Annotated in this window: 49 protein-coding genes and 1 tRNA gene; 19 read left to right on the top strand and 31 right to left on the bottom strand. The window is 70.6% G+C overall.

All coding sequences use genetic code 11. The features are described from left to right. The 8 genes from RWQ91_RS16755 to RWQ91_RS16720 form a co-directional block, all read right to left on the bottom strand. Positions 1-347: hypothetical protein (locus tag RWQ91_RS16755; RefSeq protein ID WP_314508281.1), on the bottom strand; the 347-nt coding region annotated here is incomplete at its 3' end. A gap of 159 nt (positions 348-506) precedes the next feature. Beyond that, on the bottom strand, positions 507-1,454 hold the full coding sequence (thrB, locus tag RWQ91_RS16750) for a homoserine kinase (protein WP_314508279.1): 948 nt from the start codon (positions 1,452-1,454) through the stop codon (positions 507-509). Beyond that, the gene (gene thrC / locus RWQ91_RS16745; protein ID WP_314508277.1) at positions 1,451-2,527 is read right to left on the bottom strand and encodes a threonine synthase; all 1,077 of its coding nucleotides are present in this window, start codon (positions 2,525-2,527) and stop codon (positions 1,451-1,453) included. Before thrC ends, thrB begins: the two co-directional genes overlap by 4 nt. 2 nt (positions 2,528-2,529) lie before the next feature. Next, the gene (locus RWQ91_RS16740) at positions 2,530-3,852 is read right to left on the bottom strand and encodes a homoserine dehydrogenase (protein WP_314508276.1); all 1,323 of its coding nucleotides are present in this window, start codon (positions 3,850-3,852) and stop codon (positions 2,530-2,532) included. Continuing rightward, positions 3,849-5,288, bottom strand: a complete 1,440-nt coding sequence (lysA, locus tag RWQ91_RS16735) for a diaminopimelate decarboxylase (protein WP_314508290.1) — start codon at positions 5,286-5,288, stop codon at positions 3,849-3,851. The genes RWQ91_RS16740 and lysA overlap by 4 nt, the downstream gene beginning before the upstream one ends. A 154-nt stretch (positions 5,289-5,442) precedes the next feature. Next, a complete protein-coding gene (locus RWQ91_RS16730) occupies positions 5,443-6,261 on the bottom strand; it encodes a DUF2993 domain-containing protein (protein WP_314508275.1) in 819 nt (272 codons plus the stop codon). A 6-nt stretch (positions 6,262-6,267) separates the two neighbouring features. Then, positions 6,268-7,935, bottom strand: coding sequence for an arginine--tRNA ligase (gene argS / locus RWQ91_RS16725; protein WP_314508272.1), 1,668 nt, complete (start codon positions 7,933-7,935; stop codon positions 6,268-6,270). A gap of 41 nt (positions 7,936-7,976) precedes the next feature. Further along, positions 7,977-8,858: a transglutaminase family protein gene (locus RWQ91_RS16720; protein ID WP_314508270.1), complete on the bottom strand. Its 882-nt coding sequence runs from the start codon at positions 8,856-8,858 to the stop codon at positions 7,977-7,979. 90 nt (positions 8,859-8,948) lie between these two features. On the opposite strand from RWQ91_RS16720, the gene RWQ91_RS16715 reads away from it, so the two are divergent. Together RWQ91_RS16715 and RWQ91_RS16710 are read left to right on the top strand one after the other, a co-directional pair. Further along, on the top strand, positions 8,949-9,785 hold the full coding sequence (locus RWQ91_RS16715) for an SGNH/GDSL hydrolase family protein (protein WP_314508268.1): 837 nt from the start codon (positions 8,949-8,951) through the stop codon (positions 9,783-9,785). Between the two features lie 43 nt (positions 9,786-9,828). Then, a tRNA-Arg gene (locus RWQ91_RS16710) sits at positions 9,829-9,901 on the top strand. A gap of 347 nt (positions 9,902-10,248) precedes the next feature. Here the strand turns inward: RWQ91_RS16710 and RWQ91_RS16705 are convergent. The 4 genes from RWQ91_RS16705 to RWQ91_RS16690 form a co-directional block, all read right to left on the bottom strand. After that, positions 10,249-11,160 (bottom strand): CPBP family intramembrane glutamic endopeptidase, encoded by a 912-nt coding sequence (locus tag RWQ91_RS16705; RefSeq protein ID WP_314508266.1) that lies wholly within the window; start codon positions 11,158-11,160, stop codon positions 10,249-10,251. Between the two features lie 44 nt (positions 11,161-11,204). Beyond that, the gene (locus RWQ91_RS16700) at positions 11,205-12,491 is read right to left on the bottom strand and encodes an MFS transporter (RefSeq protein ID WP_314508264.1); all 1,287 of its coding nucleotides are present in this window, start codon (positions 12,489-12,491) and stop codon (positions 11,205-11,207) included. Beyond that, positions 12,488-13,153, bottom strand: coding sequence for a tRNA (guanosine(46)-N7)-methyltransferase TrmB (gene trmB / locus RWQ91_RS16695; protein ID WP_314508289.1), 666 nt, complete (start codon positions 13,151-13,153; stop codon positions 12,488-12,490). Before trmB ends, RWQ91_RS16700 begins: the two co-directional genes overlap by 4 nt. A gap of 115 nt (positions 13,154-13,268) precedes the next feature. Next, the gene (locus RWQ91_RS16690) at positions 13,269-14,102 is read right to left on the bottom strand and encodes a DUF3097 family protein (RefSeq protein ID WP_314508262.1); all 834 of its coding nucleotides are present in this window, start codon (positions 14,100-14,102) and stop codon (positions 13,269-13,271) included. 154 nt (positions 14,103-14,256) lie between these two features. Here RWQ91_RS16690 and RWQ91_RS16685 point away from each other — a divergent pair, with 154 nt between their 5' ends. From RWQ91_RS16685 to RWQ91_RS16670, 4 genes are all read left to right on the top strand, one after another. Next, positions 14,257-16,296, top strand: coding sequence for a TPM domain-containing protein (locus RWQ91_RS16685; protein WP_314508260.1), 2,040 nt, complete (start codon positions 14,257-14,259; stop codon positions 16,294-16,296). 66 nt (positions 16,297-16,362) lie between these two features. Further along, positions 16,363-17,124 carry a PspA/IM30 family protein gene (locus RWQ91_RS16680; RefSeq protein ID WP_314508258.1) on the top strand — a complete coding sequence of 254 codons (762 nt, stop codon included), beginning with the start codon at positions 16,363-16,365 and terminating at the stop codon, positions 17,122-17,124. A 92-nt stretch (positions 17,125-17,216) separates the two neighbouring features. Next, positions 17,217-18,038 (top strand): arginase family protein, encoded by an 822-nt coding sequence (locus RWQ91_RS16675; protein ID WP_314508256.1) that lies wholly within the window; start codon positions 17,217-17,219, stop codon positions 18,036-18,038. Next, on the top strand, positions 18,035-18,493 hold the full coding sequence (locus RWQ91_RS16670; protein ID WP_314508254.1) for a Fe-S oxidoreductase: 459 nt from the start codon (positions 18,035-18,037) through the stop codon (positions 18,491-18,493). The genes RWQ91_RS16675 and RWQ91_RS16670 overlap by 4 nt, the downstream gene beginning before the upstream one ends. A 54-nt stretch (positions 18,494-18,547) precedes the next feature. Here the strand turns inward: RWQ91_RS16670 and RWQ91_RS16665 are convergent, their stop codons facing one another. The 4 genes from RWQ91_RS16665 to RWQ91_RS16650 form a co-directional block, all read right to left on the bottom strand. Continuing rightward, entirely contained in the window at positions 18,548-18,859 is a 312-nt protein-coding gene (locus RWQ91_RS16665; RefSeq protein WP_314508252.1) for a hypothetical protein, read from the bottom strand. Between the two features lie 124 nt (positions 18,860-18,983). Further along, positions 18,984-19,448: an SIP domain-containing protein gene (locus RWQ91_RS16660; RefSeq protein ID WP_314508250.1), complete on the bottom strand. Its 465-nt coding sequence runs from the start codon at positions 19,446-19,448 to the stop codon at positions 18,984-18,986. Between the two features lie 69 nt (positions 19,449-19,517). Continuing rightward, entirely contained in the window at positions 19,518-20,246 is a 729-nt protein-coding gene (locus RWQ91_RS16655; RefSeq protein ID WP_314508249.1) for a tyrosine-protein phosphatase, read from the bottom strand. After that, entirely contained in the window at positions 20,243-20,752 is a 510-nt protein-coding gene (locus tag RWQ91_RS16650) for a carboxymuconolactone decarboxylase family protein (RefSeq protein WP_314508248.1), read from the bottom strand. Before RWQ91_RS16650 ends, RWQ91_RS16655 begins: the two co-directional genes overlap by 4 nt. A 55-nt stretch (positions 20,753-20,807) precedes the next feature. Here RWQ91_RS16650 and RWQ91_RS16645 point away from each other — a divergent pair, with 55 nt between their 5' ends. From RWQ91_RS16645 to RWQ91_RS16610, 8 genes are all read left to right on the top strand, one after another. Further along, positions 20,808-21,746 (top strand): alpha/beta hydrolase, encoded by a 939-nt coding sequence (locus tag RWQ91_RS16645; RefSeq protein ID WP_314508246.1) that lies wholly within the window; start codon positions 20,808-20,810, stop codon positions 21,744-21,746. A 142-nt stretch (positions 21,747-21,888) separates the two neighbouring features. Continuing rightward, entirely contained in the window at positions 21,889-23,400 is a 1,512-nt protein-coding gene (locus RWQ91_RS16640) for an ABC transporter substrate-binding protein (RefSeq protein WP_314508244.1), read from the top strand. Continuing rightward, on the top strand, positions 23,397-24,347 hold the full coding sequence (locus RWQ91_RS16635) for an ABC transporter permease (RefSeq protein WP_314508243.1): 951 nt from the start codon (positions 23,397-23,399) through the stop codon (positions 24,345-24,347). The genes RWQ91_RS16640 and RWQ91_RS16635 overlap by 4 nt, the downstream gene beginning before the upstream one ends. Positions 24,348-24,355: 8 nt before the next feature. Then, a complete protein-coding gene (locus RWQ91_RS16630; protein WP_314508288.1) occupies positions 24,356-25,288 on the top strand; it encodes an ABC transporter permease in 933 nt (310 codons plus the stop codon). Then, positions 25,285-26,103, top strand: a complete 819-nt coding sequence (locus tag RWQ91_RS16625; protein WP_314508242.1) for an ABC transporter ATP-binding protein — start codon at positions 25,285-25,287, stop codon at positions 26,101-26,103. Before RWQ91_RS16630 ends, RWQ91_RS16625 begins: the two co-directional genes overlap by 4 nt. Beyond that, complete coding sequence (locus tag RWQ91_RS16620) at positions 26,100-26,900, top strand: ATP-binding cassette domain-containing protein (protein WP_314508240.1); 801 nt, start codon at positions 26,100-26,102, stop codon at positions 26,898-26,900. Before RWQ91_RS16625 ends, RWQ91_RS16620 begins: the two co-directional genes overlap by 4 nt. 40 nt (positions 26,901-26,940) lie before the next feature. After that, complete coding sequence (locus RWQ91_RS16615; RefSeq protein ID WP_314508287.1) at positions 26,941-28,005, top strand: M4 family metallopeptidase; 1,065 nt, start codon at positions 26,941-26,943, stop codon at positions 28,003-28,005. Next, positions 27,983-28,357 (top strand): protealysin inhibitor emfourin, encoded by a 375-nt coding sequence (locus RWQ91_RS16610; protein WP_314508239.1) that lies wholly within the window; start codon positions 27,983-27,985, stop codon positions 28,355-28,357. Before RWQ91_RS16615 ends, RWQ91_RS16610 begins: the two co-directional genes overlap by 23 nt. Here the strand turns inward: RWQ91_RS16610 and RWQ91_RS16605 are convergent, their stop codons facing one another. The 4 genes from RWQ91_RS16605 to RWQ91_RS16590 are packed head-to-tail and all read right to left on the bottom strand — an operon-like array spanning position 28,358 to position 31,038. After that, complete coding sequence (locus RWQ91_RS16605) at positions 28,358-28,972, bottom strand: GNAT family N-acetyltransferase (protein ID WP_314508237.1); 615 nt, start codon at positions 28,970-28,972, stop codon at positions 28,358-28,360. A gap of 9 nt (positions 28,973-28,981) precedes the next feature. Then, positions 28,982-29,680, bottom strand: a complete 699-nt coding sequence (locus RWQ91_RS16600) for a uracil-DNA glycosylase (protein ID WP_314508235.1) — start codon at positions 29,678-29,680, stop codon at positions 28,982-28,984. Positions 29,681-29,683: 3 nt separating this feature from the next. Further along, the gene (locus RWQ91_RS16595) at positions 29,684-30,193 is read right to left on the bottom strand and encodes a phosphoribosyltransferase (RefSeq protein ID WP_314508233.1); all 510 of its coding nucleotides are present in this window, start codon (positions 30,191-30,193) and stop codon (positions 29,684-29,686) included. A 59-nt stretch (positions 30,194-30,252) separates the two neighbouring features. Further along, positions 30,253-31,038: an SDR family oxidoreductase gene (locus RWQ91_RS16590; protein ID WP_314508231.1), complete on the bottom strand. Its 786-nt coding sequence runs from the start codon at positions 31,036-31,038 to the stop codon at positions 30,253-30,255. 202 nt (positions 31,039-31,240) lie between these two features. Between RWQ91_RS16590 and RWQ91_RS16585 the strand changes: the two genes are divergently transcribed. Next, the gene (locus tag RWQ91_RS16585) at positions 31,241-32,563 is read left to right on the top strand and encodes a bifunctional o-acetylhomoserine/o-acetylserine sulfhydrylase (protein WP_314508230.1); all 1,323 of its coding nucleotides are present in this window, start codon (positions 31,241-31,243) and stop codon (positions 32,561-32,563) included. Positions 32,564-32,649: 86 nt separating this feature from the next. Here the strand turns inward: RWQ91_RS16585 and RWQ91_RS16580 are convergent, their stop codons facing one another. Together RWQ91_RS16580 and RWQ91_RS16575 are read right to left on the bottom strand one after the other, a co-directional pair. Next, the gene (locus tag RWQ91_RS16580) at positions 32,650-33,348 is read right to left on the bottom strand and encodes an SDR family oxidoreductase (protein WP_314508228.1); all 699 of its coding nucleotides are present in this window, start codon (positions 33,346-33,348) and stop codon (positions 32,650-32,652) included. A gap of 45 nt (positions 33,349-33,393) precedes the next feature. Beyond that, positions 33,394-34,347, bottom strand: a complete 954-nt coding sequence (locus RWQ91_RS16575; protein WP_314508227.1) for a hypothetical protein — start codon at positions 34,345-34,347, stop codon at positions 33,394-33,396. Between the two features lie 75 nt (positions 34,348-34,422). Here RWQ91_RS16575 and RWQ91_RS16570 point away from each other — a divergent pair, with 75 nt between their 5' ends. After that, the gene (locus tag RWQ91_RS16570) at positions 34,423-35,634 is read left to right on the top strand and encodes a homoserine O-acetyltransferase (protein ID WP_314508225.1); all 1,212 of its coding nucleotides are present in this window, start codon (positions 34,423-34,425) and stop codon (positions 35,632-35,634) included. A gap of 5 nt (positions 35,635-35,639) precedes the next feature. Here RWQ91_RS16570 and RWQ91_RS16565 read toward each other — a convergent pair whose 3' ends face one another. The 6 genes from RWQ91_RS16565 to RWQ91_RS16540 form a co-directional block, all read right to left on the bottom strand. Further along, on the bottom strand, positions 35,640-36,395 hold the full coding sequence (locus RWQ91_RS16565; protein ID WP_314508223.1) for an NUDIX domain-containing protein: 756 nt from the start codon (positions 36,393-36,395) through the stop codon (positions 35,640-35,642). Beyond that, positions 36,388-37,794 (bottom strand): serine hydrolase, encoded by a 1,407-nt coding sequence (locus tag RWQ91_RS16560; protein ID WP_314508222.1) that lies wholly within the window; start codon positions 37,792-37,794, stop codon positions 36,388-36,390. Before RWQ91_RS16560 ends, RWQ91_RS16565 begins: the two co-directional genes overlap by 8 nt. A gap of 33 nt (positions 37,795-37,827) precedes the next feature. Continuing rightward, positions 37,828-39,012, bottom strand: coding sequence for an MFS transporter (locus RWQ91_RS16555; protein ID WP_314508285.1), 1,185 nt, complete (start codon positions 39,010-39,012; stop codon positions 37,828-37,830). Positions 39,013-39,106: 94 nt separating this feature from the next. Further along, positions 39,107-39,439: a thiamine-binding protein gene (locus RWQ91_RS16550; RefSeq protein ID WP_314508219.1), complete on the bottom strand. Its 333-nt coding sequence runs from the start codon at positions 39,437-39,439 to the stop codon at positions 39,107-39,109. Between the two features lie 13 nt (positions 39,440-39,452). After that, positions 39,453-40,694, bottom strand: a complete 1,242-nt coding sequence (locus RWQ91_RS16545; RefSeq protein WP_314508218.1) for a glycosyltransferase 87 family protein — start codon at positions 40,692-40,694, stop codon at positions 39,453-39,455. Between the two features lie 27 nt (positions 40,695-40,721). Continuing rightward, positions 40,722-41,555 (bottom strand): ADP/ATP-dependent (S)-NAD(P)H-hydrate dehydratase, encoded by an 834-nt coding sequence (locus tag RWQ91_RS16540; RefSeq protein ID WP_314508216.1) that lies wholly within the window; start codon positions 41,553-41,555, stop codon positions 40,722-40,724. A 29-nt stretch (positions 41,556-41,584) separates the two neighbouring features. On the opposite strand from RWQ91_RS16540, the gene RWQ91_RS16535 reads away from it, so the two are divergent. After that, positions 41,585-42,652 (top strand): NADH:flavin oxidoreductase/NADH oxidase, encoded by a 1,068-nt coding sequence (locus RWQ91_RS16535; RefSeq protein WP_314508214.1) that lies wholly within the window; start codon positions 41,585-41,587, stop codon positions 42,650-42,652. Positions 42,653-42,674: 22 nt separating this feature from the next. Here RWQ91_RS16535 and RWQ91_RS16530 read toward each other — a convergent pair whose 3' ends face one another. Both RWQ91_RS16530 and RWQ91_RS16525 read right to left on the bottom strand, forming a co-directional pair. Continuing rightward, entirely contained in the window at positions 42,675-43,730 is a 1,056-nt protein-coding gene (locus RWQ91_RS16530; protein ID WP_314508213.1) for a hemolysin family protein, read from the bottom strand. Then, complete coding sequence (locus tag RWQ91_RS16525) at positions 43,727-45,052, bottom strand: hemolysin family protein (RefSeq protein WP_314508283.1); 1,326 nt, start codon at positions 45,050-45,052, stop codon at positions 43,727-43,729. Before RWQ91_RS16525 ends, RWQ91_RS16530 begins: the two co-directional genes overlap by 4 nt. Positions 45,053-45,429: 377 nt before the next feature. On the opposite strand from RWQ91_RS16525, the gene RWQ91_RS16520 reads away from it, so the two are divergent. Continuing rightward, on the top strand, positions 45,430-46,380 hold the full coding sequence (locus RWQ91_RS16520; protein WP_314508211.1) for a hypothetical protein: 951 nt from the start codon (positions 45,430-45,432) through the stop codon (positions 46,378-46,380). Positions 46,381-46,538: 158 nt separating this feature from the next. Here RWQ91_RS16520 and RWQ91_RS16515 read toward each other — a convergent pair whose 3' ends face one another. Next, the gene (locus RWQ91_RS16515; protein ID WP_314508210.1) at positions 46,539-47,996 is read right to left on the bottom strand and encodes a GuaB1 family IMP dehydrogenase-related protein; all 1,458 of its coding nucleotides are present in this window, start codon (positions 47,994-47,996) and stop codon (positions 46,539-46,541) included. Positions 47,997-48,173: 177 nt separating this feature from the next. On the opposite strand from RWQ91_RS16515, the gene RWQ91_RS16510 reads away from it, so the two are divergent. After that, on the top strand, positions 48,174-48,506 hold a 333-nt coding region (locus tag RWQ91_RS16510; RefSeq protein ID WP_314508208.1), incomplete at its 3' end, for a 2-oxoglutarate dehydrogenase E1 subunit family protein.

Here is a 48,506-nt window from a genome sequence, read left to right as displayed (position 1 = left end):
GCCGTGGCCGGTGCCGGCTCGACGGGCGCCTCAGCGGCGGCCGGTGCCGCGTCGACCGGAGAGTCGGCGGGCGCCTCGGCGGCGGCCTGCGCCTGCGGAGCCTCGGCCGCGGCAGCTGCCTCGACCTCGGACGGCGCCTCAGCCTCAGCCTCAGCCTCGACCTCAGCCTGAGGCGCAGCCTCGGCCTCAGCCTGAGGCGCAGCCTCGGCCGCCGGCTCTACAGCCTCGGCCGCAGCGTTCTCCTCAGCGGAGGAGGTGTCGGTGACGCTGTTCTCCGTGGATTCCGGCGCGTCGGTGCGCTCGTCCTCGGTGGCGTCGGTGGTCTGGATCTCGGAGATGGACTCCACGAGTTCTCCCTCGTAAACGTGTGGATGATCTTGACTGCCCGAAGACGTCCGCCACAACGGCCGTCAGCCCGCGCCGCGCTTCAGCAGACGTCATGACTTGTGAAGGCGGGGGGTCGTGCAGGTGTTCGCAGAATGCGATGGGAGGCCAGATTCACGCAGCTACGTGGAACCCTCCGTTATGTCCCTCACTGTACCACCCTTGAAGTCGACGGCCAGCATCAGCGCCTCCCAGGGAGTGTCCGTCGCACGCGCCGCGAGCTCGGCAGCTTCGAGCCGCCGGCCGGGTCCGTCCGCGAGCACGAGCACACTGGGTCCGGCCCCGGAGACCACGGCCGCGAAGCGTCCGCCGCGCAGTGTCTGCACGAGCCGATCGGTCTCGGGCATCGCCTGGGCCCGGTAGCTCTGGTGCAGTTTGTCCTCGGTCGCGGCGAGCATGAGCTCGGGACTCTGGGTGAGCGCGGCGATCAGCAGCGCCGAGCGCGAGACGTTGAACACCGCGTCCTCGCGAGGCACCTGCAGCGGCTGGAGGCTGCGCGCGACGCTCGTGGACATCGTGTGCTCGGGAACGAACACGAGGGGTGAGACGCCCCGGTGAACGAGAAGCTTCTTGTGCTGCGGGCCGGATTCGTCCACCCACGCGATCGTGAGGCCGCCGAACAGCGCCGGCGCGACGTTGTCGGGGTGACCCTCGAGCTCGGTCGCGAGCCGCAGGAGCGTTTCGGGGCCGAGCTCCACGTCGCCGGCGAGCAGTCCCTTCGCCGCCAGAAGCCCCGACACGACGGCGGCCCCGGAGGATCCCAGACCACGGCCGTGCGGGATCACGTTGCGCGCTTCGAGCCGCAGGCCCGGCATCCGCCGGCCGGCCGCCTCGAACGCATAGGCGATCGCGCGCACCACGAGGTTCGACGAATCGCGCGGGACGGAATCCGCTCCTTCGCCGGTCACGAGGACCTCGACGCGGTCCTCATCCAGTGCCGTGACGACGAGTTCGTCGTACACGCTCAGCGCGAGGCCGAGCGTGTCGAAGCCCGGACCGAGGTTCGCGCTGGTCGCGGGCACCCGGACCGCGACGGCGCGAGCCCGATCGGGCCCCGCGGCTTCGATCACGTCGCGACCAGGCCGAGCACGGATGCCACATCCGAGGTCGTCGCGTCGACGACAGTGGGCTCGACCTGCGTGCCGTCCGCGTTGCGCAGCGCCCACTGCGGGTCCTTCAGGCCGTGCCCCGTCACGGTGAGCACGACGCGCACGCCGCGGGGGACGATTCCGGCCTCGACGCGGTCGAGGAGGCCGGCGACGCTGATCGCCGATGCGGGCTCGACGAAGATGCCGACCTCGCCCGCGAGGAGCTTCTGCGCCGCGAGGATGCGCTCGTCGTCGATCGCACCGAAGTACCCGTCGGTCGCGTCGCGTGCCTCGAGGGCGAGCTCCCACGAGGCCGGGTTGCCGATGCGGATGGCGCTGGCGATCGTGTCGGGGTTCCTGACGATCTCGCCGCGCACGAGCGGGGCGCTGCCCTCGGCCTGGAACCCGAACATGCGCGGGATCGTCGTGGACACGCCGGAGTCCGCCTCCTCGCGGTAGCCGCGCGTGTAGGCGGTGTAGTTGCCCGCGTTGCCGACGGGGATGAAGTGGAAGTCGGGCGCGTCGCCGAGCTGCTCGACGACCTCGTACGCCGCGGTCTTCTGGCCGTCGATGCGGTCGGGGTTGACCGAGTTGACCAGGTGGACCGGATACTGGTCGGCGAGCTCCCGCGCGATCTCGAGGCAGTCGTCGAAGTTTCCGCGGATCTGGATGAGCTGACCGTTGTGCGCGACCGCCTGGCTGAGCTTGCCCATCGCGATCTTGCCCTCGGGAACGAGGACGGCCGCGGTGATGCCGGCGTGGGCGGCGTACGCGGCAGCCGAGGCCGACGTGTTGCCCGTCGACGCGCAGATGACCGCCTTGGCCCCGTGCTCGATCGCGCGGGACACCGCGACGGTCATGCCGCGATCCTTGAAGGACCCGGTGGGGTTCATGCCCTCGAACTTGACCCACACATCGGTGCCCGTGCGGTGCGAGAGGGCGGGTGCCGGAAGAAGCGGGGTGCCGCCCTCGCCGAGGGTGACGACGGTCGATGCGTCGGTCACTCCGAGGCGATCGGCGTATTCGCGCAGGACTCCGCGCCAAACGTGTGCCATGGTCAATCTCCTTCTACGCGCAGCACCGAGACGACCCGTTCGACCACGCCGCTGGCGGCGAGTCGATCCACGGTGTCGCTGAGGTCCTGCTCACGGGCTTTGTGGGTGCCGATCACGAGGCGAGCCACCGGGACCCCGAGGGCGGGATCCTCGATCACGGTCTGCTCGACGGTCGCGATGGAGACGCGGCCGTCGCTCAGGATGCCGGCCACCGTCGCGAGCACGCCGGGCTGGTCGTCGACCTCGAGCGTGATCTGGTAGCGGGTCGTGACCCGCCCGATCGGGACGATGGGGAGGTTCGCCCGGGTGGACTCGCCGACCCCGACGCCGCCGGCGATGTGGCGGCGGGCCGCTGAGACGACATCGCCCAGCACCGCCGACGCGGTCTGCACGCCGCCGGCTCCCGCTCCGTAGAACATCAGGTTGCCGGCCGCTTCGGCCTCGACGAACACCGCGTTGTTCGCGCCGTGCACGCTCGCGAGCGGATGGTCGCGATGGATGAGCGCCGGGTACACGCGCACCGAGATGGACTCGGGGGTGTCGTCCGCTTCCGCCGCGAGCCGCTCGCACACGGCGAGGAGCTTGATGACGTAGCCGGCGTGGCGGGCGGCGTCGATCGCGGTCTTGTCGATCGAGCTGATGCCCTCGCGGTGCACCGAATCCAGGGGCACCGTCGTGTGGAACGCCAGGCTCGCGAGGATCGCGGCCTTCTGCGCGGCGTCGAAGCCCTCGACATCCGCCGTCGGGTCCGCCTCGGCGTATCCGAGGTCCTGCGCCTGGGCGAGCACGTCGCCGAACTCGGCCCCCTCGGTGTCCATGCGATCGAGGATGTAGTTCGTCGTGCCGTTGACGATGCCCATGATCCGGCGCACGCGGTCGCCGGCGAGGGAGTCGCGCAGGGGCCGGATGATGGGGATGGCGCCGGCGGCCGCCGCCTCGTAGTAGACCTGCGCTCCGACCTGGTCGGCGGCGTCGAAGATCTCAGGCCCATGGGTCGCCAGCAGCGCCTTGTTGGCGGTCACCACATCCGCCCCGGAGTTGATCGCCTGGAGGAGATACGTCTTGGCCGGCTCGATGCCGCCCATGAGCTCGATGACGATGTCCGCTCCGACGATGAGGGATTCGGCATCCGTCGTGAAGAGCTCGCGCGGCAGGTCGGCCTCCCGCGGCGCGTCGAGGTCGCGGACGGCGATCCCGACGAGCTCGAGAGCGGCCCCGGCGCGGTCGGCGAGTTCGTCCCCGTGCTTCAGCAGCAGCGCGGCGACCTGCGAGCCCACGGCTCCAGCGCCCAGCAGCGCCACTCTCAGGCGGCGGTAGTCGATCATTCGGCTCCCTCGATTGTCTGGGCAGAAGTCCTCGGCACAGCCCGACGATCGTCCAGGCCGGCATCCTGGGCCAGCAGGTCGTCGATGCCGACGCCGCGCACGATCACACGGGCCCGCCCGTCGCGCACCGCCACGACGGGCGGACGCGGCACGTAGTTGTAGGTGTTCGCGAGCGAGAAGCAGTAGGCGCCCGTCGCGGCGACAGCGAGCAGATCGCCCGGCGCGACATCTCCGGGCAGGTACTCCGCGTCGACCACGACGTCGCCCGACTCGCAGTGCTTGCCGACGACGCGGACCAGGGCCGGGGCGTCGTCGCTCGTGCGCGAGGCGATGCGGGCCGAGTAGTCGGCGCCGTACAAGGCGGGCCGGGCGTTGTCGCTCATGCCGCCGTCGACGCTCACGTACAGGCGCTGGGCTCCGCCCTCGAGCTCGACCGGCTTGGTCGTGCCCACTTCGTAGAGGGTGACACCGGCGCGGCCGACGATGGCACGGCCGGGTTCGAACGCGAGATTCGGCATCGGGATGCCGCGCGCCGCGCACTCGTCGGCGACAGCCGTGACGATGCCCGTCGCCAGTTCGTCGATCGGCGTGGGGTCATCCGCCGACGTGTAGGCGATGCCGAACCCGCCGCCCAGGTTGAGCACGGGGATCTCGCCGCCCTCGAGCAGCCCGGCGTGGAGGGCGACGGTCCGGGCGGCCGATTCGCGGAATCCGGCGGTGCCGAAGATCTGCGAGCCGATGTGGCAGTGCAGGCCGACGAAGCGCAGCCCCGCCGTCTCCCGGATGCGCGCGACCACCGCGGGAGCCTGCTCGAGCGTGAAGCCGAACTTCTGGTCCTCGTGGGCGGTGGCGAGGAAGTCATGGGTCTCGGCGTGCACCCCGCTGTTCACGCGGACCAGCACGGCCTGCGTGGCCCCGGCGCGTTCGACGATCGCCGTGAGCCGGTCCAGCTCCGCCCAGCTGTCGATCACGATCGACCCGACGCCGACGCCGACGGCGTTCTCGAGTTCGACGACGCTCTTGTTGTTGCCGTGGAAGCCGAGGCGGGCGGGGTCCGCGCCCGCAGCCAGGGCGACAGCCAGTTCGCCGCCCGTGCAGACGTCGACCGCCAGGCCCTCGGAGGTGACCCAGCGCACAACCTCGGAGCACAGGAACGCCTTGCCGGCGTAATAAACGCGCGCCTGGACGCCATGGGGTTCGACGGCCGCGCGGAAGGCCGCGAGGGCTCCGCGGGCATGGGCTCTGACCTCGTCCTCATCGATGACGTACAGCGGAGTGCCGAACTCGTGACGCAGCTGCGACGCGGACACTCCCGCGATGGACAGCACGCCGTCGTCGTCGCGATCCGCCGATGCCGGCCACACGCCTGCGGCGAGCGCGTTCGCATCGTCCGGGGGCAGGAGCCAGTCCGGGGCGAGCGAGGTGGAGGCGGACAACTCGGACCAATCGTGGAATGGGTGCTTCGACGCGACTGCTGCGGGCGTGGCCTGGGCGAAGCGCGGGTGCCGCGGCAGCGGTGCACTCACGCGCCGAGCGGTCCCCAGAAGTCTAGGGCACGGCATATGCCGTACCGCGATGCGGCGCCGGCGGTCACTCGCAGGTGCCCACTTCCTGCAGCGCCGGATCCGTGACGATCGCGGGCGAGATGTCCAGGTCGGCGACGACCTCGTCACCGGTGACCTCGATGGCGGTGAGCGTGGCCCCGGCCGGAATGTACTGGGCGATGCAGACCGTCCAGTCCCGCAGCACGGTGTCGGCCAGCCCTCCGAACCGGGTCTTCAGGTCGGCCGCCGAGATGTCGGTCCCGGCGAGCTGGACCGAGGCCGGGGTCAGCACGATGTCGCCCTCAGCCGCGCTCGGCGTGAGCGCGACGCCGACCGGAAGGGTGATGCCGAACAGGCTGAGCTCGCTCGAGAACGCGAGGTTCGGGGCCGCCAGTCCCAGGGATTCCACCGGGAAGTTCTGCACGGTCGAGAGCAGGGTGCGCAGCTGCTCCTCGTCGAGGACCACCGTCGCCGTGGCGGTTCCCCCGCCGGATTCTCCGCGGATGGCGATGTCCTGAGCGTGGACGGTGACATCGCCTGCGAACGACTGCAGCTGCACGTCGTCGGAGGCGATGGTGACATCCTGCAGCGTGCCGACGATCAGCTGCGGGAGCACGGCGCCCTTGACCACGACATCCACCTGCTGGTCGGCCGGCAGGGCGAGCTGCGTGATGACCTGTTCACGGATCGTCTTGGTCACGACATCCCGCGCGATCCACTCCCCCGCGAACCAGGCGCCGACAGCAAGGCCCGCCACGACGACGAGCGCGACGATCCACGGCCAGACGCGGCGGCGCTTCCGCGGGGAACGCGTGTCGGCAGCGGGCGGCAGCGGCTGCGTCGGCTGGGTCTCGCTCGTGGTCATCGCGTCCTACATCCGTTCGGGCGCGTCCACGCCGAGGAGGTCGAGCCCATTGCGCAGCACCTGACCGGTCGCGTCGTTGAGCCACAGGCGGGTGCGGTGCACGTCGCCGATCGGTTCGTCGCCGAGCGGGATCACCCGGCAGTTGTCGTACCAGCGGTGGTAGAGCCCGGCGAGCTCTTCGAGGTAGCGCGCCACCCGGTGCGGCTCGCGCACTTCGGCCGCGAACGCGACGATGCGGGGGAACTCCTGCAGTGCCCCCAGCAGCGCCGACTCGGTTTCATGGGCGAGCAGCTCCGGGGCGAAGGCGCTGCGATCGACGCCGGATGCCTCGGCGTTGCGCCCCACGTTGTGGGTGCGCGCGTGGGCGTACTGCACGTAGAAGACCGGATTGTCGTTCGTGCGCTTGCGCAGCAGCTCCGGGTCCAGGGTGAGCGGCGAGTCAGCGGGATAGCGCGCGAGCGAGTAGCGCAGCGCGTCCGTGCCGAGCCACTCGCGCAGGTCGTCCATCTCGATGATGTTGCCCGCACGCTTGGAAAGCCGGGCGCCGTTGATGGAGACGAGCTGCCCGATGAGCACCTCGATGTCCTTTTCCGGGTCGTCGCCCGCGGCCCCGGCGAGGGCCTTCAGCCGGTGCACGTATCCGTGGTGGTCCGCGCCCAGGAGGTAGATCTTGTGCGCGAATCCGCGGTCGCCCTTGTTGAGGTAGTAGGCGGCGTCGGCGGCGAAGTAGGTGTACTCGCCGTTCGAGCGCCGGATCACCCGGTCCTTGTCGTCGCCGAAGTCGGTGGTGCGCACCCACACGGCGCCGTCGTCGTCGAAGACGTGACCCTGCGCCCGCAGTCGGTCGACGGCCTCGTCGACCAGGCTCGGCTCACCGTCCGAACCGGCGGCGTGCAGTGTGCGCTCGGAGAACCAGACGTCGAAGTGCACATGGAACTTCGCGAGCGAGGCCTGCAGCTCTCCGAGCTGGAAGTCGTAGGCCAGATCGCGCGCGGCGATCAGCTGGGCGTCCGCATCCCGTTCGAGAAGATCGGGAGCCGCCTCCGACACGCGCCGCGCGAGGTCTTGGATGTACGAACCGGCGTAGCCGTCCTCCGGCGTCGGTTCGCCCTTGACCGCAGCCAGGACCGTGCGGCCGAACCGCTCCATCTGCGCGCCGGCGTCGTTGATGTAGAACTCGCGGGCGACGGTCGCGCCGCTTGCCGACAGCAGCCGCGCGATCGAGTCGCCCAGCGCCGCCCAGCGCGTGTGACCGATGTGCAGCGGTCCGGTCGGGTTCGCGCTGACGAACTCCACATTGATCGAGTTGCCGCGCTGCGATTCGTTCGTGCCGAAAGCCGCACCCGCCTCGACGATGGTCTTCGCCAGGGAGCCTGCGGCGGCGGCATCCAGCCTGATGTTGATGAAGCCGGGTCCGGCGACCTCCACGCTCGCGACACCCGGCGTCGCCTCGAGTCCCTTCGCGATCTCGACGGCGAGCTCGCGCGGATTCGCTCCGACGACCTTGGCGAGCTTGAGCGCGGCGTTCGAGGACCAGTCGCCGTGGTCACGGTTCCTGGGCCGCTCCACGGGCAGATCCGACACGGAGAGCTCTGCCGTCGATCCCTCGCGTCGCGCCTCGGCGAGAGGCGTCACGACGGCGAGCAGGGCGGCGGAGAGTTCTTCGGGATTCATAACCGCACCAGTCTACGTTTGCAGACCTGGCGGACCCGTTCTCAGGCCAGCTGGATCAGCGTCGTGAAGTCGTCGGCTGCGGGGTCGGATGCCGAGTCCCCCTCGTTCACGGCGCGCTCGAGCGCGTCGGGCCGGCCATCTCCCTCGAGCCCATCCTCCGAGGCGGCGTCGGGCATGACCCAGGCGTCCACGCGCATGTGCGACAGGCCGACGTGCCCGCCGTGGTAGCTGAGGAACGCGCAGTCGGCGGCGTCCCGGCCCGTGGCGATGCGCACGAGTGAGCGGCGGTTCGCCAAGCGCGTCGCGTCGATGACGTACCAGGCGCCGTCGTGGTAGGCCTCCGCGACCGCGTGGAAGTCCATCGGCTGAAGGCCGGGGGCGTAGCACGCGGCGTAGCGGGCCGGCATGTCCATCGCGCGCAGCAGCGAGATGACGACATGCGCGTAGTCGCGGCAGACGCCCTGGCCGGTCATGAGGGTCGTGACCGCGCTGTCGGTGCCCTGACTCAGGCCCGGGGTGTAGGTGGTGCTGGTCGCGACGAACTCCGACACCGCCTCGATGAGCTCGTGGCCCTGAAGACCGCGGAACTGGCGGCGCGCCTGACCGAAGACTTCGTCGGACTGGCAGTACCGGCTCGGACGCAGGTAGGTGATCGCCTCGAGGTCGCTCGTGCGGCCGCTCGTGGTCTGGCCGTCGACGGTGGCCTCGTACCGCACCTCGAGCCTGCCGGCCTCGCCGGTCAGGCGGTGCAGACGGCTTCCGGACTGGTCGACGATCTCCGTCGGGGTGTAGACGCGCTCGCCCTGGGTGAAGGTCAGTTCCTCGCTCACGATCGGCACGTGCTGGGCCGCGGCGACCTGGAAGATGAGGTCGACGGAAGACCCCAGTTCGAGGTCCAGTTCGGCGGTCACGACGCGTTGCACCGAAGTATCCTCGCACGCGCGATCGGGTGCCGATCTCCACGCCGCGGCCGCGCATTCGGTGCACGGGAAAAGTTCGCTTACCCTCGGACCGTGACCGCACCCGAGACCGCACCCCCGAGCGCGCCCGTGCGGTCGCGCCGGGGTCGCCGCTTCTGGCCTCTCGCGATCGCGGCTCTGGCGATCGCGGCGGTGTGCGCACTGGCGGCGATACGGCCGTGGGCAGTGCCCCCGGCGCCCGTCGCGGCCGTGGCGCAGGATGCCGCTCCCGCCGTGATCGCACCCACGGCGCTCGCCCTGCCGGATGCGCCGCAGGTGCTGATCTTCGGCGACTCGTGGACGTACGGGTCGGCGGCGGCCCTGCCGACCCTCGGCTATGCGTACGTGATCGGACAGCGTCTGGGGTGGCAGACCACGGTGGACGGAGTGCGGGGCAGCGGCTACCTCAAGCCGGGCCTCGACGGCGGCTCGTACGGCGACCGCATCACCGCCCTGGATCCCGCGCTGGAACCGGATCTGATCATCATCGAGGGATCCATCAACGACCGGCGGCTGCCTGCCACCGGCTATCGCGACGCCGTGACCGCCGCGTGGGACGCCCTGGCCGCGCTCTACCCGTCGGCATCCATCGTCGTGCTCGGGCCGGCGCCCCAGGTGCTGCCCGTCGAGGAGGCGACCGCGCGCATCGACGCGGACCTGTCCGCTCTGGCCGCCGCCCGCGGCTGGTGGTACATCTCCCCGATCGGCGAGGGGTGGATCACTCCGGAGAACTACGCCGGTGTCATCGACACGGCCATCGGCCGCTACCACCCCTCGACCGCCGGTCACGCGTATCTCGCGAGCCGGCTGGCGGAGGCCCTGGCTCCCCTGAGCCAGACCACGACCGTTGTCGCCGACGCCCCGCACGACGGGTCCTCGCCGCTTCCGTGATGCGCAATCGCCCGCCGGAGCGGGTGATAACCTCGATCGGTACGCCTCCGTAGCTCAGGGGATAGAGCGTTGGTTTCCGGTACCAAAGGTCGCTGGTTCGATTCCAGTCGGGGGCACTGACGCTGAGGCCGTCCCGCGAGGGGCGGCCTTCTGCGTCTCCGGCGTCGCTCCCGCAAGCGATCGCGTTCGGGGCGCCGCCCGAAAGTAAGATCGGCCCGGAGCCGAAGCCCCGGGCCGATCATTGGCGATTCTTGGTCTCTGTGTCCCGTTCCCTTGCGGGTCCGTTTCGTTTCCGTTATCGCTTCGCAGGACCAAAGATACTCATCGCCGCAGCCTCGTCAAGGGTTCCTGCGCAAGTCGCTTCACCATGTACGTGAAGGTGAAGATTCCCCGCCCTGTTCGTCCGTCACCCGTGCACGGCGCGAGGGGCGTTCCGCGTACATCGGTGACGGACGAAGAGGGGTCAGAGCAGGAACAGCCCGTCCAGCACGCCGGGGTTGTGCGCGTGCACCAGCACCAGGAACACCACGGCGTCGAAGAGCAGGTGCACCGTGACGACATAGGTCAGCGACCGGGTGCGCTTGAAGATGTACGCCTGCACGAGCGCGAAGGGGATCGTCAGCAGCGGACCCCACGCCTGGTATCCGAGCTCCCACAGGAACGAGACGAACACCGTCGCCTGGAGCAGGTTCGCCTGCCAGTCGGGGAAGTGCCGCCGCAGCAGCGTGAAGACGATGCAGATGAAGAACAGCTCGTCCCAGATGCCGACGGCGCCCACGCCGACGAACAGGCGCGCGATCAGCTCCGGCGTGTTCACGACGGGCCAGTTCATGTACACCCCGGAGGTGATGAAGTAGAACGGCAGGATCAGCCAGCCCAGTGCGAGCACGGCGAACAGCCAGGTCCACTGGAACGCGGTCCAGCGCCCGCCGCCGCGCCACGGGAAGCGGATCGCATGATCGCGGTACACGAACCGTGACACGACGTACGGAACGACCACCGCACCGCCGAGCGCGAGGGTGAAGCGCAGGAACGCCAGGTTGTCCAGTTCGGCTTTCAGGTCGATGGTGCTGACGATGAGCAGCCCGACCGTGATGAGCGAAAGATCGCGGACGAGGCTGGGGGTGCGGATCGCGACAGCGCCGGGTGCCGCGCTCACCGACGCGCGCGCCGCCTGCGCCTCGGCATCCGTGCGTCCGCGCACCATCCAGGCCACGAGCATCCCGGCCGCCAGCAGCGCCCACGCCAGCCACGGCAGCCGCAGGACGAAGAACGCAGGAGCGGCCAGGCAGACGAGCAGGGCAGGAACCAGGCCGATCGAGACCGTCGGGCGGATGCCGAGCACGACGGCGGGATGGGCGGGCACGCTCCTCATTCTGCCGCACCGCCGCGAGCGCCTCGCGGTCGATCGGGGCCGGGTCAGTCGCTCAGCGGATGGGCGATCTCGTCCTGGGGCATGCGCGCGGCGAAGATCGCGATGATGCCGAACGCGAGAGTCAGCACACCGGCTGCCGTGAAGATCACCTGCAGCGACAGCACTTCCGAGAGCGGCCCGGCGAGCGCCATCGACAGCGGCATCAGGGCGAGAGAGACGAAGAAGTCCAGGCTCGAGACGCGACCGAGCATGTGCCGCGGAACGCGCCGCTGCAGGAGCGTGCCCCAGATGACGTTCCCGTAGCTGAACCCGAATCCGATCACGAACATCGACGCCAGCAGCATCCAGTACTGGTCGGTGAACCCCACGACGATGAACGGCAGCGTGCTGAGTCCCCACACGAGGTTCATCGTCGTCAGGTAGCGCCGTGGCAGCTTGCGGGAGGACACGAAGATCGACCCGAGCACTCCCCCGGCCCCGTACACGGCCAGCAGGAACCCGAACAGTCGCGGATCATCGCCGATCCTGGCGCGGATGAGGAACGGCAGCAGCACCTCCTCCGGGCCCACCGCGACCAGCACCCAGAGGGTCGCGTACAGCAGCGTCCACAGCAGCCACGGCGTGCGCACGGTGAAAAGGACCGCCTCGCGCAGGTCGTGGAAAACCGTCCGCGTGGATGCGTCGGCATGCTCGGCACCGGCGCTCTCGGGCTCGGGTCGGAGGAACAGCAGGATCACGAATGCCGCCCCGTGCGCGATCGCGATCACGATCGCCGCGTGCGCCGGGATCAGAGCCGCCACCAGCAGCCCCGCGACGGCCGGACCGGCGGCCTGCTGAAGGCCGGGCCGGATGGCTCCCTCCAGGCCGTTCGCGGCGAGCAGCTGCTCGGGCGGCAGGATGCGCGGCAGGATCGCGCTGTAGGCGGGGAAGAAGAATCCGGCACCCGCGCCGAGCACGAAGGCGACGATGGCAAGCTGCGGGATGCCGAGGCGACCGGTCGCTCCCACCACGACGACCGACGTGATCGCGAGGAAGTCGGTGAGCGAGACCGCCCGCACGATCAGCCGACGCGACACGCGGTCGGCGACGATGCCGCCGGGGATCGCGCACAGCAGCAGTCCCGTCGCGTTCGAGGCCGCGACCAGGGAGAGCTCCAGCGGCCCCCCGCCCGCGCCGATCACGGCGTAGACCATCACGACGGCCCACATGCCGGCGGCGAAGATCGACAGGACCACGGCGCTGAACAGCGCCCGGAAGTCGCGGTGCGCGAGCGGCCGCAGCAGCCGGAGACGATCGGGATCGCCCGGCGTCGCGACCTCCGGCTCGGTCATCCTCGGTCGCGCCGCTCGTACGTCAGATCGCGGATGGCGCGGCCGGCGCGCGCGCCCTTGCGCTCGAAAGCCGTGAGCACGCGCCCCTCGAACCGCTCGGCCCACGGTCCCTGGAACGATCGCGCGAACTCGGGCGCGGCATCCAGCACCTCGCGCATCTGGCGCGCGTACTGCTCCCAATCGGTGGCCAGACGCAGCACACCCCCGTCACGCACCGCCTGTGCCGCGATCGTCGCGAACTCGGGGGTCAGCAGCCGCCGCTTGGTGTGCTTGTTCTTGTGCCACGGATCGGGGAAGAACACCCACAGCTCGTCGATGGATGCCGGAGGCAGCAGGTGCTCGAGCACCTCGGGCGCGTTCGCCTCGACGAGCCGCAGGTTCTCGAGCCCCGCACGCTCCGCACCCAGCATCGTGCGCGCGAGGCCGGCGGTGAAGACCTCGACGGCGAGGAAGTTCGTCTCCGGCCGAGCAGTGGCCGCGTGGATCATGGCGTGGCCCTGTCCGGATCCGATCTCGACGATCAGCGGGGCGTCCCGGCCCCAGACCTCGCGGAGCGTCACCGCGGCGCCCGGACGCACACTCGTGGCCGCCTCGTCACGGGGCGCTTCCAGCACATATCGGGGCGCCAGGTCGCTCCATGCGCGCTCCTGCCCGTCGGTCATCCGCCCGTTGCGGCGGACGAAGGACACGGGGCGATCGCGGAAGGCAGCGGGTTCGGACACCCCTCCAGGCTAACGAGCGGGCCCCTCACGACCGCCGCCCTCGCTGGATGCTGGCTCAGTCGGCGACGAAGTCGATGAGTTCCTCGACCCGCCCGAGGAGCGCGGGATCCAGATCCCGGTAGCTCGAGACGCGGGCCAGGATGCGCTGCCAGGCGCGGGCGAGATCCGCCGGCGTCTCGGCGGGCCAGCCGAGCGCGCGACACGTGCCGACCTTGATGTCGGTGCCGCGCGGCACGTCCGGCCACCGCGCGATACCCATCGCCTTCGGCGTGACGCACTGCCAGACGTCGACGTACGGGTGCCCCACGATGCGGATGTGCCGCCCGTGCGGACCGCGCTCGATCGCCTCGGCGATCCGGGTCTCCTTCGAGCCGGGCACCAGATGGTCCACCAGCACGCCGTAGCGCCGCTCGGCGGAAGGCGGCTCCGCATCGAGCGCAGCTGGGAGCAGATCGATGCCCTGCAGGAACTCCACGACGACGCCCTCGGCGCGCAGATCGTCCCCCCACACCTTCTCGACCAGTTCGGCGTCGTGCTTGCCCTCCACGAGGATGCGGCTGGCGCGGGCGACACGAGCGCGGGCCTCGGGCGCCGCGAACGATCCGGATGCCGTCCGCTTCGGCGCGCGGGCCGGCGCGGCCGTCGTCACGACCAGGACGACATCGGCACCGTCCACGAGGAAACCCGGCCCGAGCTGGAACAGCCGACGACGACCGACGCGGTCCTCGAGCTCGACCAGCCCCGAGGCGACACCGATCACGGCGCCGCAGTACCCGTCCGCCGCGACCTCGACCACCAGGCCGGGGACTGCCTCGATCCGCGGCACGGTCGGACGCCCCTGCGTGCGCCAGCCGCTTGCGAGCACGTCCGTGCCGTACCGATCATCCATGGCTCCTCCGAGCTCGACACGCTACCCGGCGAGGCGCCTGCGGGCGGTGCGACCCGCCCATGGGCGCGGGCCGCAAAGTCCTACCGCGGTCCCGCCCGGCCACCATAGACTCGATCTTCGGGGCCTGCACTGCGCATCCCCGAGGAGGGGAACGATGCGTGCGCGATGGGCACCGGCGCTCACCACGGCTCTGGGCGCCGTCCTCGCAACGGTGCTCGCGCTGGGCTCGGCCGGAGCCGCGTCGGCCACGACTCCGGTGACGCTCGGCTCGGGCTATGTGCTCGATGACGTCGACGCCCTCTCCACGAGCGAGGAGGCGCAGGCCCAGGCCCGCCTGGAGCAGCTGAAGGCCGACTCCGGCCTGGATCTCTGGGTCGTGTACGTCGACGAGTTCACCGACCCGTCCAGCGCCGAGGAGTGGGCGAATACGACGGCGGAGGTCAACGGGCTCGGCCCCACGCAGTACCTGCTGGCCGTCGCCGTCGGCTCACGCCAGTACTACCTGTCCGGCGATTCGGCCGGCCCGGTCACGCCCGAGCAGCTCAGCACGATCGAGCAGCAGCAGATCCAGCCGCAGCTGGCCGCCGAGGACTGGCTCGGAGCGGTGGATGCTGCCGCCGACGGTCTGCAGGAGGCCGCCGGTGCCGGCTCGGGCAGCGGCACCGGCACGGCCTCCAGCGGCGTCCCGTTCGGCCTGATCATCTTCCTGATCATCGCCGCCATCGCCGTGATCGTCGTCGTGGTGCTCGTCCGTCGCCGTCGGAAGAAGGTCGGCGGCGCTGCGCCCAGCGGTCAGCCGGTCGAGCAGATCAGTCTCGAGGAACTGGGGCACCGGGCGTCCTCCGCGCTCGTGGAGACCGACGACGCGGTGCGCACGAGCGAGCAGGAGCTCGGCTTCGCCAAGGCGCAGTTCGGGGATGCGGCGACCGTGGAGTTCGAGCAGGCCCTGCAGGCGGCCCGAGACGACCTCAACCACGCCTTCACCCTGAAGCAGCAGCTCGATGACGCCACCGCGGACACAGACGAGCAGATCCGCGCCTGGAGCACGGAGATCATCCGGCTGTGCGAGCAGGCGAACACAGGCCTCGATGAGAAGGCAGCGGCGTTCGACGAGCTGCGGCGGCTCGAGCAGAATGCACCCGAGTCGCTGGCCCGTGTGCACGACCAGCGCACTCGAGCGGCGGCATCCATCGACGAAGCCGACGCGCAGCTGGGCGCCCTCTCCGCCGCCTACGCACCCGAAGCGCTCGCGACGGTCATCGACAACGCGGAGCAGGCGCGACAGCGCATCGCCTTCGCCGACGGCCAGCTGTCCGCAGCCGAGGACGCGATCGGCGCGGGCAAGGGCGGCGAGGCCGCCGTGAGCATCAAGGCGGCGGAGGAGGCGGTCGGCCAGGCGGTGCTCCTGCAAGAGGCGATCGACAAACTGGGGCGCGACCTCGCCGAGGCGCAGAGCTCCGCGACGGACCTGATCACCGAGCTCGAAGCCGACATCGCCGCAGCATCGGCGCTGCCCGATGCGGACGGGCGCGTGGCCGCCGCGATCGCCGCCACCCGCCAGCAGGTGGACGCCGCGCGGGCGAACCTGGCAGGGGCTGCCCGCCGGCCGCTGCACACCCTGCAGGGACTCGAGGCCGCCAACGCCCAGATCGACGGCGTCGTGAGCGGCGTGCGGGATGCCGCGGCCCAGGCTCAACGCGCCCAGCAGATGATCGGTCAGCAGATCCTGCAGGCCCAGGCTCAGGTATCGGCCGCGGAGGACTACATCGTCTCTCGGCGCGGGGCGATCGGCGCCGAGGCCCGCACGCGGCTGGCCGAGGCCGGCGCGGCGCTCGTGCAGGCGCAGCAACTGCAGACGGCGAACCCGCAGCAGGCGCTGCAGTATGCGCAACGCGCCAACCAGCTCGCCGGCCAGGCCATCCAGTACGCGCAGAACGACGTGAGCGCCTTCCCCGGCCCGGGCTCGAGCGGCATGCTCGGCGGCGGCGGCAACAGCGGCGGTGGCGGGATGCTGGGCGCCGTGCTGGGCGGAATCGTGATCAACTCCCTGCTCGGAGGAGGCGGCGGAGGGGGTCTCGGCGGCTCTTCGGGCGGGTTCGGCGGAATGCTCGGCGGCGGCGGAGGAGGACGTATGAGCCCCGGCAGCTTCGGCGGCGGCGGCACGCGCGGACGCCGTGGAGGTGGCCGATTCTGATCATCACCGAGCCGCACCGTCGCACCACAACACCCGTACCCAACCACCGATAGGAAGGAAACCCGGATGGCCAAGCAATCCATCTTCGGTCGCATCTCTACCCTCTTGAAGGCGAACATCAACTCGATGCTCGACTCCGCCGAGGATCCTCAGAAGATGCTCGACCAGCTCGTCCGCGACTTCACCAACAGCATCGCGGACGCCGAGTCCGCGATCGCCGAGACGATCGGCAACTTGCGACTGCTCGAGCGCGACCACGAGGAGGACGTGCAGGAAGCGGCCGAGTGGGGCAACAAGGCCCTCGCCGCCAGCAAGAAGGCCGACCAGCTGCGATCGGCGGGAAGTACGCCGGACGCCGACAAGTTCGACAACCTCGCCAAGATCGCCCTCCAGCGCCAGATCAGCTCGGAGCGCGAGGCGAAGGCCGTCGAGCCCACCATCGAGTCGCAGACCGAGGTCGTCGCCAAGCTCAAAGACGGCCTCAACGGCATGAAGCAGAAGCTCGAGCAGCTCAAGAGCAAGCGCAGCGAACTCCTGGCGCGCTCGAAGACCGCAGAGGCGCAGAACAAGGTGCACGACGCGGTCAAGTCGATCGACGTCATGGACCCCACCAGCGAGCTCGGCCGGTTCGAGGACAAGGTGCGCCGCCAGGAGGCCCTTGCCGCGGGCAAGGAGGAACTGGCCGCGTCGAGCCTCGACGCGCAGTTCAACAGCCTCGAGGACATGGGCGAGCTGACCGAAGTCGAGGCCAGGCTCGCCGAGCTGAAGGCGGGCGGCGCCCCTGCGCAGCAGGCGATCGACGCCCCGACGGCGCCGTACACGCCGTAGCCCTCACCCCGAACGGGCGGAGACCTCGCGGTCTCCGCCCGTTTCGTGCTTCCCATGACTGCACACCACGGCCCGTGGGGCAGGATGTGGGGATGGCCCGATTCGTGATCGTCCCCCAGTGGCAGGGCTCGCCGTCCTCGCGCGCGATGCAGCTCATCGACGGAGCGCAGGCGATCGCCGGCGACCTCCCGCGGGCTTCGTGCACGACCGTGGACATCCCGCTCGAAGCCGGTGAGGAGTTGGGGACCGGCGTGCACCGCTTCAGCACGCTGCGACGCACGCGCGAGCTCGTCGACCTCGAGCTCGCGCCGATCGCCGAGCCCGTGATCCTGGTCGGCGGAGACTGCGGCGTGGCCGTCGCCGCGATCGGGCACGCCGTGCAGCGGCATCCGGATCTCGCGGTGGTCTGGCTCGACGCCCACCCGGATCTGCACACCCCCGCCTCCTCGACGTCGGGGGCCTTCAGCGGCATGGCCCTGCGCGCCGTGCTGGGCGAGGGAGCCGACGGGCTCGCCCTCGTGGCGGGCAGCGTGTCGAACGACCGAGTGGTGCTCGCCGGCGCCCGAGAGTATGAGCCGGCCGAAGAGGATGCCGCCACTGCGCTGGGGCTGACCACCGTCGAGGCCGCCCAGCTCGCCGACCCGGATGCCCTCGCGTCCGCCGTGGCGGCGACCGGAGCCTCCGCCGTCTACATCCACGTGGACCTCGATGTGCTGGATCCGGCGGCGATGAGCGGCGTGACGGCATCCGTCCCCTTCGGCGTCTCGCTGGCCGACCTGCTGGCCTCGATCTCCCGGGTGCGCGCGGCGCTGCCGCTGGTCGGTTCGAGCATCACAGGCTTCGCACCGCCGTCGCCGGCGGCCGCGGTGGACGACCTCGGGACCATCCTGCGGATCGTGGGAGCCCTGGCGTGAGCCCGATCCCGACTCCCCCCACGGGGTGGCGCGAAGCGGCCGATCGCGCGGTGGAGCGCGGGCGCCGCGCCGACCGCTTCCTGCCCTTCCTGGACTCACCGCTGAGCCGCGCCGGTTACCTCTACGGCACCGCGGTGGGCTGGCTGTGGGGGTCGATCTGGAGCACCGGACGCGTCGAGAAGCGCGAAGGACTGTGGGTTTTCCGCGGGATGCCGCGCTGGGCGTTCCGGCGCGGCGGAGTGTGCGTGGGCGGCTGCTATCTCACCGGGGACGAAATGGTCACCGATCGCGTGCTGGCCCACGAAGCGGTCCATGCCCGGCAGTGGCGGCGGTACGGGTTCCTGATGCCGGTGCTCTACCTGGCGGCCGGCCGGGACCCGCTCCGAAATCGTTTCGAGATCGAAGCGGGCCTCGAGGACGGCAACTACGTTCCGCGTGCGCGGCGCGAGCCCTGAGACGGCGCGGAAGGCCGGATGGCCCGCCGCGCCGTTTCAGGTCGACCGCTCGGCCTAATGCTTGATTCCGTAGAGGTGCGCGTTGCAGCCTTCTTCGTCAGGTCCGAAGGCGACTCTCGCCGCTCCCGTCACGCTGATCTGGTCTCGGAGCTCCTTCGGAGTGTGACCCCAGTTCTGCACCACGCCCGGTTGCACCGGCGCCTTGAAGTCGAAGTCCTCGAGCCCTGAATACACGCACAGCGAGTTCGCGTGGCTGGGGCCCTCCGTTCCCTCGCCGTTTCCCCCGCGCTCACCTGCAAAGGCCGAGCCAGCGGAACCCAGCACCAGTAGTGCACCGATGGCCGCGCCCGCGATCAATTTCTTCATAGCCACTCCAATTGCAAACGTCGGCGCGCCCCAACCCGCCCGCTGTCGGTCCCCCAGAAGTCGACTGCCGCATTTCTAGCACCGGCGCAAAGCGAGGACAAGAGACCACCCCGCGCGGGGTTGCTCAGCGCGCGGTGGAGAGCCCGAAGCGCGCGGGGGTGTGGATCGCATCAGGGGCGACTCCACTGCGAGATGTGAGGTGATCGACGATGTCGGCCGTGCCGAGGTAGCCGCCCAGCAGGTGGATGCGCGTGTGGTCGTCATCTGCGCAGAGCATCTCGTCGGCCCAGGCGGTCACCGCGCGGGCGAGGGCCTCCCCGGGCGCGCAGTCGCGCCCCGATCCGGGCGCGCCGCTGCGCGAGGCGCGGTCGAGCCAGGTGAGGACCATGCGGCCGGGCACCTGCAGGTCGCCCTGCCACCCGGCATCCGGCACCTCCACGAACACCCGCCCGGTCGAGCAGATCGGCAGCGTCGCCAGCAGTGCCTCGAGCTCGGCGAGCGAGGACTCGTCAGCCGTGATCAGGTGCTGCACGCGCGTGTGCCGGGAGGCGCGGCAGGCTGATGAGTTGTGCTCGCTGGTGTGGGACATGACGCTCTCACTATAGCGGAAGGAAGGGTTGCCTAACCTTGCTTCCGCCGTGAGAGCGCGTGGCGGGGATCAGGCGGCGGCGATGAGCGCGCGGTGCAATGCGACCAGTTCCTCTTCCCGCATGCCGTGGGCGCGAAGGTATCCGGCCGTCGATCCGTAGCGAGCATCGAGACGCCGAAGCATCTCGCGCATCACCGGTGCGGGCGACCGCGTGGCGAGGTCCTCCAGATGACGGGCCTCGGGATGCATCGACCGGAGCTTCTCGACGACCCGCGCGTTGCGCCACTTCGGCAGCAGCTCCTCGGTGCGCGCGTAGTCGGCGATGACCGCCTCGGCGTCCACTCCTGCCGCCGAGAGGGCGATCGCCACCGTCACGCCCGTACGGTCTTTTCCCACCGTGCAGTGCACCAGGGTGGGCTGCTCCGCGATGATCCCGCGCACGACGTCCACCACTCGGTCTGCGGAATCCTCGACCAGCCGGCGATACATCTCCTCGAGGGTGATGTCGTCGGCGAAGAACGACGCGACCGATCCGAGGAAGAGCGGCACACGCTGGGTGTGCACGGTCAGGCCCGGCACCCTGCTGGGCGCGTGCGCCACCTCGTCGTCAGCGCGCAGATCGATGATGCGACGGATGCCGAGCTCACTCAGCGCGGCGACGCCCGCTTCGTCGAGCTGCGCGAGATTGCCGGAGCGGTAGAGCACGCCCCGTCTCGTCCGGGACGAACCGGCCGGCAGGCCGCCCACGTCGCGGAAGTTGACGGCTCCGGGGACGACGGGATCGAGGGGCGTGCTCACCACGCCGCGCCCGAAGCGGCGTCGCGGTCCTCTCGGTCGAGGTCATCGCGCGGCGGAACGCTGTAGCGGCCCGCGATCGCGACGCGGTTGAAGGCGTTGATCGCGATGAGTATCCAGCTGATGCCGACATACTCCCGTTCGCTCAGGATGCCGCCGACCCGGTCGTAGACCTCTTCGGGAACCCCGTCCTCCGAGATGAACGTGAAGCACTCCGCGAGTTCCAGGCCGGCCTGCTCGCGCTCGGAGAACACCTGGGACTCCCGCCAGACCGGCAGCTGGGCGATCTCGTCCGCGGTGACGCCGGCCTTCGTGGCGCGCTCCACATGCACGCGCACGCAGAACGCACAGCCGTTCAGCTGAGAGGCGTGGATCTGCACGAGCTCCTTGAGCCGGTCGTCCACGCCCGCCTCCTGTGCGACCACGCCGACGGTCTTGGAGAAGGCGGCGAGCGCCTTGTAGATCTCCGGCGCGGATTTCGACAGGTGCACACGGGCGGGTTCGCTCATGCATCCAGCGTACCCAGCGGCATCCCGCGCGGAACGGACCGGGCAGAATGTCAGGGTGAGCGAACCCCGCGACGAGTTCTCCTTCCTTGCCGACCAGGCCGCCGACACCGGCATCGACGCCCCGATCCCCCGCGGCAAGCGCGTGACCCTCACCCTGGAGGACGGGCGCGAGTTGAGCGCCCTGCGCTACGGCGACGCTCCGCCGCAGGTGACCTTCCTGCACGGTGCCGGGTTGAACGCGCACACGTGGGACACCACTATCCTCGCGCTGGGGCTCCCGGCGCTGGCGATCGATCTGCCCGGCCACGGCGACTCCTCGTGGCGCTCCGACCTCGAATACACGGGTCGCACGCTCGCGCCGGACGTCGCGACCGGCATGCGGACGTGGACCGCGGAGCCTCAGCTGCTCGTGGGGCAGTCTCTCGGAGGCCTCACCGCGGCGGCGGTCGCGGCCTCCGATCCGGACCTCGTCCGCGGGCTCGTCGTCATCGACATCACCCCCGGAGTCGACCCGAACGCCGGCCCCACGCAGATCCGGGAGTTCTTCGCGGGCCCCACCGACTGGGCGACACGCGACGAGATGGTCGACCGGGCGCTGGCGTTCGGGCTGGGAGGGACGCGCAAGGCCGCGGAGCGGGGCGTCTTCCTCAACTCGCGGATGCGGCCCGACGGGCGCTTCGAGTGGAAGCACCACTTCGCACACCTGGCCGCCGCGATGGCCGCCTCCCCCGCGCTGGCCGCGGCGGCGGCGTCGCAGCAGGATGCCGTGGCCGGTGTGCTCTCGCTGACGGGCTGGGACGACCTCGGCGCCGTCGCCGCCCCGATCGCGCTCATCCGCGGAGACCGCGGCTACGTCACCGACGCGAACGCCGCCGAGTTCCACGAACGCGTGCCGGCGGCATCCATCGAGGTCGTCTCCTCCGGCCACAATGTGCAGGAGGAACAGCCGCTGCAGCTCGGCGCACGCCTTCGAACCCTGGCCGGGAAGGGTTAACGCTTCTGTTGCGTTCCGTGTACCGGGCGCATGGGCACCTGCCGCGGTTCTCTAGGCTGGACTATCGGACCGACCTGAGACGCTCGGAGTCGCCCGCCCGAGGCATCCGAACAGCATCGGATGATTCTCCGAAAGGACCCCCATGTTCCGCCGTACCGCCCTTGCCGCCACCGCACTTCTCGCCGCGGGAGCGCTTCTGCTCACCGCGTGCACGGGCGGGTCCGCTCCCACGCCGTCGACGACCGCGGAGCCCGACGCCGATGCGTCGGCGATCATCCGTCTCGTGCTGGAGCCGGGCAACCTGGACATCCGTCAGACCTCCGGTGCCGCGCTGGATCAGATCCTGGTCGACAACATCTACCAGGGGCTCGTCTCGCGAACCCCCGAGCAGGACATCGTGCCGGCCCTCGCGGAGGACTGGGAGGTCTCCGACGACGGCCTGACGTACACCTTCACGCTGCGCGAAGGCGTCACCTTCCACGACGGCCAGGAGCTGACGCCCCAGGACGTGGTGTGGTCCCTCCAGACACGCAAGGACACGGCTGAGTGGAGCGATTCCAGCCGGCTCGCGAACGTCGCGTCGATCACCGCCGACGGTCAGGAGATCACGCTGACGCTCACGCAGCCGGATTCGAGCCTGCTCTGGAACCTCACCGGCCGCGCCGGGCTGATCCTGAAGGAGGGCGACACCGTCGATTACCAGACCAAGGCGAACGGCACGGGCCCGTTCACCCTGGCCAGCTGGAAGCAGGGCGACAGCATCACCTTCGAGCGCTACGCCGACTACTGGGGCGACCAGGCGAAGGTCGCCGAGGTGGTCTTCGATTACATCCCCGACAATCAGGCGGCCCTCAACGCCGCCCTCGCGGGCGAGGTCGATGCGGTCACCGGGTTCGACGCGAACCTGAAGGAGCAGATCGAAGCGACCGGCGATTTCGCCCTCGTTCTCGGCGCCTCCACCGACAAGGGCACCCTGGCCTTCAACCAGGCTCCGGGCAGCCCGCTGGCCGACAAGCGCGTCCGCCAGGCGATCCGCCAGGCGATCGATCACGACGCCTTCATCGAGGCGCTCGCCTCGGGTCAGACCCAGTACGGCCCCATCCCGGAGCTCGATCCCGGCTACGAGGACCTGTCGGATGTCGCCCCCTACGATCCCGAAGCAGCCAAGGCGCTGCTGGCCGAGGCCGGCGTCGAGGATCTGACCCTCCAGCTGACGATCCCGAGCTTCTACTCCACGACGATCCCCCAGATCCTCGTGTCGGATCTGAACGAGGTCGGTATCACCCTCGAGGTCAACTCCGTCGACTTCCCGACCTGGCTGAACGACGTCTACGTCAACAAGGACTACGACCTCAGCTTCGTGTTGCACACCGAAGCGCACGACTTCGAGAACTGGGCCAACCCCGACTACTACTTCACCTACGACAACCCGGAAGTGCAGGACCTGTACGCGCAGTCCCTGGCCGCGACCGATGAGGCCGAGGCGGCCGACCTGCTCGCCCAGGCGGCGCGGATCGTCTCCGAGGACGCCGCGGGCGATTGGCTGTACAACGGCGCCTCGGTGGTCGCGGTCGGCACCAACCTGACGGGGCTGCCCTCGATCAACGTCAACGAACGCCTGAACCTCGCAGAACTCGCCAAGAGCAACGGGTGATCCGCTACGCGCTGACACGAACGGCCCTGCTCCTGCTCGGGCTGCTCGTCGCCAGCGTGCTGATCTTCCTCACCCTCCGAGTGCTTCCCGGAGACATCGCCCAGGTCATCGCCGGGACCAACAGCAGCCCCGAGCAGGTCGAGGCGATCCGCGACCGACTGGGCTTGAACGTGCCGCTGCCGGTGCAGTACCTCGAATGGATCGGCGGGGTCTTCCGGGGCGATCTGGGCACATCGCTGCAGAACGGCTCCAGCGTCCTGTCCGAGCTTTCGCAGAAGGCGCAGGTGACGGTTCCGCTCGGCATCATGGCGCTGACGATCGCGCTGCTGTTCAGCCTGCCGCTCGGCGTCGTGTCCGCCATGCGGCGGGGGCGGTCCGGCGGTACCGCGCTCAGTGTCGGCGCCCAGACCCTCGCGGCTGTTCCGGTCGTCTGGGCGGGCATGATGTTCGTCGTCGTGTTCGCGGTGTGGCTCGGCTGGCTGCCCGCGCAGGGCTTTCCCCGTGCAGGCTGGGGCGACCCGGCCGCCGCGTTCCGGTCGCTGCTGCTGCCCGCGCTGACGATCGGCATCGTCGAGGGCGCGATGCTGCTGCGGTTCGTGCGCAGCGCGACGCTGCAGGCGGTGGATCAGGACTACGTGCGCACCGCAGCCGCCAAGGGGCTCACCCGCAACGCCGCGCTGATCCGGCACGGGCTGCCCAACGTGGGGCTCTCGGTCATCACCGTGCTGGGGCTGCAGGTCGCCGGCATCATCGTCGGAGCCGTCGTCATCGAGCAGCTCTTCTCCCTGCCGGGCATCGGACGGATGCTGGTGGCGGATGTGCAGGCGCGCGACCTGCCCAAGGTCCAAGGCGAGCTGCTCGCGCTGACCGGCTTCGTCCTGATCGTCGGCTTCGTCGTCGACCTCGTGCATCGGGTGATCGATCCTCGGCAGCGGGAGGCGACATGAGCGCGTCAATGCCGGACGCCGCCACCGCACGCGCATCCGCACGCCGCCGGCGGTGGGGCTGGCTGCGGCGGCTGTGGAGCCTCTCGACCGGTCGATTCGGCATCATCGTGATCGCCGTGGTCGTGATCACCGCCATCATCGCGCGCTTCTGGACGCCCTTCGACCCGCAGCAGGTGGAAATCAGCAACCGATGGTCTCTTCCGGGGTGGCCGCACCTGCTCGGGACGGACGGCACGGGCCGCGACATCCTGAGCCTGCTGATGGCCGGATCGCGCACGACCGTCGCCGTCGCCGTCGGCGCCGGCGTCATCGCCACCGTGATCGGCGTGCTGCTGGCCGCGCTCGGCGCGCTCACCGCACGGTGGCTGCGGGAATCGGTCGCGGTGCTGGTGGACATCCTGATCGCCTTCCCCGTGCTGATCATCGCCATGATGATCAGCGCGGTGTGGGGCGGGTCGCTCGCCGTCGTGATCTGGTCGGTGGGCATCGGGTTCGGCGTCAACATCGCGCGCGTCACGAGGCCCGAGCTGCGACGCGTGCTGCACAGCGATTTCGTCCTGGCCGGCAGGGCGTCGGGGCTGTCGCCGGTGCAGAACCTCTGGCGTCACCTCATGCCCAACGTCGCTCCGGTGTTCATCGTGCAGCTGTCGTGGGGCATGGCCGTCGCCGTCCTCGCCGAAGCCGGTCTGTCCTACCTCGGATTCGGCGCGCCCGTCACCGAGCCCTCGTGGGGGCTGCTGCTGGCCGAGCTGCAGCAGTACATCACCGTGTACCCCCTGTCGGTCGTGTGGCCGGGACTTGCGATCACCTTCACCGTCCTGGCTCTGAATCTGCTCGGCGACGCGCTGCGCGAGGCGACGGACCCCACCCTGTCGCGGGGCCGCGACCCGCTGCATCCTCCCCGCGGAGCGATCCGGCACGTTCCGGAGGTGGTCGCATGACGCTCACGGTCACCGATCTCACGGTCGACATCGGGGAGCGCCGCGTCGTCGACGGCATCTCGTTCGAGGTGCCGGACGGTGCCCGACTGGGTCTGATCGGCGAGTCGGGTTCGGGCAAGTCGCTGACGGCGCTGGCCATCCTGGGCCTGCTGCCCGACGGCGCGGAGGCGGGCGGCAGCGTGCGCTGGAACGAGCGGGAGCTCATCGGCATGCCCGACCGCGAACTGGCGACCCTGCGAGGCGATGAGATCGGCATCGTCTTCCAGGAGCCCCGCACCGCGCTCAACCCGATCCGCACGATCGGTCGGCAGATCGGCGAATCGGTGCGCATCCACGAGGGCCTCTCCCGCTCCGACGCCCGCGCTCGCGCCGTGGCCGAAGCCGCGCGGGTGGCGCTTCCTGATCCGGAGCGCACCATCGCGCGATATCCGCACCAGCTCTCGGGCGGTCAGCGGCAGCGCGCCGCGATCGCGATGGCACTCGCCTGCCGCCCCCGGCTGCTCATCGCCGACGAGCCGACGACCGCTCTGGATGTCACGATCCAGGCCGAGATCCTCGAACTCCTGCTCTCGCTCGTCGAGGACGACGGCATGTCGCTGATCTTCATCACCCACGACCTCGCGGTGCTCTCGCAGATCGCGACCCACGGTGTGGTGCTCGAGGACGGCCGCGTGGTCGAGAGCGCTCCGATCTCGACGCTGCTGAGCGCTCCCACCTCCCCGGTCACCCGGGGACTGCTGCGGGACGCGACGGCGACGCTGTGGCGCGCGCCAGCAAGCCGGTTGCCCGGCGGCGCGGGCAGGAGTCTCCCATGAGCGATGTCCTGCTGCGTGCGCGGGGGCTGGGCCGCCGGCATCCGGTGCCCAGAACCGGGCTGTTCGAGCGCACGACGTACACCACCGCGCTCGAGGACGCGGACCTCACCGTGCGCGCGGGTTCGACGGTCGGCATCATCGGCGAATCCGGGTCGGGCAAGTCCACGCTCGTTCGCCTGCTGCTGGGTTTGGACACCCCGACGGCGGGCGAGGTGGAGTTCGACGGCAGGCGGGTGGATGCCGCGGCCAGGGCCCGCGATCTGCACTGGCTGCGGCGCGCAACGGGCATCGTGTTCCAGGATCCTTACGCGTCGCTGGACCCGCGGATGAGCGTGGGGCGCATCGTCGGCGAGCCGCTGTGGGCCCTCGGCATCGAGGGCGACCGACGCGCACGCGTGCGGGAGGTGCTCGAGGAGGTCGGCCTCGAGCCGGCGATGGCGGACCGGTTCCCGCACGAGTTCTCCGGAGGGCAGCGCCAGCGCATCGCGATCGCGCGGGCGGTCGTGCACCGTCCGCAGCTCCTGGTCGGCGACGAGCCGCTGTCGGCGCTCGATGTGACAGTGCGGGCGCAGATCCTCGAGCTGCTCGCCGAGCTGCGCGTGCGCGACGGCCTGACACTCGTGCTTGTCTCCCACGACATCGGGGTCGTGCAGAACCTGTGCGATGAGGTCATCGTGATGAAGGACGGCCGCATCGTGGAGGACGGGCCCACGGAGAAGGTGCTCATGCAGCCGCAGGTCGCCTACACCCGCCGCCTGCTCGCCTCGATACCGGCGATCGACCCGCCCACCCGCTGACCCTCGTGGAGTCGGGGGTGCGGGCTAGCCTTCGAGGATGATGCACGCGATCGTCCCCCCCTATCTGCTGGCCAGGATCGCCGCCGTCCGCGAGCCCGCGTGGGCACGGGCGGCAGAAGCCGCCCGTGCCACGCTGGAGACGTCGCCGCGCTACCGCTCCGTGCGCTCCCGTATCCGGATGTCGATCGACCGCGACGGAGCCCTCGTGTTCGAGGGTGCGCCGGCGCCCGACCGCACCATCTCGGACGCGAAGCAACTCGAACGCCTGCCGGGCACACGCGTGCGCGGCGAGGACGATCCACCCACCGGCGACACCGCGGTCGACGAGGCGTTCGACGGCCTGGGAGCCACCTTCGAGTTCTACTGGGACGCGTACCAGCGCAGCGGCATCGACGGCGCCGGGGCGCCCCTTCTGGCCACGGTGCACTACGGCCGCGACTACGACAACGCGTTCTGGAACGGCGAGCGCATGGTGTTCGGCGACGGCGACGGCGAGGTCTTCGTCGGCTTCACGGGTTCGCTGAGCGTCATCGCCCACGAGCTGACCCACGGCGTCACCGAGTACGAGGGCGGGCTGGACTACCAGGGCCAGCCCGGCGCGCTGAACGAATCGCTCTCCGACGTCTTCGGCGCGCTGACCGAGCAGCACCGCCTGTCGCAGACCGCCGAGACCGCGAGCTGGCTCATCGGCGAGGGCATCTTCACCGACGCCGTGCAGGGCGACGCGCTGCGCTCGCTGAAGGCCCCCGGAACGGCGTACGACGACGATGTCCTCGGTCGCGATCCGCAGCCGGCGCACATGGACGGCTACGTGCAGACCGACGACGACAACGGGGGCGTCCACATCAATTCCGGCATCCCGAACCACGCGTTCTACCTCACGGCGGCGCGGCTCGGCGGCGCGGCGTGGGAGCGTGCCGGGCTGATCTGGTACCGCACCCTCACCTCGCGCACGCTCTCCCCCACCGCCGACTTCACCGCCTTCGCCCGCGCCACCGTCGCTGCTGCCGAGGCGGAGTACGGTGAGGAATCGGAGGAGGTCGACGCGGTGCGCAAGGGCTGGGCCGGCGTCGGAGTGTTCGATGACGGATCCGCGGCGGGCTGACGGCGAGGACGCACCCGCGCGCCGGGACGAGGTCGTGGCCGTCGCGGTGACCGTGACGCGCACGGGCGGCATCGCGGGGATGCGCCGCACCTGGCGCGTGCAGCCCGAGACCGCGCAGGTGCCGCGGTGGATCGCCCTGATCGACGGATGCCCGTGGGACACCGCCGATCCGGCGCATGCGATCCCGCCCAGCGGCGCCGACCGCTTCCTGTGGCACGTCGACGCGCGGTGCGGTCAGACGGCACGTGAGGCCGCGCTCGCGGACCCCGACGTGCAGGGTCCGTGGCGCGACCTCATCGACGCGGTGCGCGCCGCCCAGAAGGCCGCAGCGCCGCCCCGCAACGCCCGGTGATCAGCGCCCGAACAGGCCGCGGCGCTTCTTGACGGGCTTGAGGTGCTTCTGCAGGTAGATGGTTCCCAGCCAGCGCCCGAACTTGAACCCGACGCGGCCCATGCGGCCCACCTCGACGAAGCCGAGCTTCTCGTGCAGCGCGACCGACGCTTCCGCGCCCTTGTCGCTGATCACCGCCACGATCTCGCGGATGCCGGCCTGCTCGCACGCGGCGATCAGCGCCTCCAGCAGCGCCCGACCGAGACCCTTGCCCGCCGCGGCGTGGCCGAGGTAGATCGAGTTCTCCACCGAGAACCGGTACGCGGATTTGCTCGACATGGGCTGCACGAGGGCATACCCGAGGATCTGGCCGGACGGGGACTGTGCCACCAGGAACGGCAGGCCGAGTCTGGCCAGGAGCGCAGCCTTGTCGCGCCACTGCCCGAGGGTCCACTTCTGCTCGTCGAACGTGACGACCGAGTTCGTCACGTAGTAGTTGTAGATCTCGCGGATGTCCGGGATGTCGCCGTCCTGCACCGGCCTGATCTCATACGAGAATTCCGGCTCGGGCGGCACGGGTTTGCGCAGGTGGCGGGGCAGCCGGCGGCGGTCCCGGTCGTATTCCTCCTCGAGCATTCCGACAGCCTACGCTCGGGCGGCGATGCGCCAGTCGACCGGCGCCGCGCCCTGCTGTGCGAGCAGCTCGTTCACCCGGGAGAACGGCCGGGAACCGAAGAATCCGCGGCTCGCCGAGAGCGGCGACGGATGCGCGGACTCCACGATCGGCGTGGCTCCGAGCAGCGGCCGCAGGTTCGCGGCATCCCTCCCCCACAGGATCGCGACCACGGCCGCATCCCGCGCGACCAGCTCCCGGATGGCGTGCTCGGTGACCTTCTCCCACCCCCAGCCGCGATGGGATGCCGGGGCTCCGGGTGCGACGGTCAGCACGCGGTTCAGCAGCATGACCCCCTGATCGCTCCAGGAGGACAGGTCGCCGTGAGGTGCGGGCGGAATACCCAGGTCGTCGTCCAGCTCGCGATAGATGTTCGCGAGGCTCCGCGGCAGGGGCCGCACATGCTGCTCGACGGCGAAGGACAGCCCGATCGGGTGCCCGGGCGTCGGGTAGGGGTCCTGCCCGACGATGAGCACCTTCACGCCCTCGAGCGGCCGCTGGAAGGCGCGCAGCACGTGCTCTCCGGCCGGCAGATAGCGCCGGCCGGCGGCGAGCTCCGCCCGCAGCCGCTCACCGAGGGCGGCGATGTCGGGGGCCACAGGTTCGAGCGCCCGCGCCCAGCCCGGGTCCATGAGGCCGGTCTCGGCGAGCTCGGCGAGCGTGCGCGCCACCGCTCAGGATCCCTCGGCGCCCGCAGAACCGTCGACGGTCACCGTCCCCTGCCACGACCAGGGGAAATCGATCCACAGGTCGGTCTCACGCCAGGAGTAGTCGGGCGTCGCGATGGATCCCGGCTTGGTGTACACCGTGACCGAGCGGACGTCGGCACCGCGATCGTGCAGCAGCTTCACCGCGAGCGCGAGCGTGCGCCCGCTGTCGGCCACGTCGTCCACCAGCAGCACGCGGCGCCCCTCGAGGTAGGAGATGTCCAGCGCGGGCGGCAGCACCTCGGGTGCGTCCAGCACCGTGCCGATGCCGGTGTAGAACTCCACGTTCAGGGCGCCGCAGTTCTTGGCGCCGAGCGCGTACGCGATCGCACCGCCGGGGAGCAGACCACCACGGGCGATCGCCACGACGACCTCCGGCTCGAAGCCGTCCGTCAGGATCCGCCGGGCCAGTTCGCGGGACGCTTCTCCGAACTGCTCCCACGAGAGCCGTTCCCGTTCGTGCGTCTCCTGCGGCATGGTGCCTCCTGTGATCGTGGGTGTGCGCTGGTCTGGGTCTGCGGTGGTCGACGCGCGGATCAGTCGGTTCCGCCGCGCACCTGCAGCGGCCCGCGGGCCAGCAGGTGCTGCGCGGACTGGGCGACCGGGCGCATCGTGATCAGATCGAGGTTGACGTGACCCGGCGCATTGAGGGCGTAGGCGACCACGTCTGCCACGTCGGTCGCTGTGAGGGGGTTCTCGACTCCCTCGTAAACCCGCTCGGCGGCATCCCGATCACCGCCCAGCCGGTTGAGGGTGAACTCCTCGGTGAAGACCATGCCGGGAGCGACCTCCGTCACGCGGATGGGTTCGCCGTTCAGCTCGAGTCGCAGCACATGCGCGATCATCGCCTCGGCGGCCTTGGCCGCGTTGTAGCCGGATCCGCCGGGGTAGGCGGTGACGGCGGCCGTCGAGGTGACGAACAGCGTGTCGGCATGTCCGTCGGATGCCGCGGCCGCGCGCAGCTGGGGCAGCAGGGCGGCGACCAGTCGCTGAGCGGACAAGACGTTCACATCGAACATCCACTGCCAGTCGGCGGCCTTGGCGTCCTCCACCCGGTCGGTTCCGCGTGCACCGCCGGCGATGTTCACCAGCGCATGAACAGCGCCCGTCTCTGCGGTCCACGCCGCGAGCGCGTCGACGTCCTCCTGACGCGTCAGGTCGGCGGCGAAGGCCACCGCCCCGGTCTCCTTCTCGAGTGTGCGGAGCCGATCCGCCCGCCGGGCGACGCCCACCACGTCCCAGCCGGTGGCGCGCAGCGCCCGCACCGCCGCCTCGCCGATTCCCGAACTCGCCCCAGTCACCACTGCACGCCGTGTCGCCATGGCTCCACGCTACCGACGATCGAACTGCGGCGAGCATCGTGCCGTGGCGCTGCGCGGGGCCGCCTGCCCGACCCGGGTGTTACGTCACATTTCCCATCCGTTGTCCATCGCGTGCCGCATCCCTACTCTCGATTCAGGCCGCCGCGTCCGCCGCCGCCGCCGATCGACCTACCCGTATCGACTCAAGCAATGGAGCACGCACATGTCCGCACCCGAGAACTGGCGCTTCGAGACCAAGCAGATCCACTCCGGCGCTCAGCCGGACCCGGTGACGAAGGCTCGCGCCACGCCGATCTACCAGACGACGTCGTACGTCTTCGACAACACGACGCACGCGGCGAACCTCTTCGCGCTCGCCGAGTTCGGCAACATCTACACCCGGATCCAAAACCCGACGCAGGACGTCGTCGAGCAGCGCGTCGCGGCGCTCGAGGGAGGCACCGGTGCACTCCTCGTCGCGAGCGGCCAGGCCGCCGAGACCTTCGCCGTGCTCAACATCGCCGAAGCCGGCGACCACATCGTCTCGTCGAGCTCGATCTACGGCGGCACGTACAACCTGTTCAAGTACACGCTCAAGAAGCTCGGCATCGATGTGACGTTCGTCGAGAACCAGGATGACGCCGAGGAATGGGCCGCCGCCGTGCGCCCCAACACCAAGCTCTTCTTCGCCGAGACGATCGGCAATCCGAAGATCAACATCCTCGACATCCGTCTCGTCGCCGACGTCGCGCACGAGAACGGCATCCCGCTCATCGTGGACAACACGATCGCGACCCCGTACCTTATCAAGCCCTTCGAATTCGGCGCCGACATCGTCGTGCACTCGGCCACGAAGTTCCTCGGCGGCCACGGCACCGTCATCGGGGGCGTCATCGTCGACGGCGGCACGTTCGAGTGGTCCAAGAACGTGGAGAAGTTCCCGGGTCTGACCGTGCCCGACCCGAGCTACCACGGCGCCTCGTACACGGCAGCGGTGGGAGACGGCCTGGCCTACATCATCAAGGCCCGTGTGCAGCTGCTGCGCGACCTGGGTGCCGCGATCTCGCCGCAGAGCGCCTGGCTGCTCATCCAGGGCATCGAGACCCTGTCGCTGCGCATCGAGCGGCACGTGCAGAACGCTCAGGAGATCGCGGAGTGGCTCGAGGACCAGGCCGACGTCGCCTCGGTCAACTACTCGGGTCTGCCCTCCTCGCCGTGGTACGCGAAGGCAAACGAGTACGCCCCGAAGGGCGTGGGCGCGGTGCTGTCGTTCGAACTCAAGGGCGGTGTCGAGGCCGGCCGCGAATTCGTCAACGCGCTGACGCTGTTCAGTCACCTCGCCAACATCGGCGACGTGCGCTCGCTGGTGATCCACCCGGCTTCCACGACGCACTCGCAGCTCACGCCCGAGCAGCAGCTCACGACCGGTGTGACACCGGGCCTCGTGCGCCTCTCGCTCGGCCTGGAGAACATCGAGGACCTCAAGGCCGACCTCGAGCAGGCGCTCGCCGCCGCCCGTCGGGTCAGCGAGGCCGCGCGCGCGTAGCGCTTTCGCCGTCATCGGGGCAGATGCCACGACTCGCGGCCCGGGATGCCCCCGGGTCGCGAGGTCGCGCGGTGCTCCGACGGCCGTCAGGCGCGCTGCTTGGGCCGCACGTGCCCGAGGCCCCCGTCGATGCCCAGCACCTGGCCGGTGATCCAGTCATTGACCGGGTCGAGCAGGAACGCCACGCCCCTCGCCACATCCTCGGGCTCGCCCAGCCGGCCGAGCGCGTGCATGGACTCCGACACCCTGCGGGAGCCCTCGCTCGCGGTGAGCGAATCCGTCAGGGGCGTCCGGGTCAGCCCGGGGGCCACGGCGTTGATGCGCAGTCCCTGCGTGGCGTAGCTCGAAGCGGCGGAGAGCATGAGTCCGATCACACCGGCCTTCGCAGCCGCGATGGCGTCGTGATTCGACAGGCCCGCCATCGCCGCGGCCGATGAGACGAGCACGACCGAGCCTCCGCCGCGCAGATGCCGTCCGGCAGCCCGCACCGTCGCGAAGGCGGTCGTCAGCGACGCGGCGATGACCTCGTCGTACTGCTCGCGCGAGGTCAGGTGCGCGGGCTTGAGCAGCATCGAGCCGGCGAAGCACGCCGCGCCGTCGAGCGGGCCGGCGTCGGCGAACGCGCGGTCGACGGCGTCGAAGTCGGTCGCATCCAGCACGATGTCGGGGGAGCCGGATGCCGCGTCCCGCGCCGTGGTGACGACTTCGTGGCCTGCGGCGCGCAGCAGGTCGCATGTCGCTGCGCCGATGCCGCTGGAGGCGGCGATGATCAGAAATCGAGCCATGCCGCCATTGTGACGGCCGCGGAAGGCCACCGGGGCCGGATGGGCTCAGACCGCGTCCCACCACCGCAGCACCCGCAGCGCGCGGAGCGTGATCCAGCGGCTCGGGAACCCCTCGTGCTCGCCGTCGAGTTCGAACAGGGTCGGGCCCTGGTGTGTGAGCTCGAGCTTCCAGAGGCCGAACCCCAGCATCTTGGCGCGGACCACCTCGATCGCCTCGGCGCAGCGCGGATCGCGTTCGGGGCGCGCGAGACGGAAATAGTCCAGCGCTCGAAGCACGTCGTAATACCAGCGCGTCGGGAACGAGGGCATCGCGAAGCGCGGGTCGACCAGCTCCCCGGTCGATTCCCGCCACAGCAGCCGACGATCGAGCAGGTACTCCTCGCCCTTCGCGCGGGCCCGGGCCACGGCATCCGTCGGCCCGCTCGACTGCTCCCACTCCCACAGTCCCTCGAGGGCACAGATCGTCGAGTGGAACGACGACCGGCTCGTGCCGTCCTCGTCCCAGCAGTTCCAGCCGCCGTCCGCGAGCTGGCCGCCGGGACCGGCGCTGAGCAGGGTCTGCGCGATGCGCGACCCATCCTGGCCGAAATACGCGGCGTTTGCGAGGGCGCCGCCGTTGATGCAGGGCTCGACTTCGCCGTCGAAGTACGGCTGGCCGGCGTGGTCCCACCGCACGTGGTCCCGCACGCGCGCGATGGCGGTCTGCGCCTGCGGACCGCCCGGGTCGATGCCGAACGCCCGCAGCAGTTCGAGCGAGGGATGCGTCGCCGTCCACCCGTCGTAGAACGGCCGGCTCTCGTCGGCCCAGCCGGGCCGGTACACCCCGTCGTCCCACAGTCCGTCGTCGCCCTGCTCGGCCAGCAGCCGGGCACCCCAGCCCTCGGTCGCCACGCGCGCACGTTCGGCGGTGATTTCGTCGTGCGGAGCGTCGGTCAGATCTCGCAGCACCTGCCAGCGGATGGCCGGGTCGGAGTCCAGAAGGTAGGCGGTGACGTCCATGCGGTCAAGATACCCGGCCCCGCGGACACCCGTAACACGACGGCCGGGGATGCCGCCGACCGGGAGAATGAAGGCATGGACTGGCAGACCTCCGAAGACACGGTGCCCAGCGCGCCGATCACGGAGGCCGACGCGCGCCTGCTGCTGGGCCGCCCTCCCGCGACCGGCGCCTGGCGCGACGGAGACCCGGTCGGCGACCGGCACTTCGCCGGGTTCGGATCCTTCCGCACCGAGGGCGGGCGCGAGCTGCCGGCGTACCGCCTCGCGTACGAGACCTGGGGGGAGCTCTCCCCGGCCCGCGACAACGCGGTGCTCGTGCTCCACGCCCTCACGGGCGACAGCCACCTCCGCGGTGGGGCGGGTCCGGGACACCCCACCGAGGGCTGGTGGGAGGGGATCGTCGGGCCCGGAGCGGCGATCGACACGGACCGGTGGTTCGTGATCGCCCCCAACATGCTCGGGGGCTGCCAGGGGTCCACAGGACCGTCCAGCATCGCACCGGACGGCTACGAATGGGCCTCCCGCTTCCCGTACCTGACGATCCGCGACCAGGTGGCCGCGCAGGTGCGCCTGGCGGATGCCCTCGGGATCGACGTGTGGGCCGGGGTCATCGGGGGGTCGATGGGCGGCATGCACGCACTGGAGTGGGCCGTCGGCCTGCCCGAGCGCGTGCAGCGTGTCGGCATCCTGTCGGCCCCGCCCGTCAACACGGCCGATCAGATCGCCCTCAACTCCGTGCAGCTCGAGGCGATCCACATCGATCCGCGCTTCCAGAACGGGCAGTACTACGACTCCGCCGACGGCGACGGCCCGCACCGAGGACTGGCTCTGGCCCGCCGCATGGCGCTGCTGAACTACCGCTCGCCCACCGAGCTCAATCAGCGCTTCCAGCGGTCGTGGCAGTCCGGGGTCAGTCCCCTCGGTCACGGGGGGCGGTTCGCGGTCGCGTCGTACCTCGACTTCCACGGCAACCGCTTCACGCGGCGCTTCGACGCGAACACGTACATCACGCTCGTCGAAGCGATGAACTCCCACGATGTGGGCCGCGATCGCGGGGGTGTCGAGGATGCCCTGGCCCGCGTCACCGCGACGACCCTCGTGCTGGGCATCGACAGCGACCGGCTCTTCCCCGTCGAAGGCCAGCACCGGATCGCGCGCGGCATCCGCTCCACGCTGGACGACGGCGCGGTGGTGCTCTCGAGCGACTTCGGTCACGACGGCTTCCTCATCGAGACAGCCGCCGTCAGCGCTCACCTGCGGCGCCTGCTCGAGTCACCGACGCCCTGACGCGCTCACCCCGTGCGGGTGTACACCCAGGGGAGGCTCGCCAGGTCGAGTCGATGACGGGATGCGGCATCCCTGTCCTGCCCGTCGTCATCTCCCCACGCCGCATCGCCTTCCCACAGCAGCAACGGCCCCGACTCCCCGCGGCGCGCGACGGTCTCGAATCGGCGCAGACCGGTGACGCGCGCTGCGCCGATCGCCCCCCGAGCGTCCGGGCAGCCGGAGAGATCGTGCAGCGTGACCCACGTCGGCGGGTACAGCGTCACCTCGCCGCGCGCGTGCCGGGCCAGCATGTCGGCGGGGCGCACCCATTCGGCCGCGACGGCCTCGTCGGGCGCGAGCAGGAGCGCTTCCCCGGGGTCTTCGGCAAGGAAGAACCACGTGCGGATGCGAAGCGCGAGCCCGGGCGGCGGATCCCAGCACGACAGCGGCACCAGGGCGGCGGCATCCAGTTGCAGACCCGTCTCCTCCCGGGTCTCACGCCGGGCTGCGGCCCGCGCGGCCGCGGGCTCGTCCCCGGGGTCGCCGTCACCCGGCTCGAGCTTGCCGCCCGGAAAGACCCACGCGCCCGCGAACGAGCCGCGGTCGGGGCGCTCGATCATGAGCACCTCCGCCTGGCCGGGCCCGTCGCGCACGACCACGACGGTCGCGGCGACCGGGACCGCCGGGTCGTGGAAGTCGGCGGCCGAGCGCCGCCGGGACGTGTCGGCCGCGTCGGCCAGGGCGCGCATCGCCCGGTCTGCGGACGAGGCCGTCTCACTCACGCGGCATCCGCATCTCGATCAGCGGGAGCACATGCAGCGGCTCGCTGACCCAGCGGGCCTCGAAGGTCCCCTCCGCCAGATCAGGCCCGCCGCACGTGACCCGCAGGCGGTGCGGGGTCTCGATGAAGATCACATCGAACACGTGCGCCCCGTCTGCCTGCCGCCCGCCGCTCGCGAAGACCGCATCGCCCTCCACCCACGCATCTGTGCCCGCCGTCACGACGAAATCCAGTTCGCCCTGACGCAGGGACACGACGGTCCGGTCCGGACCGGGTGCGACGGTGACGGAGGCGATCGAGGGCACGCCGTTGCGCTCGCCCGGCGTGAACGCACGGGCGACGCCCTGTCCGCCTGCGCCCGCGGTCGGCGCCAGCTCGGCCGACGAGAGCCGCTCCCGCAGCTCGCTCTCGGCATGCGCTCGCTCCAGGTCGCTGCCGGCTGCGGAGCCGATCGCCGGCAGCAGATGCTCCCACGCCGCGTCGAGCACCGCCTGCATGTCAAGGCTCTGTCCGGTGATGGCGAAGACGACGTCCTGCTCGGGCAGCACGACGCAGAACTGTCCGTAAGCGCCGTCGCCGCGATAGCCGTGCCGGGCCATCCAGAATTGGAACCCGTATCCCTGCCGCCAATCCGGCTGCGGCTCGGCGGGATTGGGGATGTGCATCCGGGTGGCCTCATCGACCCATTCCGCATCCAGCAGCTGGTCACCCTCCCAACGGCCACGCCGCAGGTACAGCTGTCCCAGCTTCGCGATCGCCTCCGTCGTGGCGTGCAGCCCGCTCCAGCCGAGCTCGCGCCCGCGCGCGTCGGTGAGCCAGCCGACCTCGCCGATGCCGAGCGGGTCGAGCAGTCGGGGCCGCAGGTACTCGGTGAGCGGCATCCCGGCCGCCTTCTGGATGATCGCGGCCACCGAGAACGTGCACGGCTGGTTGTAAGCGAAGACCGAACCCGGCTCCTCGTCGGGTGGGATCATCAGGAAGCCGCGCACCAGGTCATCGGGGTCGATCGCTCGCGCCGCCTCGATCGTGTCGCCATGATGCCCGCTGGCCATCGCGGCGACGTGGCGCACGAGGATCCGCCGGGACCGCGCGTCGGTGATCTGGGCGTCGAGTTCGGGGAAGTGCGACAGGACGGTGTCATCCAGTCCCACCAGGCCCTCGGCCACGGCGAATCCGAGCGCGGTGGAGGTGAAGCTCTTGCTGAGCGAATACAGCAGGTGCGGGCGCTGCGGCGCGTAGGGCGCCCACCAGCCCTCCGCGACGACGGCGCCGTGCCGCAGAAGCATCACGCTGTGCGTCTCGACGTCCTCGGCTGCGCCCAGCGCATCGAGGAAGGACAGGATGCCGCGGGCATCGATCCCGTGGGCGGAAGGAGTGCTGCGGGGCAGGTTCGAGATCACTCCGGCATGCTACCGGGGCGTGCGGGAACGGTCTCAGGCCGCGACGAGGCGGCGCGAGCGCTCGAGGCGAAGGCTTCCCAGCGCGATGAGCAGACCCGCGAGGGCGAGGCCGACGCCGACCCACGCAGGCGCGACGAACCCGAGCCCGAGCGCGATCACCACGCCGCCGAGGAATGCGCCGAGGGCGTTGCCGATGTTCAGCGCCGAGTGGTTGAGCGCGGCCGCGATCGACTGGTTGTCCTCGGCGACATCCATCATCCGCGTCTGGATCGTCGGGCTCAGCACGGAGGAGACGAACCCGGTCGCGAGCACGAAGAAGCCGAGGGCGAAGATCCACTGCGCGGTCAGCGCCAGCAGCACGAGCACCAGCGCCAGTCCGACCAGCCCGCCGACGAGAGTGCGCTTGAGATCGACGTCGGCCAGATGACCGCCGACGAGGTTGCCCACCGTCATGCCGACGCCCATGAGCACGAGGACGATGGGCACGACCCATTCGGGCGACCCGGCGACTTCGGTCACGAGGGGCGCGACGTAGCTGTACACCGCGAAGAAGCCCCCGAAGCCGATTGCGCCGATCGCGAGGGCGAGCCACACCTGTCCGATGCGGAAGACTCCGAGCTCGGCACGCAGAGTGCGTCCTGGTTCGCCGGGGTGCGGCGGCACGAAGAACGCGATGAAGACGGTGGCGACCGCGAAGATCGCGGTGACGACCATGAACGCCGCGCGCCAGCCGATCTGCTGACCGAGGAAGGTGCCCAGGGGGACGCCGACGACGTTGGCGAGGGTCAGTCCGGTCAGGACGAACGCGACGCCCTTCGCCCGGTTGCCCGGCCCCATGACATCCGCCGCGACGAGCGCGCCGATGCCGAAGTAGGCACCGTGGGGCAGCCCGGCGAGGAATCGCGATGCGGCCACGAGCTCGAAGGTGGGCAGCACGACGGTGAGGCCGTTGAAGAGTGTGAGCGCGAGCGCCAGCCCGATCATCACCCGGTGGCGCGGATACTTCGCGACGGAGCCGGCGATCAGCGGCGCCCCCACCACGACGCCCAGGGCGTAGAGGGTGATCAGCCAGCCGGTCTGGGCGATCGCATCGCCCTGGCTCGCAGCCCACTGCGCCGGCAGCAGGTCGGCGGCGATGTTGGGCAGCAGGCCCATCACGACGAACTCGGTCATGCCGATGCCGAAGCTGCCGACGGCGAGGGAGAGGAGCGCCCACATCGCCGCACCCCTCGGAGGATTCGAGGAGGTCACCCCGTCATGCTACGCGGGATGCCGGACCCTGTCGAATCGATTCGAAACGATGGGTCAGCCCTCAGAGATCGTCCTGCGGACGCTCGAGTGCGCGCTCGAGACGCTCGATCTTCCCGTCCAGCTCCCCGCTCCATCCGGGCCGGATGTCGGCCTTGAGCACGAGCGCCACCCGCGAGCCGAACGGCAGGACGGCCTCGGTCGCGCGCTTGACGACGTCGAAGACCTCGTCCCACTCCCCCTCGATCTCGGTGAACATCGAACCGGTGCGGTGCGGCAGCCCGGATTCCCGCACGATCCGCACGGCCGCAGCCACCGCGTCGTGCACGGAAGCGTCGGCGGCGCCGCTGCCGTTTCGGGGTGCGCCGCTGGGTGCGACGGAGAAGGCGATGAGCATGGGGACCTCCCGGTCAGGTGCCGACGGCGTCGGCGGAGCGTTCGGGCAGCGCCTGCACCCGCGGGAGCACAGCACGCCCGGGCGCCCGCACCACCCGCGTCGCCGCCCACACGAGAAGCACGGCGATCAGCGCGTTGCGCAGTGTCAGCACCGCCGCCGGCAGGGCGTCGCCGCCCAGCAGGTAGCCGTAGGTCAGCGGGTAGACGACCTGGGTCAGGCCGGCCATCACCAGGCCGAGCGCCGCCGGTCGCCACCACCGCCGCCGGTCGATCACCAGACCGACCGCGAGTGGAGCGATGATCCAGGTCATGTATTGCGGGGAACCGACCTTGTTGACGAGGATGAACGCCAGCACCAGAGCCAGGGCGAGGGCCGGGAACAAGCGGACGAAGTTCGCCCCCCGCCACGCCTTGTACGCCCCGAGCGCGGCGATGACGGCCACCGCGAGCGCCAGCAGGGGGTTCATCGCAGAAGAGACGACCTGCATCCCCGGACCCATGACCTGGAACGTCAGGATGTCCTGGTCGTAGTACACGTACGAGCCGGGGATGCCGAACACCGCGCGCCAGAGGTACACCGCGCTCACGGGGGCTTCGACCTGAAGACCGCGCTCCGCCTGGTCGGCGACGAAGCCGAAGGCGTGGCGTGCACCGCCCGCGGCGAGCACTGCGGCCAGGGTGAGCACCGAGACCGCCAGCGCCCCGCCGACCACCGCCCACCTGCGCCGCACGCTGATGAGGGCGGCCAGCAGCAGAGCGGCCGGCCACACTTTGATCCAGGTGGCCACGGCGAGCAGGACCGAGCCGAGCCACGGCCGGCCGACCAGCCAGAGGCAGCCGGCGAGCGCGAGCGGCACCGTGATGCCGTCGAGGCGGTACATCCCGACCGGTCCGAGCAGCACGATGAACGCGAGCCAGAACCATGCCGCGGCCACGCGCCCGCGCGCGCGACCGCGGCCCACGAGCATCGCGAACGCGAGCGCGTCGCACAGCGTGACGAGGATCGCCCAGCCGACCTCGTAGCCGGCGATCCAGGCGAACCCGTGGGCGAGGATCATCGGCACGAGAGCCAGCTGCGGGTACACCCACGTCTCGGTGATCCCCACGATCCCCCGCCCCTCGAGCGCGGCGGTCGACCAGGGTTCGTACACGAGGTACACGTCGCCCATCGGCTGGTTGGGGAAGACGAACCCGAGCACGGCGACGAGGACGTGCACGAGCGCGAACGCGACCCACAGCACCCCGCGCCTCGTCACCCGTCGATTGTATGGGCCGGACGCGCCTCAACCGGCCGACAGGGCTTCGCCGACGGCACGCGGCAGCGCGGCTGCGACATCCAGCGCAGTGATCGGGCCCCCCTGGTCCCCCAGGCCCTCAGCGGCGAGGCTCCCCGCCCTCCCGTGCAGCCAGACCCCCGTCGAGGCGACGGCGGCCAGATCCGCTCCCGCTCCGGCGCCCGCCAGGACCGCGCCGATCGCCCCCGCGAGCACATCGCCGGTGCCCGCCGTGGCCAGCCACGGCGTCCCGGCGGAGACCGTCGTCGCCCAGCCGCTCGCGGACGCGACGATCGTGACGGCGCCTTTGAGCACGACCGTCGCACCGAGTGCGGCCGCCGTCTCGAGCGCGGACGCCGATCGCTCGGCATCCGTCGCCGGGAAGTCTTCGGCAAGCCCCAGCTGCGCGCGCAGGCGGGCATGCTCGCGACCGTGGGGGGTCACGATCATCGGCGCCGTTCCGCCGGCCGCCAGATCCAGGGCCCCGGCGTCGACGACGACCGGAAGGTCGGCCCCGAGGATGCCGCGCAGCGCCTCGGTCTCGGCATCCGATCGACTCGTCGCGTCGGTGCCGGATCCGATGAGCCACGCCTGCACGCGTCCTGGCGCAGCGACCGTCTCCGGCCGCCGCTGCAGCACGAGCGAGGTCGGCACGCTCGGCCCGAGATAGCGGACCATGCCCACTCCGGTGCGCCAGGCCGCCTCCACGCCGAGCACCGCGGCGCCCGGATACCCGTCCGAGCCGGTGCGCACACCGAGCACGCCGCGGGAATACTTGTCGTCGGCGGCGGTTGGCCTCCGCAGGACGCGCGCGGCGTCCGACACCGTCCATGAGCCGATCATGGCGTCACCCTACCCGCCGGAGCCGATCCATGAGCATCCTCTTCACGCCGCTGAATCTGCGCGGTCTGACCGCCCGCAATCGCCTGTGGGTTGCGCCGATGTGCCAGTACAGCGCCGTGGACGGCGTGCCCCAGGAGTGGCACCACACGCACCTGGCGCAGTTCGCCTCGGGGGGCGCCGGCCTGGTGATCGCCGAGGCGACCGCCGTCTCCGCCGAGGGACGCATCTCGCCCGAGGACACGGGCCTGTACACCGACGAGCAGATGCGTGCGTGGGCGCCCATCGTCGCGGCGATCCGCTCCCGCGGTGCCCTCGCGGGTGTGCAGCTCGCCCACGCGGGACGCAAGGCCTCCACCTGGTCTCCGTTCTCCGGGCACCGCGGCTCGGTCCCGCTCGGGAAGGGCGGCTGGACCACCGTCGCGCCGTCGGCGATCGCCTTCGAGGGGTACGCGCAGCCGGTCGAGATGGATGCCGAGGCCATCGACGGCGTCGTGCGGGACTTCGGCGCGGCGGCTCGGCGTGCGCTCGAGGCCGGATTCGAGGTCCTCGAGATCCACGCCGCCCACGGCTATCTGCTGCACGAGTTCCTCTCGCCCCTGTCCAATCAGCGCGCCGACGAGTACGGCGGTTCGCTCGAGAACCGCGCGCGGCTCCTGCTGCGCGTGATCGATGCGGTGCGGGATGCCGCGCCGGAGGCGCCGATGTTCGTGCGGTTCTCGGCATCGGACTGGGCCGAGGGCGGCTGGCACGTCGAGGAGACGACGACCGTGGCCGGCTGGGCGTCCGAGCACGGAGCGGACTTCTTCGACATCTCCAGCGGCGGCCTCGTCGCCCATCAGCGCATCGCCGTCTCCCCCGGCTACCAGGTCGGCTTCGCTGCGGCCGTGCGGCGCGACGCCGACCTGGAGGTCAGCACGGTTGGGCTGATCACCGAAGCCGTGCAGGCCGAGGCCGTGCTGCAGGCGGGCGAGGCGGACGCCGTCATGGCGGGTCGCGAGTGGCTGCGCGACCCGCACTTCGCGCTGCGGGCCGCGACGGAACTCGGCGCGCAGATCGACTACTGGCCGAAGCAGTACCTGCGCGCGCGGCCGCGCTAGGCGCGATGCGAGCGGCCGGGACTCACGCCCGACGCCGGGTCGCGTCCTGCACTTCGCCGATGAGCTCCTCGATGATGTCCTCGAGGAACAGCACCGCCGTCGTCTCGCCGTCCTCGTTGCGGACTCGGGCGAGGTGGCGTCCGGCTCGGCGCATCAGGGCCAGGGCGTCCTCGAGGTCCGTGCCCTCCAGCACCGGCACCATCTGGTGGATCCGCTTGCCGGGGATCGGCCGCACGACGTCCGTGGCGGCATCGGGGCCTTCGGCCGCGCGCAGGATGTCCTTGAGGTGGACGTAGCCGACCGGCCCACCCTCGGCATCCACGATCACGTACCGCGAGAAGCCGTATTTCGCGACCGCTCGCTCGATCTCGGCGGGAGTCACCGACGCGGGCAGGGTCACCAGCTGCGTGAGCGGCACCGCGATGTCCGCGGCCTTCTTATCGGTGAATTCCAGCGCGGCCGAGACGGTTCCGGCGGCGTCGTCGAGGATCCCCTCGATGCGGGACTGGTTCACGATCGTCGTGACCTCCTCGAGCGTGAACGTCGAGGCCGCCTCGTTCTTCGGCTCCACCCCGAACAGTCGCACCGCGTGGTTCGCGATCCAGTTGAGGGTCACGATCACCGGGTGGAACAGCCGCGAGACCCAGACCAGCGGTGTCGCCAGCATGAGCACGGCACGGTCGGGCACCGAGAAGGCCAGGTTCTTGGGCACCATCTCGCCGAACACCACGTGCAGGTAGGACACCAGCACGAGCGCGACCAGGAACGCGATCGTGTCGACCATCGCCTCGCCCAGCCCGGTGAGTCCGAGCGGCTCGGCGAGCAGGTGATGGATGGCGGGTTCGGAGACGTTCAAGATCAGCAGGGAGCAGATCGTGATGCCGAGCTGACTGGTGGCCAGCATGAGGGTCGCGTGCTCCATCGCGTACAGCGCGGTCTTCGCCGCCCGCGAGCCCTTCTCGGCGAGGGGCTCGATCTGCGAGCGGCGCGCGGAGATGACCGCGAACTCCGCGCCGACGAAGAAGGCGTTGAAAGCCAGCAGCACGACGAGCCAGGCGATTCCCGCCCAATCGCTCACGAGCGCTCACCGCCCTCGGACTCGTCGCCCGGCATCGGGGTGTGCGTGAAGCGGACGCGATCGACTCGGCGGCCGTCCATCCGCTGCACGTCCAGGGTGCCGTCTTCGACCTCGAGCGTGTCGCCGACGACGGGGATGCGCTCCAGGACGCTCATGATGTATCCGCCCACCGTGTCGTAGACGTCGCCCTCGGGAATGCGGATGCCGGTGCGATCGAGCACCTCATCGGGCCGCAGATCGCCGGGGAAGGTGAGTGACCCGTCCCCGCGGACGATGCCGGTGCGGCGTCGGTCGTGCTCGTCGAGCACCTCGCCCACGATCTCCTCGACGAGGTCCTCGAGGGTGACGACGCCGGCCGTGCCGCCGTACTCGTCGACCACGATCGCCATCTGGTACCCGCGAGCCCGCAGCTCGGAGACGAGCGTGTCCAGGTGCACGGCTTCGGGGACGCGCAGCGGCTCGGTGGCCAGCGCCGCGGCGGGCACGTCGGAGCGCCGCTCGCGCGGGACGCCGACCGCGGCCTTCAGGTGCACGATGCCGACGATGTCGTCCATGGAGTCGTCGTAGACGGGGAACCGGCTGTGCCCGGTGCGCCGTGCGAGCTGGATGACATCGTCGGCGGAATCCTCGACGGACAGGGCGTGGATGCTGGGCCGCGGCGTCATGACGTCGGCGGCGCTCAGCCGCGCGAAGGTCAGGCTGCGGTCCAGGAGCGAGGCGGTGTCCTCTTCGAGCACTCCGGCCAGCGCCGAGCGACGCACCAGGCTGGAGAGCTCCTCCGCGGTGCGGGCGCCGGACAGCTCCTCCTTCGGCTCGATGCCGATCAGCCGCAGCACGCCGTTCGCGCTGCCGTTGAGCACCGCGATGGCCGGCCGGAAGACGGTGGTGAAGGCGACCTGGAACGGCATGACGAACTTGGCGGTCTGCCGCGGGATCGCCAGGGCGAAGTTCTTCGGGATCAGTTCGCCGAGGATCATCGAGAGGATCGTGGCGAACGTCACCGCGATGATGACCGCGAGAGGGGAGGCGATGCTCTCCGGCCACCCCCATGCCGCGAAGACGGGCCGCAGCAGGCTCGAGATCGCCGGCTCCATGGCATAGCCGGTGAGCAGCGTGGTCAGCGTGATGCCCAGCTGCGCGCTCGAGAGATGGGTCGAGGTGATGCGCAGGGCGTTGATGGTCAGCGCGAGACGCGACTCACCGGCATCCCGTCGCGCTTCCAGGTCCGCGCGATCGAGGTTGACGAGGGCGAACTCGCTCGCCACGAACAAGCCGGTCCCGACCGTGAGCAGAAGCCCCACGCCCAGCATGATGAACTCCATCACGCATCACCCTCGGCCTGTGCGTCGAGCGCTGCGGCGGGTGCGGGATCGTGGGGCGTGCGTCTACTGGGAGGGTCGTCCATCGTGCCGACAAGTCTACGGCCTCGCGACTCGGCTCCTTCGGGCCCTTGACGTCGGAGTTCGGGCCCTTGACGGTCGGAGTTCGACTCAGCGAGGCGCTCCGCTGCGGGCGGGAGCAAACCTCAGCCCGCGCTCCCGAAACCTGCATCCGCGCCCGGCCAGTGCGGAGGCGCACGCAGATTATGGTGGCGCAGGGCACGCCGCACGTTCCTCCACAGGAGGTTCGTCTCCAGCAGCCGTCCACGATCTCGTGCGACGGACACGGGCGACGGCCGGTACGGGGCGAGGGTTGGCGGATGATGCCTGGGCCGACGCTGGAAGTCCAACGGCGACGCGATCACCTCGACCCCGTGAACGACCGGCGAAGGAGCGCGGCGGTCGCCTCGGGGCGTTGGCATCGGGTCACGGCCGGCGTCTACGCTCCCGCATCGGAGTGGTTCGCGCTCAAGCCGCACGAGCGTCATCACGTGCTGGTGCGCGAAGTGGCCAGACGGATGCGGAAGCAGGCGGTACTCGCCGGCGCCGCGGCCGCCGCCATCCACGGAATCGACCTGCTCGGATCCTGGCCGCGACTCGTCGACGTGCGCACGGAACGGACGACGGGCGGACGCACCCATGGCGCGATCCGCCGTCACGCCCTGGGGCTTGACGGGGTGGCCGTGCAGCCGTGGGAGGGGATGCATCTGGTCACCACGCCCGCACAGACCGCTCTCGATCTGGCACGTTGGCTGTCTTTCACCGGAGCGGTCGCGGCGGTGGATCAGGCGCTCTGGGCTCGACGCGCGGGCGGGCCGCTCGCCACGATCGATGAGATCCGGCAGCTGGAGGACTTCGCGTCTCTGCCCCGCTGGGACGCACACGCGCGGCGCGTGCTGGAGGCTGCGACCGACCTCGCCGACAATGTCCGCGAGAGCGAGGCGCGTCTTCTGATGAAGTCACTCGGGTTTCCCGCACCGCGACTTCAGGAGCGGCGAGTGCTCCGCAGCGGCCGCCTTGTCTTCGGCGACTTCTACTTCCCGGAGCAGGATCACTGGTGCGAGCTGGACGGGCGCGGAAAGTACATGAGTTCCGACGCGCAGGACGGCGTCGATGTCGCCCGGTCGGTCATCGACGAGAAGAACCGCGAGAACGAGATCCGCCGCGAGGTCACCGGCTTCTCCCGGTTCGAAGCGGCCGACATCCACCCGCGCCGCCTGTACGACATCCTCACGGGCGACGGACTGCCCAGCCGGTTGCCCAGACCCTAGGACCACGGACTCGCGCTCCCGAAACCTGTACGCGCGCCTGAAAATGCCGGCAGCGCGTGCAGGTTTCGGTAGCGCGGAACCAGCTGCCCAGCAGCGTGTGCAGGTTTCGGTAGCGCGGAACCAGCTGACCGGCAGCGTGTGCAGGTTTCGGTAGCCTGCTACCAGCTGACCGGCAGCGCCTTGCCCTCTTCGTACCCGGCTGCGGACTGCAGCCCGACGCGCGCACGCTCGTGGAACTGCGCAACCGAGGAGGCTCCGGCGTAGGTGAAGGACGAGCGCACACCGGCGGTGATCATGTCGAGAAGGTCCTCCAGGCCCGGGCGCAGCGGGTCCAAGTAGATCTTGGACGAGGAGATACCCTCCGCGAACAGTTCCTTGCGTGCGAGTTCGTACGGGTCGAGGCGCCCGAAGCGGTCGTGCACCGCCTTGGTCGAGGCCATGCCCCACGACTCCTTGTACGCCCGGCCGGCGTCATCGACCTGCAGCTCGCCGGGCGCCTCGATCGTTCCGGCGAACCACGAGCCGATCATGACGGATGCCGCTCCCGCGGCCAGCGCCAGGGCGACGTCACGGGGGTAGCGCACTCCCCCGTCGGCCCAGACGTGGGCTCCCAGCACCCGTGCCGCCTCCGCAGTCTCGAGCACGGCCGAGAACTGGGGGCGCCCGACCGCGGTCATCATGCGCGTCGTGCACATCGCGCCCGGCCCGACGCCGACCTTCAGGATGTCCGCTCCGGAGCGCACGAGATCCTGAACGCCGTCCGCGGTCACGATGTTGCCCGCTGCGAGCGGAATGCCGAGGTTCAGCTCCGACACCGTGCGCAGGGCGGCGAGCATGCCCGCCTGGTGACCGTGCGCGGTGTCGACGACGAGCACGTCCACGCCCGCGGCCACCAGCGCGCGGGCTTTCGCGGCGACATCGCCGTTGATGCCCACCGCCGCCGCGACGCTCAGGCGGCCCGAGGCATCCACCGCCGGACGGTACAGCGTCGAGCGCAGGGCGCTGCGGCGCGAGAGAGTGCCGACGACGAAGCCGTGGTGCAGCACGCAGACCGTCTCCGCGCCGGCGCCGACGATCAGGTCGAAGGCGTGTCGCGCGCTCTCGACGTCGTCGGCGTCGATGGATGCCGTCCGCCCGCGCGCCAGGTCGCCCAGGCGTGCGTCCGGCAGGGCGGTGCCCAGCCGCGTGGCGGCGACGACGCCGAGGACGGCGTCGATGTTGAGGCGGCCGTCAGTGGTGTCGGCGACGACGATGCCGTGCCCCTCGGTGGCCGGCAGCAGTCGCGCGGCATCCGCCACCGTCGCTTCGGGCGGGAGGACGAGCGGGGTGTCCCAGCGCACCGGCTGATCCTTGACCCAGCGGATCGCGGCGTCGAGCTCCTGCAGCGGCATGTCCTGCGGCAGCACACCGAGCCCCCCGCGGCGGGCCAAAGTGGCGGCCAGCCGCGCGCCGGTGACGGAGTTCATGTTCGCCGAGACCACCGGGATCGTGGCGCTCGTGCCGTCGCCGGGCGACAGATCGACGTCGAGCCTGCTGGTGACGGTCGAGTCGCGGGGGACGAGGAAGACATCGGAGTATGTCAGGTCGACCGTGGGCTGCTCACCGTAGAACTCCATACCCGAAAGGTTAGTGACTCTTTACGCAGGGGCAACGATGCGCAAATGTGTCCCCACTGCGCAGCGAACCCCCGGGAACGGCGCGCCAGACTGGGTTAGGCTTAACAGTCGTGCGTGGGAGCCGTTGGATCATGCTCCGCACGCTCCTACAGTCTTCACGAAAGCGGGCGATCGAGCGTGTCGAGCCAGGTCACAGGCGTCGGGGTGTCGGGCGAAGGAGAGTTCGGAGCCAACGAATGGCTCGTCGACGAACTCTACGAGCAGTTCAAACTCGACAAGAACTCAGTGGACAAGGCATGGTGGCCGATCCTCGAGGCCTATCAGCCGGTTGACACGACGGCCCCCGCCGGCGAGGGGTCGGCGCCTCCGAGCCCGTCCGGCTCCGCCGCTGCGGCCGCACCGCAGGCCGCCGCACCGCAGGCTGCCTCCGCCGCTCCCGCCGCTCCGGCTGCCGGTGCTGGCTCCGCTGCCGGTACCGAGGTCCTGCTGCCCGCTCTGGGCGAGTCCGTG

Source organism: uncultured Microbacterium sp., assembly GCF_963524805.1.
Taxonomy (GTDB): domain Bacteria; phylum Actinomycetota; class Actinomycetes; order Actinomycetales; family Microbacteriaceae; genus Microbacterium.
This window is presented reverse-complemented; position numbering and strand designations above follow the sequence as displayed.

Excerpts from the sequence above, each read along its gene's own strand:
- RWQ91_RS16680 (WP_314508258.1), top strand. The coding sequence starts at position 16,363 with ATGGCCAAGCAATCCATCTTCGGTCGCATCTCTACCCTCTTGAAGGCG.
- RWQ91_RS16630 (WP_314508288.1), top strand. The coding sequence starts at position 24,356 with ATGCCGGACGCCGCCACCGCACGCGCATCCGCACGCCGCCGGCGGTGG.
- RWQ91_RS16585 (WP_314508230.1), top strand. The coding sequence starts at position 31,241 with ATGTCCGCACCCGAGAACTGGCGCTTCGAGACCAAGCAGATCCACTCC.
- RWQ91_RS16685 (WP_314508260.1), top strand. The coding sequence starts at position 14,257 with ATGCGTGCGCGATGGGCACCGGCGCTCACCACGGCTCTGGGCGCCGTC.
- RWQ91_RS16590 (WP_314508231.1), bottom strand. The coding sequence starts at position 31,038 with ATGGCGACACGGCGTGCAGTGGTGACTGGGGCGAGTTCGGGAATCGGC.
- RWQ91_RS16640 (WP_314508244.1), top strand. The coding sequence starts at position 21,889 with ATGTTCCGCCGTACCGCCCTTGCCGCCACCGCACTTCTCGCCGCGGGA.
- thrC (WP_314508277.1), bottom strand. The coding sequence starts at position 2,527 with ATGGCACACGTTTGGCGCGGAGTCCTGCGCGAATACGCCGATCGCCTC.
- RWQ91_RS16550 (WP_314508219.1), bottom strand. The coding sequence starts at position 39,439 with ATGCTCATCGCCTTCTCCGTCGCACCCAGCGGCGCACCCCGAAACGGC.
- RWQ91_RS16625 (WP_314508242.1), top strand. The coding sequence starts at position 25,285 with ATGACGCTCACGGTCACCGATCTCACGGTCGACATCGGGGAGCGCCGC.
- RWQ91_RS16700 (WP_314508264.1), bottom strand. The coding sequence starts at position 12,491 with ATGACCGAGCCGGAGGTCGCGACGCCGGGCGATCCCGATCGTCTCCGG.
- RWQ91_RS16730 (WP_314508275.1), bottom strand. The coding sequence starts at position 6,261 with ATGACCACGAGCGAGACCCAGCCGACGCAGCCGCTGCCGCCCGCTGCC.
- RWQ91_RS16555 (WP_314508285.1), bottom strand. The coding sequence starts at position 39,012 with ATGTGGGCGCTCCTCTCCCTCGCCGTCGGCAGCTTCGGCATCGGCATG.
- RWQ91_RS16665 (WP_314508252.1), bottom strand. The coding sequence starts at position 18,859 with ATGAAGAAATTGATCGCGGGCGCGGCCATCGGTGCACTACTGGTGCTG.
- RWQ91_RS16690 (WP_314508262.1), bottom strand. The coding sequence starts at position 14,102 with ATGGATGATCGGTACGGCACGGACGTGCTCGCAAGCGGCTGGCGCACG.
- RWQ91_RS16535 (WP_314508214.1), top strand. The coding sequence starts at position 41,585 with ATGAGCATCCTCTTCACGCCGCTGAATCTGCGCGGTCTGACCGCCCGC.
- trmB (WP_314508289.1), bottom strand. The coding sequence starts at position 13,153 with ATGACCGACGGGCAGGAGCGCGCATGGAGCGACCTGGCGCCCCGATAT.
- RWQ91_RS16525 (WP_314508283.1), bottom strand. The coding sequence starts at position 45,052 with ATGGAGTTCATCATGCTGGGCGTGGGGCTTCTGCTCACGGTCGGGACC.
- RWQ91_RS16520 (WP_314508211.1), top strand. The coding sequence starts at position 45,430 with ATGATGCCTGGGCCGACGCTGGAAGTCCAACGGCGACGCGATCACCTC.
- RWQ91_RS16570 (WP_314508225.1), top strand. The coding sequence starts at position 34,423 with ATGGACTGGCAGACCTCCGAAGACACGGTGCCCAGCGCGCCGATCACG.
- RWQ91_RS16575 (WP_314508227.1), bottom strand. The coding sequence starts at position 34,347 with ATGGACGTCACCGCCTACCTTCTGGACTCCGACCCGGCCATCCGCTGG.
- RWQ91_RS16610 (WP_314508239.1), top strand. The coding sequence starts at position 27,983 with ATGACGGATCCGCGGCGGGCTGACGGCGAGGACGCACCCGCGCGCCGG.
- RWQ91_RS16650 (WP_314508248.1), bottom strand. The coding sequence starts at position 20,752 with ATGAGCGAACCCGCCCGTGTGCACCTGTCGAAATCCGCGCCGGAGATC.
- RWQ91_RS16740 (WP_314508276.1), bottom strand. The coding sequence starts at position 3,852 with ATGATCGACTACCGCCGCCTGAGAGTGGCGCTGCTGGGCGCTGGAGCC.
- RWQ91_RS16675 (WP_314508256.1), top strand. The coding sequence starts at position 17,217 with ATGGCCCGATTCGTGATCGTCCCCCAGTGGCAGGGCTCGCCGTCCTCG.
- RWQ91_RS16705 (WP_314508266.1), bottom strand. The coding sequence starts at position 11,160 with ATGAGGAGCGTGCCCGCCCATCCCGCCGTCGTGCTCGGCATCCGCCCG.
- RWQ91_RS16620 (WP_314508240.1), top strand. The coding sequence starts at position 26,100 with ATGAGCGATGTCCTGCTGCGTGCGCGGGGGCTGGGCCGCCGGCATCCG.
- RWQ91_RS16540 (WP_314508216.1), bottom strand. The coding sequence starts at position 41,555 with ATGATCGGCTCATGGACGGTGTCGGACGCCGCGCGCGTCCTGCGGAGG.
- argS (WP_314508272.1), bottom strand. The coding sequence starts at position 7,935 with ATGAATCCCGAAGAACTCTCCGCCGCCCTGCTCGCCGTCGTGACGCCT.
- RWQ91_RS16660 (WP_314508250.1), bottom strand. The coding sequence starts at position 19,448 with ATGTCCCACACCAGCGAGCACAACTCATCAGCCTGCCGCGCCTCCCGG.
- RWQ91_RS16615 (WP_314508287.1), top strand. The coding sequence starts at position 26,941 with ATGCACGCGATCGTCCCCCCCTATCTGCTGGCCAGGATCGCCGCCGTC.
- RWQ91_RS16580 (WP_314508228.1), bottom strand. The coding sequence starts at position 33,348 with ATGGCTCGATTTCTGATCATCGCCGCCTCCAGCGGCATCGGCGCAGCG.
- RWQ91_RS16515 (WP_314508210.1), bottom strand. The coding sequence starts at position 47,996 with ATGGAGTTCTACGGTGAGCAGCCCACGGTCGACCTGACATACTCCGAT.
- RWQ91_RS16605 (WP_314508237.1), bottom strand. The coding sequence starts at position 28,972 with ATGCTCGAGGAGGAATACGACCGGGACCGCCGCCGGCTGCCCCGCCAC.
- RWQ91_RS16595 (WP_314508233.1), bottom strand. The coding sequence starts at position 30,193 with ATGCCGCAGGAGACGCACGAACGGGAACGGCTCTCGTGGGAGCAGTTC.